Origin of the sequence: Cellulosimicrobium sp. 22598, from assembly GCF_052044445.1 — a bacterium.
Taxonomy (GTDB): domain Bacteria; phylum Actinomycetota; class Actinomycetes; order Actinomycetales; family Cellulomonadaceae; genus Cellulosimicrobium; species Cellulosimicrobium cellulans_G.
Genome location: NZ_JBQEMZ010000005.1, coordinates 57,147 through 114,817, shown reverse-complemented (window position 1 = coordinate 114,817; position 57,671 = coordinate 57,147). Strand labels below are relative to the sequence as shown.

Sequence of the window (57,671 nt, the reverse complement as noted above, 5' to 3'; positions counted from 1 at the left end):
CCGCGACCTGCTGGAGCTCAGCGGGGTGGTCGACCTCTTCGAGATCGCGGACGACAGCACCGGCGAGGACGGCGCGTGAGCGTCGAGCACGCCGCCGTCCCGGTCGGCTTCGTCGAGATCGGGTCCTGGCCGCTGCGGGGACTGGGTGACCTCGCGACGCTGCGCGAGGGCCTGCACCGCCTGCTCACCGGCGGGCCGCTCCCGCCGGACCGCGCGCTCGAGGCGACGCCGGAGCGCGTCGTCCTCGTGGCGAGCGAGCTCGCCACCAACGCCCTGCGGCACGGCCTGCCGCCCACGCGCGTCCGTCTGCTCAGCGACGGGCGCGAGCTCGTCGTGGACGTCGTGGACCACTCTCCGGCGGCGCCGGTCGTGGCCGGGCGGCGCTCACCGGGCGCGGGCGGGTTCGGCCTCGTGCTCGCGCAGCGGGCGTCGACGGCCGTCGGCTGGTTCCGGGCCGGTACCGGCGAGAAGCACGTGTGGGCGCGGTTCGACGTCCCGGTCTTCCGCGGCGGCGCCTCGGTGCGCAGCGCGCTCCTCCCCGTCGGCTGACCGCTGTCGGCTGCCCGTCGACCCGCCGCGACGCGCTCAGGCGTCGCGGCGCACGAGGAGCAGCGTCGCGTCGTCCGCGGAGCGCGGGTCGCGCGCCGCCGTGACGATGCCGTCCACGTCCGCGTCCGTGCCCGCCGCGAAGACCGCCGCGAGCCGGTCGAGGCCGTCCCGGATCGACTCGCCGCGACGCTCGACCAGCCCGTCGCTGTAGAGCACGAGCGCTCCCCCGCGCGGGACCTGGAGCACGTGCGCGGTCGGGACGCGGTCGACGATCCCCAGCGGGGGGACGCTCGCGCGCTCGGCCCACGTCGTCGTGCCGTCCGGCCCGACGACGAGCAGGGGCGGGTGCCCCACGGACACGTGCTCGACGACGCCGCTCGCCGGGTCCAGGAGGGCGACCGCGAGCGTCGCGACCTCGCCCGGCAGGGTCCAGCGGGCGACCTCGCCCAGCCGTGCCACGGCCTCGACCGCCGAGCCCGAGCTCACGAGCGCGGCGCGCAGCGTCGTGCCGAGCTGGCCCATCGTCGCGGCGGCCTGGAGACCGTGGCCCGTGACGTCGCCGACGACGAGCGCGAGGCGGCCCGACGGGAGCACGAGGGCGTCGTACCAGTCGCCGCCGACCAGGCCGGTGCCGGCGGACTCGTAGCGCGACTGGAGCGTCCAGCCCGGGACGTCCGGGAGCAGCGCCGGCAGGAGGCTGCGCTGCAGCTCCTCCGTCGCGCGCACGGCCTTGCGTCCGCGCAGGTACAGCGCCTCCACCAGGTGGCCCCGCAGCGACGTCGCGACGTCGGTCTGGTCCGCCGTCCACGGCGCGCTGTGGCCGCGCACGACCTCGCGCCAGCGCTCGAAGGACTTGCGCGGGCTCAGCCGGACCGTCGCGCCCTCGCGTTGCGCGATCGCCTTGTTGTACGGGTCGCCGCCCCAGTCGACGTGCCGCAGCACCTCGTCGCGCACCCACACGACGACCTGCCCCTCGGGGAGCACGATGCCCATCACTCCCGCGACGTCGGGCGCGAGCGCCGCGACGTCCGGCGCGTCGCGGCCCAGCGCCTCGGTCGCGACGAGGTCCTCGCCGTGGCCGAGCACCCAGGCGACGAGCGCGCGGCACCCGTCCTCGTCGGGCGTGCTGCCGACCTTGATGAGGCCGCCCTCCGCGACGACGACCGCACCGTCGGCCCGGACGAGGCGCCGCAGCCAGCCCGAGCGGGTCAGCGCGGTGCCGATCGGGACGCTCTCGTCGCGGCTGTCGGCGGCGAGGTGGGCGAGGACGCCCTCCGCGCGCCGCACCTCGGCCTCGCGCTCGTCCTCGGCCTGCGCGACGAGCCGGACCGAGAGCGCCGACCCGAGGAACTCGGCAGCCGTGCGCACCTCGTACGGCGGCTCGTGCGGTCCGGCGTAGTGGTGGCACGCGATGAGCCCCCACAGCCGGCCCTCCCGCAGGAGCGAGATCGACATCGACGCGCGCACGCCCATGTTGCGCAGGTACTCGAGGTGGATCGGCGAGACGCTGCGCAGCGTGGAGTACGTGAGGTCGAGCGGCGCGCCCGTGGTCGGCAGGAGCGCCGGCACGATCGGCTGGGGCGCGTAGTCCACGTCCGCGATGAGCCGGATCCAGTTCTTCTCGTACAGCGCCCGGGCCTGCGGCGGGATGTCCGACGCCGGGTAGTGCAGCCCGAGGAACGCGTTGAGGTCCTCGCGGCGCGCCTCGGCCACCACCTCGCCGTTGTACGCGGCGTCGAAGCGGTAGATCATCACGCGGTCGAACCCGGTGAGCTCGCGCACGTGCCGGGCGGCGTCGTCGTACAGCTCGTCGAGGGTCGCGGCACGCTCCAGGTCGCGCAGCGCGTGCCGCACGGCGAGGTAGGTGTTCGGGAACGTGAGGGGGCGCGCGCCCGCGGCCGTCTCGAGCTCGACGACGAGCACCGGCTCGGTCTCGGCCGCGTCCACGGGCAGCGGGGGCCGGTGGAGCACGGCGTCCACGGCGACGGGCGCCCCGTCCCAGCGGTCGAGGTCCAGCGTCACGGGGTTGCGCGTCGCGAGGTCGCCGACGTTCGCGGTGTGGTCGAGCACGCGGCGTGCCGGTTCCGCGCCCAGCGCGTCGGCGAGCGGTCGGCCGACCAGCTCCTCGGCCGGGACGCCCAGGTGCCGCGCGACGTTCGCCGACGCCTGGAGCAGCACGCCGTCGTGCTCGCGCACGACGAGCAGCACGCCGCGGGGCTGGATCATGCCGGGCACGTGGATGGGCTCGCGTGCGCAGTTGTCGAGGTCCACCGCCTCGCCGGGCGCCAGCAGCTCCGGCTCGTCGACCGTCCTGGTCACGTGGTCCTCCGTCCGGGTCGCCGCACACCGGCAGGGGTGCCGCGGTGCGGGTCGACGGACCACCTGGGCTCGAGGATCCTGGTCGAGTGCCCCAGGCTACCGCGCCCCGGGCTCCGAGCCCGAACCCTGCCCCGCGTCGCGGGGCCGCCGGGGCGGCGACGGGCACCGTGAGCGACGCCACGGAACTCCGCGGTAGCGTCGTTCGTCGGACGAGCGGGGCCCCGGACCGCCCGCCCGGCCCCGACGACCAGAAGGTGACCCATGAGCACGACGACCACCCCGATCCTGCGCGCCACCGGCCTCGCGGCCGGCTACGGAGGGCCCGACGTCGTGCACGGCATCGACCTCGACGTCGTCCCGGGCACCCCGCCGGTCGGGATCGTCGGCGAGTCGGGCGCCGGCAAGTCCACGGTCGTGCGGGCGCTCGTCGGGCTCGTGCGCCCGACCGCGGGCCACGTCACGTACGCCGGCCGCACCGTCACCAAGCTCTCGCGCCGGGACAAGAAGCAGTTCACCGCCGACGTGCGGCGCGTCTCGCAGGACGGCCTCGCCGGGATCGGGATCGACCCGCGCTGGACCGTCGACCGCACGCTGTCCGCCGCGCTCAAGGACGCCCGCAGGGCCGGGCGCCCGAGCGGCCGCTCCGTCGAGGACCTGCTCGGCGACGTCGCGCTCGAGCCGCGGTACGCCCCGCGCACGATCCACTCGCTCTCCGGCGGCGAGAAGCAGCGCGTCGCGCTCGCCGTCGCGCTCGCCACGCGCCCGCGCGCCCTCCTGCTCGACGAGCCGCTCACCGCCGTCGACCCGGCCATGCGCGGCGACGTCGTGCGTCGCCTCGGCGCCGCGACGGCCGAGCTCGGCACCGCGGTGCTGCTCGTCTCGCACGACCTCGAGCTCGTCGAGCGGATGTGCCCCACCGTGCACGTGCTCGCCGACGGGACCTTCGTCGCCTCCGGCGCGCTGCGCGACGTCTTCGCCGGGACCGCGCCGGGCGCCGACCACCCGGCCGTGCGGGGCCTCGCGGAGGCCGCGCCGCTCGCCGTCCAGCGCTTCCGCTGACGCCTCGGCGAAACTCGTCGGCGACGCGTGTCGAAAACCCGGGGGCGCCGTCCGACGTCAGGGTGAACGCGCCTTCACGACACTAGGGTCGAGGAGGCACTCACCGAGGAGGAACGTCATGCGCGTCATGGTCATGATCACGGGCAACGGGGCCGACGAGGACAAGATCGCCCCCACCCAGGAGATGCTCGCCCAGATGGGCGCGTACAACGAGGAGCTTGTCAAGGCGGGCATCATGCTCGACGGCCAGGGACTGCAGCCCACGGCCAAGGCCGCGCGCGTCGTGTTCCGCGGCGGCGAGACGTCCGTCGTCGACGGGCCGTTCACCGAGTCCAAGGAGATCGTCGCCGGGTACTGGATCTGGCAGGTCTCCTCGCTCGAGGAGGCCGTCGAGTGGGCCCGCAAGTGCCCCAGCGACCCGAGCATGGGCCTGGAGGAGGTCCTCGAGATCCGGCCGATCTTCGAGGTCGAGGACTTCGGCGCCGAGTACACGCCCGAGCAGCGCGCGAAGGACGAGCGCCTCGCCGAGCAGATCCGCGCGCAGCAGGGCTCCTGAGCCCTGCTCCGGGCAGGGGTATGACAGGGGTACGACGATGACCGACGTCTCCCGCACCGTCGAGGCCGTGTGGCGCATCGAGTCGCCGCGGCTCGTCGCGGGCCTCGCGCGGACCCTGCGCGACGTCGGCCTCGCCGAGGAGGTCGCCCAGGAGGCGTTCGTCGCCGCGCTCGAGCAGTGGCCCGAGCAGGGCGTCCCGGACAACCCCGGCGCGTGGCTGACGACCGTGGCGCGCCGCCGCGCCGTCGACCTGGTCCGCCGCGAGCGCACGCGCGACGAGAAGTACGCGCGGCTCGCGGCGGACCTCGCCGCGCCCGGTGCGCGGTCCGGCGGAGGGACGACGGCGGTCGCGCACCCGGGCGACGGCGGCGCGGTCCTCGTGGGGTCGGTCCCGGCCCCCGACGCGATCGTCGAGGACCCCGTGGGCGACGACCTGCTCGCGCTCGTGCTCGTCGCCTGTCACCCCGTGCTCCCGCGCGACTCCCGCGTCGCGCTCACCCTGCGCCTCGTGGGAGGACTGACGACGGACGAGATCGCGCGCGCGTTCCTCGTCCCCTCCGCGACGGTCGGGCAGCGCGTCTCGCGCGCGAAGCGGACGCTCGCCGAGGCGAACGTCCCGTTCGACGTCCCGCAGGCCGACGAGCTCGCCGCCCGCGTGCCCGCCGTGCTCGAGGTCGTGTACCTCGTCTTCACCGAGGGGTACGCCGCCACGTCGGGCGACGCGTGGGTACGGCGCGAGCTCGCCGACGACGCGATGCGGCTCGGGCGGGTGCTCGCCGGGCTGCTCCCGGGCGAGCCGGAGGTGCACGGGCTCGTCGCGCTCATGGAGCTCCAGGCGTCACGCTTCGCCGCGCGCACCGGGCCCGACGGCGAGCCCGTGCTGCTCCAGGACCAGGACCGCGCACGCTGGGACCGCCTCCTCGTCCGCCACGGCCTCGCCGCGCTCGACCGCGCGCTCGCGCTGGGCACGCGCGCCGGGAAGCCGCTCGGTCCCTACTCCCTCCAGGCCGCGATCGCCGCGTGCCACGCACGGGCCACGGCCTGGGCGGACACCGACTGGGAGGCGATCGTCGCCCTCTACGACGCGCTCGCGTCCGTCGCGCCCTCCCCCGTCGTCGAGCTCAACCGCGCCGTCGCCGTCGGCTACGCGGACGGCCCCGACGCCGCGCTCGTCGTGCTCGACGCCGTCGCGGACGACCCGCGCCTCGCCCGCCACCACCTCTACGGCGCCGTGCGCGGCGACCTGCTCACCCGGCTGGGACGGCACGCCGAGGCCGCGGACGTCCTCGAACGCGCCGCTGCCCTCGCCCCGACCCGCCACGAGCGCCAGCTCCTCCTGGAGCGCGCCGCCGCGGCGTCGTCGTCCGCCGACCCGCACCCCGCCCATGGTCGCGAGGTAGAACCTCCGGACCCGAGGTAGAGCCCCGCGAGCTCTACCTCGCGACCGGCGGTTCGGTTCTACCTCGCGAGGGCGGACTCGATGGCGTCCGTCTCGTCGGGGGTGAGCGGGGGTGCCGCGAGCGCGGCGACGTTGTTCTCGAGCTGGCGGACGCTGCTCGCGCCGATGAGCGCGGACGTGACGCGGTCGTCGCGGAGCACCCAGGCGAGGGCGAGCTGGGCGAGGGTCTGGTCGCGGCCGGCGGCGATCTCGTTCAGCGCGCGAGCCTTCTCGAGGTACGCCTCGTCGAGGTTCTGCTCGGACAGGAACGGCGAGTCGGGGCGGGCGGCGCGCGATCCCTCGGGCGCGGAGCCGGAGAGGTAGCGGTCGGTGAGCAGGCCCTGCTGGAGCGGCGAGAACACGATGGTGCCGACGCCGAGGTCGCCCACGACGTCGAGCAGCGACTCGCTCTGGACGCCGTCGTACGGGTCCTCGTGCGCCGGGTCCTCGACGTGGCGGTTGAGCATCGAGTAGCTGGGCTGGTGGATGAGCAGCGGGGTGCCGAGGTCGGCGAGGATCGCGGCGGCCTCGCGCGTGCGGGACGGCGAGTAGTTCGACACGCCGACGTAGAGCGCCTTGCCCTGCTGGACGGCGTCGTGCAGCGCCCGCATGGACTCCTCGAGCGGGGTGCTCGGGTCCGGGCGGTGGTGGTAGAAGACGTCCACGTAGTCGAGGCCCATGCGCGTGAGCGACTGGTCGAGCGAGGACAGGAGGTACTTGCGCGAGCCGCCGTCGCCGTACGGCCCGGGCCACATGTCGTACCCAGCCTTGGAGGAGATGACGAGCTCGTCGCGGTACGCGCCGAGGTCCCGCGCGAGGTGGCGGCCGAAGTTCTCCTCCGCGGAGCCGTACGGCGGGCCGTAGTTGTTGGCGAGGTCGAAGTGCGTGATCCCGAGGTCGAACGCGCGGCGCAGCACGGCGCGCTGCGTCTCGAACGGGTTCACGTCTCCGAAGTTGTGCCACAGACCGAGCGAGATCGCGGGGAGGTCGAGGCCGCTGCGCCCCGTCCGGCGGTAGGTCATGGTGTCGTAACGGTCGTCGGCGGCGACGTAGCGCGGAGCGAGAGGCATGGGCCCATTCTGCCTTCCCGCTCGCGGGACGCTAGGCCGAGTCGCGCACGACGAGCACGGGGTCGAAGATCCGCGACGTGACCCGCGGCTCGCCGTTCTCCACCTGCTCCAGCAGGAGTCGCGCCATCTCGGCCGCCATCTCCTCCACGGGCTGGCGCACGGTCGTGAGGGCCGGCCGCGTGAGCGTGCCGGCGGGGCTGTCGTCGAACCCCACGACGGCGACGTCGTCGGGCACCCGGCGGCCCTGCTCGCGCAGCGCGTGGATCGCCCCCTGCGCCATGACGTCGTTCGAGACGAAGACGCCGTCGATCCCGGGCGCGGTGCGCAACAGCTCGAGCATGGCGGCCTCGCCGCTCTCGACCGTGAAGTTGCCCTCGACGCTCGGCACGTACGCGTGGCCCCGGCGGGCCATGGCGTCGCGGAAGCCGTCGAGACGGTCCCGGGCGGCGAGGACGTCGAGCGGGCCGGACACCACCCCGACGGTCCGGCACCCGCGGTCCAGCAGGTGGTGCGCGGCGAGGCGAGCGCCGTCGGTGTTCGCGACGTCGACGTAGCTCACCGGGAGGGGCCGCGGGGGCCGCGCGAAGAGCACCACGGGTCTGCCCGTGGCCAGGAGCTGCTCGGGGAGCGGGTCGTCGGCGTGGGTGGAGACCAGGAGCGCGCCGTCGGCGTTGCCGAACCGCAGGTAGGACACGACCTGCCGCCTCGCCTCGTCGCCGTCGGCGAGCATGAGCACGGGGTGGACGTCGTGCGGCCGCAGCGACCGCACGAACGACCCCACGACGCGGCCGAAGAACGGGTCGGCGAGCAGGCGCGGGAGGTGCAGGCCGTCGTCGGGGCCCGGCTCGGCGCCGGAGACCACGACGGCGACCGTCCCCGTGCGCCGCGTGACGAGCGAGCGCGCGGCCCGGTTGGGCACGTAGCCCGTGGTCGCCACGGCCTCCAGGACGACCTCCTGGACGGCGGGCGCGACCTTGCGCTTGCCGTTGACGACGCGCGAGACCGTCGCGCGCGACACGCCGGCCACCCGGGCGACGTCGTCGAGCGTCGGCGCCCGGTGCTGCACGTCCTCGCTCACGCTCCCGACGATAGCAGGGGTAAGAGCGCTTTCCTGCCGCGGTCGGTCCTGCCCGCGCTCCGTGCTGCCGGGACATTTCTTACTGACCAGTTTGTCAGAGTTAGCGCCCGTTTTCGGGGTATTTATACCGTTATTCCCGTCGTCTCGAGAGGGTCCTGCGCTTGACAGCCCTCGCGAGCGGGTGAAAACTCGGGCCTCGGGTAAGAGCGCTCTCCCTGCTTCACACCTCAGCCGCGGCGCCGCGGCTGGGGGCACGGCTCGACGACGAACTGTGCCCCGGGTCGACGCCGACCTGGGGCGGACGGAGAGGTAGACGAACACGATGCGCACCACATCCCCCACCGCCCCCGGGCGGCCCCGCAGACGCCGAGCGGCTCGCGCCGCGCTCGCGACGCTGGCCTCCGGCGCCCTCGCGGGTGCGGCGCTGGTCGTGCCGGCGGCGACCGCGAGCGCCGAGCCGGTGCTCCTGTCCCAGGGCAAGCCCGCCACCGCGTCGTCCGTCCAGGACGACTGGGCCGGGTACGCCGCGGGCAACGCCGTCGACGGCGACCTCGGCACGCGCTGGTCCAGCGCCTGGAGCGACCCCCAGTGGCTCCAGGTCGACCTGGAGCAGGACGCGAGCGTCGACCGTGTGGAGCTCGTCTGGGAGGGCGCCTACTCGTCGGCCTACCAGGTCCAGGTCTCCGACGACGCCTCCGCCTGGCGCACGCTCTACTCCACGACCCAGGGCGACGGCGGCACCGACGTGCTCGACGTCGACGGCGAGGGGCGGTACGTGCGCGTCCTGTCGACCGCCCGCCCGGGCGGCTACGGCCACTCGCTCTACGAGTTCCGCGTGTTCGGCGAGGCGGGCGGCTCGGGGCCGGTCGACCCGACCGACCCCGGTGACCCGACCGACCCGTTCCCCGACTACGTGCACCCCGGCCACCCGACGGTGCCGGTCAAGGACTCGGGGCCGAGCGTCGTCGAGGTCGTCGGCGGGAACGGCGACTGGGACCTCCAGGTGGACGGGCAGCCGTACACGGTGCGCGGGTTCACGTGGGGCGGCACGAGCGCCGAGGAGACCGGGCCGCGCATGCAGGGCCTCGCCGACATCAACGGCAACACGACCCGCACCTGGGGCACGGGCGCCGACTCGCGCGCCATCTTCGACGCCGCGGCCGCGCACGACGTCCGCGTCATCGCGGGCTTCTGGCTCATGCCCGGCGGCGGCCCGGGCTCGGGCGGCTGCATCGACTACCGCACCGACACGACGTACAAGAACGACACCAAGGCCGACATCCTGCGCTGGGTCCAGGAGTACAAGGACCACCCGGCCGTGCTCATGTGGAACATCGGCAACGAGGCGATCCTCGGCCTGCAGAACTGCTACTCCGGCACGGACCTCGAGGAGATCCGCAACGCCTACGCGTCGTTCGTCAACGAGGTGAGCGTCGCGATCCACGCGATCGACCCGAACCACCCGACGTCGAACACCGACGCGTGGACCGGCGCGTGGCCGTACATCCGCGACCACGCGCCCGACCTGGACCTGCTCTCCATCAACGCGTACGGCGACGTGTGCAGCATCGCCGCGGCGTGGGAGGCCGGGGACTACGGGAAGCCGTACGTCCTCACCGAGGGCGGCGCGGCCGGCGAGTGGGAGGTCCCCGACGACGTGAACGGCGTCCCGGACGAGCCCACCGACATCGAGAAGAGCCGCGCGCTGCCGCTGTCCTGGAAGTGCCTCATGGAGCACGAGGGCAAGGCGCTCGGCGCGACGTTCTTCCACTACGGCGTCGAGGGCGACTTCGGCGGGGTGTGGTTCAACGTCACGCCCGGCAACAACAAGCGCCTCGGCTACCACGCGATCGCCAAGACGTGGGGCGTCGACCTCACGGGCGTGAACACGGCCCCGCGCATCACCGGCATGACGATCCCGGGCTCGACGTCCGTGACCGCCGGCGCGACGCTGGACGTCGACCTCGCCGCGACCGACCCCGACGGCGACCCGATCAACTACGTCGCGTTCTTCAACAGCAAGTACATCGACGGCGCCGGCGGCCTCGCCTGGACCGAGCTCACGAGCACGGGCCCGGGGACGTTCTCGGTCACCGCGCCCTCGCGGCTCGGCGTGTGGAAGCTCTACGTGTGGGCCGAGGACGGGAAGGGGAACGTCGGGGTCGAGACGCGGTCGTTCCGCGTCGTGGCCCCGCCGGTCGCCGGGACGAACATCGCGCAGGGCAAGACCACCACGGCGTCGAGCTTCGACCCCTGGAACGGCAACTGGTCCCCCGGCCAGGCGACCGACGGCGACCAGAGCACGCGCTGGGCGAGCAGCTGGAACGACGACGAGTGGCTGACGGTCGACCTCGGCTCGGTCCAGGCGTTCCAGCACGTCCAGCTCGTCTGGGAGACGGCGTTCGGCAAGGCCTACCGGATCCAGACCTCGAACGACGGGCAGTCCTGGACGACGGTCCGCACGGTGACCGACGGCGACGGCGGGGTCGACAGCCTGGACGTCGCGGGTACCGGCCGCTACGTGCGGCTCCAGCTCGACGCGCGCGGCACCGCGTGGGGCTACTCCCTGTTCGAGCTCGGCGTCTACCAGCGCTGACACCCACAGACGTCCGGGTGGGGGCGGCGGCAACCGCCCCCACCCGGCACGGCGCCCGGTGACAGACGCCGGGCGTGCCCATCATCCGCGCAGCGTCGCGCGCTCCTGCCCGAGAGGCTCCGCAGCGCGCGACGACCTCGAAGGAGGAAGCATGCACGGCACGACACGCACCACCACGCTATCGCCTCCCCGGCACGGCATCCGCCGCCCCGGGACGCGCCGACGCCGGATCGCCGCGACGATGACCGGCGTCCTCGTCGCGTCGACCTCGGTGGTCGTCACGACGAGCGCCGCAGCCGCCCCGGACACCCTGCTCTCCCAGGGCGCGCTGACGGCGGCGTCGAGCTCCGAGTCCGGCGGCCTGGGGCCCCGGTTCGCGGTCGACGGCGACCGGTCCACCCGTTGGGCGAGCCAGCCGAGCGACGACCAGTGGCTCCGCGTCGACCTCGGCGAGCCGCACGACCTCGACCGCGTCGTCCTCGACTGGGAGGCCGCGTACGGCAAGGACTTCACGGTCCAGGTGTCGCAGGACGGGCAGTCCTGGACGACCGTCGCGACCGTCGTCGACGGGACGGGCGGCGTGCAGTCGTTCGACGTCGACGTGACGGGTCGCTACGTCCAGGTCGTCGGGACGGAGCGCGGCACGCAGTACGGCTACTCGCTGTACGAGCTCCAGGTGTTCGGCGACGGCGACGCGCCGGACCCCGAGAACCCGCCGGAGTGGGACGACGAGGTCACGCACCACGAGTTCCAGGCCAACTGCTCGTTCTCGCACTTCCTGCCCGACGACCCGATCGTCTTCCCGGGGCAGCCGGGGAAGTCGCACCTGCACACGTTCGTCGGCAACCGCGTGACCGACGCGTTCACGGTGCCCGAGGACCTGTTCGAGGACACCGAGTCGACCTGCACCGTCCCGCAGGACCACTCGTCCTACTGGTTCCCGGCGATCGAGAAGAACGGCGTCCCGATCGAGCCCGACATCCCCATGACGATCTACTACAAGTCGGGGATCGACGACTACACGAAGGTCAAGCCCTTCCCGCCCGGCCTGCGGTTCGTCGCGGGCGACATGATGGCGACGTACGACGAGTTCCGGACCGCGCCGGGCGCCGTCGAGGGCTGGGAGTGCGGTGACATCTCGAAGAGCTGGGACATCCCGGCGTACTGCCCCGAGGGCACCGAGCTCAACATCCGCTACCAGGCGCCGAGCTGCTGGGACGGCATGCACCTGTCCCCCGACGCCTCGGCGCACATGGGCCACGGCGCGCACATGGCGTACCCCGTGGACGGGCAGTGCCCCATGACGCACCCGATCGCGGTCCCGATGATCGAGTTCAAGATCGCGTGGCCCGTGAGCGGTGACATGTCCGACGTGCGGCTCGTCAGCGGCTCCGACCAGTCGTGGCACTACGACTTCATCAACGGCTGGGAGCCCGAGGTGCTGGAGCGCCTCGTGGAGCACTGCATCAACGGCGGGCTCCAGTGCAACCCCCGCGGGTACGACCTCTACAAGCCGCACCGCGGCACCGTGCTCGACGAGAACTACCAGCTCGTCGGCTGACACCCCTCCGCCCGACGGGTGCGGCGTCGTCGACCACGACGGCGCCGCACCCGGGGCACGGCCGTGCCCCGGTACGGCCCACCGACCCGAAGAAGGCAGGACCATGCATCTCCGACCTACGGCCAGGCTCCGCCTGGCCTCCCTCGCCGCGGGCCTCACCGCGGCGTGCGTCGCGGCCCCACTCGTGGCGCCCGTCGCGACCGCGGCGGAACCCGTCGACCTCTCCCAGGGCAAGACCGCGACCGCCTCGAGCGTCGAGGGCGACTACGTCGCCGCACGGGCCGTCGACGGCGACCTGAGCACCCGCTGGAGCAGCGAGTTCTCCGAGGGCCAGTGGCTCCAGGTCGACCTCGGCCAGGTCTCGACGCTCTCGTCCGTCGCCCTGACCTGGGAGGGCGCCTACGGCAAGGGCTTCCGCATCGAAGCCTCCGACGACGGCGCGACCTGGCGCACGCTGCGGACGGTCACCGACGGTGCGGGCGGGCAGCAGACCCTGCCCGTGTCCGGGACCGGACGGTACGTACGCCTGCTCGGCACCGAGCGCGGCACCGGCTACGGCTACTCGCTGTGGGAGCTCCAGGTGTTCGGCACGCCGGGGACCGACGGCGGGACGGTCGACCCGGGCGGGCCCGGCGACGACTGCACGACGAACGCCGCGCTCGGGAAGGCGGCGACGGCGTCGTCCACCGAGGGCGCGTACGCCGCGGGCCTCGCCGTGGACGGCAAGGACGGCACGCGCTGGAGCAGCGCGTTCTCCGACGCGCAGTGGCTCCAGGTCGACCTGGGTGCGATCCAGCCGGTCTGCGGCATCGAGATCGACTGGGAGGGCGCCTACGGCAAGGGCTTCCGCGTCGAGACGTCCGACGACGGCACCCTGTGGCGCACCCTGCGCACGGTGACCGACGGGACCGGCGGCACGCAGGGTCTCGACGTCACCGGCTCGGGGCGCTACGTCCGGCTCGTCGGCACCGAGCGCGGGACCGGCTGGGGCTACTCGATCTGGGAGCTGCGCGTGCTGACCACGGCTGACGGGACACCGAACCCCGGGACGGGCGAGCCGATCGAGGGCGGCGGGGACCTCGGGCCCAACGTGCACGTGTTCGGCCCCGGCACCCCGGTCGACCAGATCCAGGCCGCCGTCGACGCGGCGTACGCCGCGCAGGAGGAGAGCCAGTTCGGCCTGCGCCGCGACCAGTTCCTCTTCGAGCCCGGCACGTACCCGGTGCACGTCAACGTCGGCTTCAACACCGCGGTCAACGGCCTCGGCAAGAACCCCGACGACGTGAGCATCACCGGCGGCGTCTGGGCCGACGCGGAGTGGTTCGAGGGGAACGCGACGCAGAACTTCTGGCGCTCCATCGAGAACCTCGCCGTCACCCCGACCGGCGGCGACATGCGCTGGGCCGTCTCGCAGGCGGCGCCCATGCGTCGCATCCACGTCAAGGGCAACCTCATGCTGCACTCGTCGCGCTACGGGTGGGCGTCCGGCGGCTTCACGGCCGACTCGATCGTCGACGGCCAGGTGCGGGGCTACACCCAGCAGCAGTGGTACACGCGCGACTCGACGCTCACGGGCGGCTGGGACGGCACGCTGTGGAACATGGTGTTCTCCGGCACCGAGAACGCCCCGCCCACGACGTTCCCCGAGCCAGCCGTCACCACGCTCGACACCACGGGCACGATCCGCGAGAAGCCGTACCTCTACCTCGACGGCGACGACTACGCCGTCTTCGTCCCGTCGCTGCGCGAGGGCACGCGCGGCGCGACGTGGAAGAACGGCTCCACGCCCGGAACGTCGATCCCGCTCGACGACTTCTACGTCGCGCACCCCGGCGACACCGCCGAGCACATCAACGCCGCGCTCGACCAGGGCCTGCACCTCCTGCTCACGCCCGGCGTCTACGAGCTCGACGAGACGATCGAGGTGAACCGCGCCGACACGGTCGTGCTCGGTCTCGGCTACGCCACGATCGTGCCCACCGCCGGGCAGACCGCGCTCCAGGTCGGCGACGTCGACGGCGTCCGCGTCGCGAGCGTCCTGTTCGACGCCGGGGCGACCGAGTCCCCGTCGATGCTCACCGTCGGCACCGAGGGATCGACCGCGGACCACGCGGACGACCCGATCTCGATCCACGACGTGTTCGTGCGCGTCGGCGGCGCCCACGCGGGCAAGGTGGAGAGCGCGATCGTCATCAACGCGGACGACACGATCGTCGACCACATCTGGTCGTGGCGCGGCGACCACGGCGAGGGCATCGGCTGGGACGTCAACACCGCCGACCACGGCCTCGTGGTCAACGGCGACGACGTCGACGGCTACGGGCTCTTCGTCGAGCACTACCAGAAGTACAACACCCTGTGGAACGGCGAGCGGGGGCGCACGATCTTCTATCAGAACGAGCTCCCCTACGACCCGCCGAACCAGGCCGCGTGGAACCACGACGGCATCCGCGGGTGGGCGGCGTACAAGGTCGCGGACCACGTGCAGCACCACGAGGCCTGGGGCCTGGGCTCCTACTGCGTGTTCACGTCCGACGCGTCGATCGTCTCCGACAACGGGTTCGAGGTCCCGGTCACCCCGGGCGTGCGGATGCACTCGCTGCTGACCGTCTCGCTCGGCGGGGTGGGCACGTACGAGCACGTCATCAACGGCGTCGGCCCCCGCGCCAGCGGCGTCGAGACCGTCCCGGCGAAGGTCGTCAGCTACCCGTAGGGGGAAGCCACGGCCCGGCTGTCGGCCGCCCGGCGTCGGACCCGGGCGGCCGACAGCCGGGTACGCCCCTCCGGTCGCCCCGGCCCGACGCTCCCGGGGTAAGACGTCGACCGGTCACCTCCGGTCCGACACCTCCGCGGAGGGCGGGGCGGGTCTACCATCCGCCGCTCGTTCCTCGCGGCTCCCGCCAGACCCGCCACGACCCGCCCCACCCTCCGCTCCGGCGTCGGCCCTCGCAGGGGGTCTCGCCTCGGGCGATCGGTCGGGGCACGGGCCCCGCAGTGCTCCGGACGGTCACGGCGATCACCCCCTCGACCCGGTGCAGGGGCCGAGTCGAGGGCGACGCACCCACCCACCGACCGTCACAGCCGACGGCTGACGGCTGACGGCTGACGGCTGACGGATCATGAGATGCGAGTTGTTGCCCCTCCACGGACGGAAGAGAGGGCAACAACTCGCATCTCGTCGTCGGTGCTGGGCCGGACCTTGCTGCGGTGAGCCGCGAGCCGCGAGCCGCGAGCCGCGAGCCGCGAGCCGCGAGCCGCGAGCCAGACTCACCCATTGCGGGAGGCGTGCGCCGACCACCCCGGCGCGTCGCGCTGACCCCGCACCACCGCGCTCCGTCGCGGCACGCACGTCCGCGTTCACCCTGGTGAGACGGACGGGGAGGTCGGGTGGAGCGAGGGGTGGGGCGGGTCGTGGCGGGTCTGGCGGGAGCCGCGAGGGACGAGCGGCGGATGGTAGACCCGCCCCGCCCCTCGCGGAACTCGACCGGAGGCGACCCAGCGACCCGACCAGAGGCGACCCGACCAGAGGCGACCCGACCAGAGGCGACCGGAGCACGGGACCAGCGGGCGCGGCGCGAGCCGGTGTCAGCGGGTCGGGGTCTCCACGACCTGGCCCGCCCAGGCGAACCCGCCGCCGAAGCCGAAGAGGAGCGCCGGGACGCCGGCGGGGATCTTGCCGGCGTGCCACCACTTGGAGAGCCCGAGCGGGATGGACGCGGCCGACGTGTTGCCGGACTCGACGATGTCGGTGACGACGATCTTGGACTCCAGCCCGAGCGACTTCGCGAGGGGCTCGATGATGCGCAGGTTCGCCTGGTGCGCGACGAGCACCTCGATGTCGTCGAGCGAGGCTCCGGAGCGCTCCACGACGGAGCGCGCGCGGTCGGCGGCGCGCGTGATGGCCCACTTGAAGACGGCGCGGCCGTCCTGGGCGAACTTCTCCTGCGGCGCCTCGATGAGCACGGCGGGGGTGAGGTCGGGCTCGGAGCCCCAGGTCACAGGACCGACACCGGGCTCGTCCGTCGCGCGCAGCACGGCGGCGCCCGCGCCGTCGGCGGTGAGGATGCACGTGCTGCGGTCGGTCCAGTCGGTGAACGCGGTGAGCTTCTCCGCACCGATGACGACGGCGGTGCGGGCGGAGCCCGCGCGGATCGCCTGGTCAGCGAGGCCGACGGAGTGGGCGAACCCGGAGCACGCGACGTTGACGTCGAGCACCGCGGGCCCGACGACGCCGCGCAGGTCGAGCTCGGACGCCTCCTCGGGCGTCGACTGCCCGGGCATGACGCCGGTGCGCAGGTGATAGGCGACGCGGCCGGCGGTGTTGGGCGAGCGGTCGGTCGCGGTGGCGGTGGCGACGATGACGAGGTCGACCTCGGCGGGGTCGACGCCCGCGTCGGTGAGCGCGTGGCGCGCGGCCGCGGTGGCCATGTCGGCGACGGTCGTGTCGTCGTCGGCGACGTGCCGCGTGACGATCCCCGTGCGCGAGCGGATCCACTCGTCGTTGGTCTCGACGAGCTGCGCGATGTCGTCGTTCGTCAGCGTCTTCTCGGGCTGGAAGTGACCGAGGCCGGCGATGCGCGACCCGGCCGCGCCGGTGGCGGGAGTGAGCATGAGGTCGATCATGTCACGCGCCGCCGCGCCCGAACGACCTCGTCAGGAGACCCGGACGGACCCCGCCGCGCACCGGGGCGGTGACATCTCGCCCACCATCCCCTACCCTGCACTTGAGATTTTCTTGACCAGAGAGGAGGGCTGCCATGACCGCATCGCGCGACGACCTCGACGGCCGCGACGGACCGGCCTCCGCCCCGCCGGTGGACGCCCCGAGCTGGGGCTCGGCCTCGGAGCCGGCGGCCGGGCTGACGGGCCTGCCCGGCAACCCGGGGTTCCTCAGCCCCGGGATCCCGGCGTTCGCCGTCCGCGACCGGCACGGCCGCGCCGTCGTCGAGACCCCCCTCTCGCCCCGCGCGCAGTCGCGCTACCTGACCTGGCTGGTCCTCGGCTCGGGTGCGCTGGTGGCGGTCGTCGCCGGGGCCGCCCTCACCCTGCTCGCCGGCCACCTGCTCGGCGCGGGCGCCCTGCCGGGAGGCCGCCCGGCTCCGTGGTGGCTCGTGGTCGCGCTCGCCGTCGTCGCGCTCCCCGCGTGCGTCCTCCTGCTCGGCGTCCACACCGTCGCCCTCGGCGCGAGCGGGTCCGCCCGCGTCGCGTCGCGCCTGACGTGGGCCACCGCGCTCCTCGGCGTCGCCCTCGGGGTGGGTACCGTCGTCGGGCTGGACCTCGCGGACGTCGCGCACCCCCTCGCACGAGACCTCGAGCTCGAGCCGCTCCTCGCGCTCGCGTGCGTGGCCGTCGGGGCGCTGGCGGGGGGCGCGGTCGCCGTCCTCGCGACGGCCGCGGCGCAGCTCGAGGCCCGAGCCGTCCAGGAGCGGCTGCGCGCGCTGCGGCGTGACGGGGTCCGCACGCCGGGCTCGCTCGTCGACCGGCGGTACCTGGGTTCGTGGACCGACGACGGACGGCCGCGGTTCGACGCGACCGTCGCCTACGGACCGCCGGGCGCGGAGCGGAGCGTCGAGGTCCTGCTCGTCGCGCCGCCGGACCGCGTGCCCCTGCCCGGCGCACCGGTCGTGGTCGTGCACGACGTGCAGGACGACCCGGACGCCGTCGATCTCCCGGCGCCGGGCCGTGGCGGTAGCGGCGGTGCCCCGGGCCGCTGGCTCGACGCCCTGGTGCTCGTCGAGCTCGACCAGTCGCGGACCGTGACCTACGACCCCGACGTCGGCGCGTTCGCCCGGGACGAGTCCCCGAGCGTCTCGTGAACCGGGCGCGGCGCGCCCCGGACGCGCTGACGGACCTCGCGTGCCGTAGCGTCGGGACGTCCCGCCGTCCCGACCTGGAGGAGCCGTCGTGTCCCGACCCCCGCTGCCGTCCCGTCTCGTCGAGCTGCTGCGCCGCCCGAACGCCGCCGTCATGGCGACCGTGCGGTCCGACGGCGCACCCGTCACCGCGGCGACGTGGTACGTCTGGGAGGACGACGGCCGCGTGCTCGTCAACCTCGACGAGTCGCGCGTGCGCCTCCGGCACCTGCGGAAGGACCCGCGCGTCTCGCTCACCGTGCTCGACGAGAACTGGTACACGCACGTGACGCTCGTCGGACGTGTCACGGAGCTGAGCCCCGACGAGGGCCTGGCCGACATCGACCGGATCTCTCGCCACTACACGGGGCACGAGTACGCGAACCGGCACAGCCCGCGCGTCAGCGCGTGGATCGAGGTCGAGCGCTGGTACGGCTGGGGCGAGGCGCGGTCCGCCGCCGGGGACGCCTAGCCGCACGGACCGTGAACCCCCGCGGGGTCCGTCCTCCGGGTGTCCCTCGCGTGCGCCTCGAGGCGCCGGTCCGGCGGATGATGGCTGTCATGTCGCACACCTCAGGACCGAGGGACGTGGACCGGGACCGCCTGGTCGGCCTGGCATTCCGGATGCTCGGCACGGTCGCCGACGCCGAGGACGCCGTGCAGGAGGCGTTCGTCCGCTGGTACCGCCTCGACGACGCGGGTCGCGAGGCGGTGACGAACCGCGTGGGGTGGTTCGCGAGGACGACGAGCCGCGTGTGCCTGGACGTCCTGAAGAGCGCGCCGCGGCGCCACGACAGGTACGTCGGCCCGTGGCTGCCCGAGCCGGTGGCCGACGGGCGCTACGCCACCCCGACCCTCCAGGACGGCGACCCCGCCGAGCTCGCCGTGCGGTCGGAGTCCGTGAGCATGGCCCTGCTGACGGTGATGGAGTCGATGACGCCGGCGGAGCGCGTCGCGTTCGTCCTCCGCGACGTGTTCGACGTCCCCGTCGCCGAGGTCGCGGACGTGCTCGACCGCTCGCCGGGTGCCGTCCGCCAGCTCGCGTCGTCGGCGCGCGCTCGTGTCGCAGCGGGCGGCGACGTGAGCGGCGTCCCCGACCCCTCGCTCACCGCCGCGTTCCAGCGCGCCGCCGTCACCGGCGACGTCGCCGAGCTGCTCAGGCTGCTGCACCCGGACGTGACCCTGCTCTCCGACGGCGGTGGCGTCGCGCGCGCGGCCCTCAACCCCGTGCGCGGAGCCGAGAAGGTCGCGCGGTTCGTCGTCGGGGTCCTGGCCCGTCAGGCGCCGACCACGCTCCGGCTGCGCGAGACCCCGTCCGGGGTCGTCCTCACCTTCGACCGGGACGGGGACACCAGCGGCGTCCTGGAGCTGGTCACCGACGGCGGCGCGGTGCGTGCGGTCCTCGTCCAGTGGAACCCCCACAAGCTGCGGACCTGGCGCCCCACCTGACACGGGACCGGGCAGCGTCGTCTATCTGGTGCACACCTCCACCCGAACAGGAGCACACCTATGCAGGCGATCATCGTGACCGACCCCGACGCCGGAACCGCAGGGATGGCGCTGACCGAGCAACCCGAGCCGCACGCGTCGGAGAACGACGTCGTCGTCCGCGTCCACGCCTCCGGCTTCACGCCCGGGGAGCTCACCTGGCCGGCGACGTGGACGGACCGTGCCGGGCGTGACCGTACGCCGAGCATCCCCGGACACGAGCTCGCAGGGGTCGTCACCGGCCTCGGTTACGGCACCACCGGCCTCGACGTCGGGCAGCGCGTGCTCGGGCTCGCCGACTGGACCAGGAACGGCACGCTCGCCGAGTACGTCGCCGTCGAGGCCCGGAACCTCGCGCCGCTGCCGGCCGACGTCGACTTCGTGACCGCGGCGAGCCTGCCCGTCTCCGGCCTGACGGCCTGGCAGGGCCTGTTCGAGCACGGCCGCCTCCAGGCGGGGCAGACCGTCCTGGTGCACGGGGCCGCCGGCGGCGTCGGCTCCGTCGCGTCCCAGCTCGCGCGCGAGGCCGGGGCCTACGTCATCGGCACCGGCCGCACGGCCGACCGCGCGGCGGCGCTCGACCACGGCGCCCACGAGTTCGTCGATCTCGGTGCCGACGACCTCGCCGCCGTCGGACGCGTCAACCTGGTGTTCGACGTCCTCGGCGGAGACGTCGCCGCCCGGTCCACCGACCTCGTCCAGGCCGGCGGCACCCTCGTGACGATCGCCGAGCCCCCGGCCCGGCAGCCCGAGGACGGCCGGTCGATCTTCTTCGTCGTCGAGCCGGACCGGGCCCAGCTCACCGAGATCGTCGCGCGCGTGCGCACCGGACGGCTCCGCACCACCATCGGCACGGTTCGCCCGCTCGCCGAGGCGCCCGACGCGCTCAACCCCACCGAGCGGCCGACCGGCAAGACCATCATCACGATGGCGTGACGCAGAGCGTCCCGCAGCTCGTGCCGAGTCGTCAGGCGTCGTACCGGAACGCGTCCCAGGCGCCGAGCAGGTACTGGACGCCGAGCGCGCGGTCGTACAGGCCGTAGCCGGGGCGGGGCTTGTTCGTCGTGTTCTCGTCCCACAGGTGCCGGCCGTGGTCGGGGCGCACGTAGCCCTGGTAGCCCGCCTCGGCGTACGCGCGCATGATGCCCGTCGTGTCGACGCTGCCCTCGCACGCGCGGTGCGCGACCTCGGTGAAGTCGCCGTTCCCCAGGTGCTTGATGTTGCGCACGTGCGTGAAGTGGATGCGGTCCATGAACGTGCGCACGGCGTCGACCGCGTCCTGGTCGGGGTTCGCCGAGAAGCTGCCGAGGCACAGCGTCAGGCCGTGGTACGGGCTGTCGTGGAGGGACAGCACGCGCGCGAGGTCGTCCTTCGTCGACACGACGCGAGGCCAGCCGAACACGTCGTAGGGCGGGTCGTCGGGGTGCACGCCGAGCTTGACGTCGGCCTCCTCGCACGCGGGGATCACGGCGTCGAGGAAGTACCGGTAGTGGGCGTACATGTCCTCGCGCGTCACGCCCTCGTAGGCGGCGTCGAGCTCGGCGAAGCTCGCGAGCCGCTCGGGCTCCCAGCCGGGCAGCGTGAGGCCGTGCGTGTTCGCCTCCATGTCGGCGATGAGGCTCTGCGGCGAGAGCGCGTCCACGACGGCCCGCTCGAAGAACAGCGCGGTCGAGCCGTCGGGCAGCGGGCGCCACAGGTCGGTGCGCAGCCAGTCGAAGACGGGCATGAAGTTGTAGCAGACGACCTTCACCCCGGCCCGGCCCAGCCGGCGGATCGTCGTCACGTAGTTCTCGATCGCCTCGTCGCGGCTGCGCCCGAGGACGGTCCTGCCGAGCTTGATCGACTCGTGCACGTTGACGGACTCGACCACCTCGGCGTCGAAGGTCCGGGTGATCCCGCGCGCGCGGGCCTCGTCGCTCAGCCCGGTGATCGTCGCGACCTCGGCGTCGATCTCCGCCTGCTCCCACACCTCGCCGGCCTGCTTGCCGTGCAGGCTCCACACGATCGTCTCCACGCCGGGGACCTGGCGCACGTGGTCGAGCGTGACCGTGTCGTTCCCCTCCCCGTACCAGCGGAACCCCATCTTCACGGCGCAGCCTCCTCGTTCGTCGTGCCGGTCGTGCCGGTCGTGCTCGCGCCGACGGCCGCGGCGACGGCCCCGTCGGCGATCTCGTCCAGGCGCGCGTCCGGGACCCCGGGCAGCAGGCCGGGGAGGCGGACGAGCGCACGGACGGCCGCCGCGTCGTCGGGCGCGCCCGCGACCACCGCGCCCAGCTCGTCGCCGCGCGGGTCGTCCACCGTGCGGCCCGCGCGCACCTCCGCGACGACGTACCCGGCCCACGCGGCGAGCGCCGCCACGACGCCCCGCGGCACCGGGGCGTCCGGGCGCGCCGCGAGGAGGTCGGCGAGCGTCGCGCCCCAGCGGAACGGGATCTTCTGCGTGCCGTCCGCCGCGACCTGCCGCGTCGTGTGCCCCGTCGCGGGGTTGGCGAACCGGTCGAGCAGCGTCTGCGCGTACGCGGCGAGGTCGACGCCGTCCGGCGCGTCCACCGTCGCGAGCGCGTCGGCCTGCAGGGCCCGGGCACCCGCGGCGAGCGCCGGGTCGGCGACCGCCTCGGCGATCGTGGCGTGCCCCGCGAGCGACCCCGCGTACGCGAGGTAGGAGTGCGCCCCGTTGAGCAGGCGCAGCTTCGCGCGCTCGTAGGGCGCGACGTCGCTCGTGAGCGTCGCCCCGCCTCGCTCCCACGCGGGGCGCGGCCCGGCGAAGCGGTCCTCGATCACCCACTGGAGGAACGGTTCCGCCACGACCAGGCCCTCGTCGCGCGCGCCGAGCAGCGTCTCGACCTCGTCGCGCTGCGCGGGCGTCGTGGCCGGCACGATGCGGTCGACCATGCTGCACGGGAAGGTCACCGACGCGGCGAGCCAGGCGCGCAGCGCATCTCCCTCGGCGCCCGGGAGTGCGGCGTCGACCGCCTCGCCCACGAGCCGGGCGAGCACGTGCCCGTTGTCGGCGAGGTTGTCGCAGCTCAGCACGGTCAGGGGCGCTCCCCCGGCCCGACGCCGCGCCGCGAGCCCGCGCACGAGGAGCCCGACGGCGCTGGTCGCCGCGACGCCGTGGGCGTCCTCCCCCGCGGCGTCGCCCGGGACGCCCGCGCCCGCCACGCCCCCGCCCGGAGAGCTCGTCGCCGCCTCCTCGCGGCGCAGCACCTCGAGGTCGCCCGCGACCGCGTCGACGTCGAGGTGACCGTCGGCCCGGCGCGCGTACCCCTTCTCGGTGACCGTGAGCGTCACGACGTGCGTCGTCGGTGCGGCGAGCGCCGCGAGGACGCGCGGCGTCTCCTCGGCCGGCCACGCGACGTCGGTCACCGACCCCACCACGCGCGGGGACGCGCCGTCGGGCCCGACGGTCAGCACGGTGTAGACCCCGTCCTGCGGTCGGAGCTGGTCGCGGACCGACGCGGAGCGCTGCGTCACGCCGAGGATGCCCCAGCAGGTCTCGCCCGTGGCGCGCGCGGCGTCCTCGGTGACGACCGCCTGGTGCGCACGGTGGAAGGCGCCGATCCCGAGGTGGACGATCCCGACCTGCGTCGGGAGGACGGGCGCCGGCGGGAACGCGGGACGGGCGGCGCGGCGCAGACGCGCTCGCGCCGATCGCGCGGCGTCCGCCGGCGTCGCAGCGGACGACGTCGGGCCGGGTCGGCTCGGGACGTCGGTCGGGGCTGTCACGCGGCCTCCAGCGGGGTCTCGGGTCGGCGACGGTGTCACCGGATGGTCGGACCGGGGACGAGCCCCGGCGAGCAGGGAATGCGAACGATTGTAGTTACGGCGAATCTGGGTACGGAGGTCTTAACGTGCAGGTGCCTGCAAACGTTCGCAGTAGGGTCGCACGACGGCTCGCGTGCCGACGGCGTCACCGCACCGGCGTGGGCGCTCTGGGCCCCGCGAGGTCGGCCGGGCGGACGACCCGCCCGGTCGCGGCAGCCTCGCGGATCGCGCAGAGGAGCCGGACGGTCTCCACGGCGTCGGCGGCGTCGACCGGTGGCGGTGCCGTGCCGTCCAGGGCCGCGAGCACCCGCTCCCACTGCACGCGGTGGCCGGCGTGCCCGATCGCGAGCGGGTCGGCCGCGCCGCCCGCCGAGGATCCCGACGTGGGCGCCGGGACGCCCGGCACGTCCCACCGGAGGACCTCGTCCTGCGCGAGCTCCACCGACCCGCGCGACCCGTGGAGAGCGAGGGTCGCGGGGAAGCCCGGGGGCGTGGCCGTCGTCGTCGTGACGACGCCGAGCGCGCCCGACGCGAGGCGCAGCGTCGCCACTGTCGTGTCCTCGGCGAGGTCCCCCGGGGCCTCGCCGAGCACTCCCCCGCGCGCGAGCGTCCCGGCCTGCGCGGTGACCGACTCGACCGGCCCGCACAGCCAGCGCAGGAGGTCGACGTTGTGCACGCCCTGGTTCATGAGCGACCCGCCGCCCTCCGCCGTGGACGACCGCCACCGCGCCGCGGCGTAGTAGTCGTCGTCGCGGTACCAGGGCACGTGCGTCGCGACGAGGCGCAGCTCCCCGAGGGCGCCGTCGTCGAGCGCGCGCCGGAGCGCCTGGTGCGGGGGCTCGAAGCGGCGCTGCGAGACCATCGAGACGACCAGGCCCCGCTCGCGCGCCTCCCGCTCGACGCGGAGGGCGTCCTCGACGGTCACCGCGAGCGGCTTCTCCACGACGACGTGCCTGCCTGCCGCGAGCGCCGCGAGCGCGAGGCGCGCGTGGCTCCCGCTCGGCGTGCAGATCGCCACGACGTCGACGCCCTCGTGGCGGACCACCTCGTCCGGCGCCACGTGCGCCGCCGGTCCGGCCGGCGTCACGTCGTCGTCGAGCACCGCGCCCCCGGAGTACGCGACGAGCCGCGCCCGCGGCGCCAGATCACGCAGCGCCCGCGCGTGCAGCACGCCGATGCTGCCCATCCCGACGATCCCGACGCCGACGACGGGTCCGGCGTCCTCCGGAGCCGACCGCACGGACGCGCTCACTCGGCGACGTGGCTGGCGCCGAGCAGGTCGCGCAGCCGCTCGGCGGCACCCGTGAACCGGGGGTCGACGAGCGTCGTGCCGTAGTCGCGCTCGTCGGGCAGGCCGGGCTCGAGGGTCTCGACGATCCGTCCGGGGCGCGGGCTCATGACGACGATCCGGCTCCCGAGGAACACCGCCTCGGGCACCGAGTGCGTGACGAGCACGATGGTCGTGCCGGTCTCGCGCCAGATGCGGTTCATCTCGATGTTCATCTGCTCGCGCGTGAGCGCGTCGAGCGCGCCGAACGGCTCGTCCATGAGCAGGACGCGCGGCTCGTGCAGCAGGGCCCGGCACAGCGCGACGCGCTGCTGCATGCCGCCGGACAGCTCGTGCGGCAGCGCCTTCTCGAAGCCCGTGAGCCCGGTCAGGGCGATGAGCGCGTCCGCACGCTCCTGCGCCCGGCGCTTGTCCATGCCCCGCATCTCCGCCTGGAGCAGGATGTTCTTGCGCACCCCGCGCCACTCCAGCAGCGCCGAGCGCTGGAACGCGAACCCGATCTCGCGCTGCGGGCGCGTGACGGGCTGCCCGTACAGGCGCACCTCGCCCTCGGTGTAGGCCGTGAGGCCCGCGACGATCTTCAGCAGCGTCGACTTGCCGCAGCCGGACGGCCCGACGATCGTGACGAACTCGCCCGGCTGGACGCTCAGGGAGACGTCGTCGAGCGCCACGGTCTCGGACCGCTTCGACGTGAAGCGCATCGTGAGGTCGCGGACCTCGATGATGGGGTCGGCGCCGACCGCGTCGACGGGGGCGGTGAGCTCGGTCGCGGTCACAGGTCCGCCCCGAACGCGCCGTCCCAGAAGTCGGTCGGGGTCGTGCCGCCGTCGAAGTCCGTGTTCTCAGACAGGAACGTCAGGGTGTCCGTCCACTGCTCCTCGGTGTTCACGCCGGGGGCGGGGGCGTCCTCGAGGTTCAGCAGGTCGATCGTCGCGGCGAGCTGGGCCGCCAGCACCGCCTCGTCGGGCGCCTGCTCGGCGCCCGCGGCCATGGCCGCGACCGCCGCGTCCGGGTCCTCGGACGCCGCGAGGAACGCCCGCGACGTCGCGCGCACCATCGCCTCGACGAGCTCCGGGTCGTCCGCGATGAGCTTCTCGTTGGCCACCAGGCCGGTACCGAGCAGGTTCATGCCGAAGTCCGCGAAGGGCAGCGCGTCGACCTCCTCGCCGGTCTGGTTCTCGATCGTCGGCGCCTGGTCGTGGTGGAACCCCTGGATCGCGTCGACCTTGCCCTCGATGAGCGCGGCGATCTTGCCCGCGGCGTCGACGTTGACCACGGTCACGTCGGCCGGGTCGACGCCGTTGAGCTCCAGCCAGGCCGGGAACGTCCCGTACATCGCGTCGCCCGGCGTGCCCCCGACCGTCTTGCCCACCAGGTCGGCGGGCTCGGTGATGCCCTGGTCGGCGAAGAACTCGACCGAGCTGGGCCCGGTCTGGAGGAACACGCCCACGCTGCGCACCGGCATGCCCGAGCTGATGGCGTTCGCGAGCGGTGGCGTGTCGGCCCAGCCGAAGTCGGTGTTGCGCTGCGCGACCTGCTGGACCGTGTTCCCCGACCCGTTGCCCGGCTGGATCGTGAGGTCGATGCCCTCCTCCTCGAAGATGCCCTGCTCGACGCCGTAATAGAACGGCGCGTGCTCGCCGTAGGGCACCCAGTTGAGGGTGACGGTGACCTCGGTGAGGCCGCCCTCGCCCTCCGCGGGCCCGGACGGGTCGGCCGACTGCCCGCAGGCCGCCGTCCCCGCCACCACGACGCCGGCCGCGGCCAGCGAGACTGTCAGACGTGCACCACGCATGGGAAGACTCCTTCTGCTCGCGCCGCCTCGTCGTCGAGGCGGCGAACTCTGGGGTGGGTCAGGGGCGTGTCAGGAGGACGCGAGGACGAGGTTCCCGCGCCGCGACGCGTGCCACGGGATGAGGAGCCGCTCCAGCAGCTCGACGAGGAGGAACAGCACGACGCCGATGAGCGACATGAGGATGAGGTCGGCGAACAGGAGCGGCGCGTCGAGGTTGCCGCTCGCGAGGAGCAGCACGTACCCGAGGCCGCGGTCGGCGCCGACGAACTCGCCGACGACCGCCCCCACGACCGCGAGCGTGACGGCGACCTTGAGCCCGGACATGAGCTGGGGCAGCGACCCCGGGAAGCGGATCTTGCGGAAGGTCTTCCAGCGCGACGCGCCCATGGTCGCCGACATCTCCAGCAGCTCCGGGTCGATCGACCGCAGCCCGGCGACGGCCGAGACCACGACCGGGAAGAACGCGATGAGCACCGCGAGGATGATCTTGGGGGCGGCGCCGAACCCGAACCAGACCACGAGGATCGGAGCGATCGCGATCTTGGGGATCACCTGGGCGAAGAGGATGAGCGGGTACAGCGACTTCTCGGCCGTCGGCGAGTAGACGAGCAGGACCGCCGTCGCGACGCCGATCACGGAGGCGAGCACGAACCCGACGACCGTCTCCATCGTGGTCACCCAGGTGTGCTCGGCGAGCATGGCCCAGTCCTCGACCATCGTGTCCCAGACGGCTCCCGGCGACGGGACCAGGTACGCCGGCACGAGCTCGCGCCACGCGACGAACCACCACACGGCGAACAGCGCGAGCAGCACCAGCGCGGGGCGCCAGGCCGCCGAGGCGACCGCCGCCACCCGGCTGCCGGCCGACGTCGTGCCGCGCGTGCGCGGGCCGGGGCGCCGGGCCGCCCCGACGGGCGGGCGCGCCTCCTGGCTGGCCGGTCGCACTTCCTGGGCAGTCGTCATCGTGCGGTCCTCCATGGTCGTGGTCCTGGTCGTGGGTGGGGTGCCCGGGCGGGGAGCGTCGGTCATCGGAAGGGCACCGCCTCGGCGTCGAGGATCGTGGTGAACGCCTCCCAGGCCTCGGTGAACAGCTCCGGCCCGGAGAACCCGCCGAGGCTGTGGGCGTCGCTCAGGTGCGGCTCGAGCGAGAAGAACCCGTCGAAGCCGTCGTCGCGCAGGGCCCGCACGGTCTCCGGGACCTCACCGTCACCGCGCCCGGCGGGCACGACGGCGCCCGTCGCCGCGAGCGCGTCCTTCACCTGGACGTACTCCAGGTACGGGCGCAGCAGCGCGTAGCCGTCGGTGAAGGGCCGCACGCCCACCTGGACGAAGTTCGCCGAGTCCCACGCGAGCGCCAGGTGCGGCGAGCCCACCGACTCCACGACGTCCAGGCAGCGCTCGGGCACGTCCCCGTAGATGTCCTTCTCGTTCTCGTGGACCAGCACGACGCCGGCCGCGCGCGCCACCTCGGCGAGCGCCGCCATCCGGCGCAGGACGACGTCGCGCCACGACGCCGGGTCGGTCCCGGGGCGGACGAAGAACGAGAACACGCGCACGTACGGGGCCTCGAGCTCCCGTGCGACGCGGGCGGCGTGCCGCATCCGGTCGAGGTGGGGCTCGAAGTCCTCGTCGACGAAGATCTTGCCGACGGGAGACCCGATGCTGGAGACGCGGAGGTCGTGCGTGCGCAGGAGGCTCGCGACGCGCTCGCGCTGGTCGTCGTCGAGGTCGAGCACGTTGGTCCCCCACGCGCTGCGGAGCTCGACGAACCCCAGCCCGAGCTCGGAGGCGACGACGCACTGCGTCTCGACGTCGGGCGATATCTCGTCGGCGAAGCCCGAGAGCGTCCACATCGTGCCGCCCTCCCTTCTGCTGGTGGCTCCCGGGCGACGACGCGGCCGGCACCGTGCGGCCACCGGGGCGCAGCCTCCGGCCCGGGGAGGGGCTCGTGCGGAGGGCGGCGCGGGGCCGGTGAGGCGAGGACGCGGGGTCGTACGGGACGGTGGTCGAGGTCCTGCGCACGGAGCTCGTTCTCCGTGCGCCTGGCATGGACAGTAGGTGCGGGCCATGGCACGGACAACGAGTTGCCATTTGTTGCACCTGACAGCGCTGGACGAGCGACCGCGGCACCAGGCGCACCGGACCGCGGGTGCCGGGTCGTGCGCGGGCACGAGGCGCGCGGAAGGGGTGGTTGCCGTCGGTTGCCATCGGTCGGCGTCGCCGGGCGACACCCGGCGACGGTTCCGTGACGGGGCCGTCGACGGCTGCCCGGCCGCGTCGGTGGCGGTCCGGGCAGGGCGCGCGGAGGGCGCGCCGGCGCGTCAGGTGCCGGGGTCCGCCGGGGTGCCGAGGTCGAGCGCGACGAGCCGGAAGCCCGCCGACCGGACGGCCCGCAGGACCTCCCCGCGCAAGGGCTCGGCCGCCACGACCGGCAGCTCCGTGTGGGGAGCCTCGACCCGGGCGAGGTCGCCGTGGTGGTGGACCCGCAGGTCCTCCAGGCCGAGGCGGCGCAGCTCGCTCTCGGCCGCCTCGACCTGGACGGCGGCCTCGCCGTCGCGGGCGCGGTCGACGGCGAGGTCGACCGACGGCGCCTGATCGGTGCGGCTCATCGACGCCGTCCGGCGGGCACGACCGCAACGGCACCGGAGGGTCGAGGTCCAGGCCGCCGACGTGCCGTCGTCGGGCGCAGGGATGCGTTCGCACGCGAGATCACGGAGCCATTGGAGGATGCCGTTCGGGGCCCGTCAAGGAGTTGCCGTCGGTTGCCGTGGGTTGCCACGAGACCTGCGGTCGGTGCGGCGCGAGGGGCGGGCACGAGGCGGCCACGGCGTGCGTATCGGCTGGTCACGGGCACGGCCGCGACACGAGGGTGACAACCGGTTGTTGTCCGGCGCTGTCACGCCCGTTACAGTCCGACCGCATGACCTCAGCCGGCAATGGTGCCAGCCCGACGATCTACGACGTCGCCCAGGCGGCCGGCGTCGCCCCCTCGACCGTGTCGCGAACGTTCTCGCGTCCCGGCCGCGTCAACGCGCAGACCGCGGAGCGGATCCGCCAGGTCGCCAACGAGCTCGGGTACCGGACGAACCCGCTGGCCCGCGGCCTGCCGAGCGGCCGGACCTCGCTGCTCGCGATCGTCGTGGCCGACGTGACCAACCCCTTCTTCTTCGAGATCATCCGCGGCGCGGAGAAGACGGCCCGCGACGCCGGGTACACGCTGCTCATGGTCGACGCCCACGAGTCCGACGAGGCGGAGCGCCGCGCGCTCGACCGCACGCTGCCCCTCGTGGAGGGACTGATCCTCGCGACCTCCCGGCTCTCGGACTCCTCGATCCGGGTCGCCGCGAAGCAGCGGCCCACCGTCGTCATGAACCGGCACATGACCGACGTCCCGAGCGTCCTGACGGACAACGCCCAGGGCATGCGCAGCGCCGTCGAGCACCTGGCCGGGCTCGGGCACACGAGCCTCGCCTACGTCGCAGGGCCGGAGGCGTCGTGGGCCGACGGGATGCGCTGGCGCGCGTTCCGCGAGGCGACACGCGAGACCGACGTCCAGGCGCGGCGGATCGGCCCGTTCGCGCCGACCCTCGCCGGCGGGCTCTCCGCGGCCAAGTCGCTCGTCAAGCACCCCGCCACGGCGGCCGTCGCGTACAATGACCTCATCGCGATCGGCGCGATGCGCGGCCTGCGCCGGCTCGGGGTCGAGGTGCCGCGCGACCTGAGCATCGTCGGGTTCGACAACATCTTCGGCTCGGACTTCTGCACCCCGCCGCTCACGACCGTCGCCGCACCGCTGCGCCACTTCGGGTCGTTCGCGGTCCAGCGGCTCCTGGCCCAGCTCCGCACGTCGCCCGCGCCGGCCGCCGGGCCGACGCTGCTCCCGGCGAAGCTCGTCGAGCGCGGCTCGACCGGCCGCCCGGCCTGACCGCACCCGCCCGCGGCGCGGTCGCCGCCGGGCCGGGCAACAAGTGGCAACTCGTTGCCCGGACGTCGTGCGCGCCCGGATAGTGACGGCACAGCGCACCGATGCGCGCCCTGTGCGCAGTCCGACGCACGGTCCTCGACGGAGAGGCAGGCTGATGGAACACCCCTCGACCGACGCACCACCCCCGCACGGCACGCCCCGGCCCCGCCGCAGAAGACGGCGTGCCCTCGTGGCCGCGCTCGCCGCCCTGGCCGTGCCGTCCGGCGTCCTCACGGCCCAGGCCGCGGTGCCGACCGCCGCACCCGCCGTGGCACCCGCCGCGACGCAGGCGGACATCCGCCCGCAGGAGCCCGGCGTGACCCTGCGCGTCTTCGACGTCCAGGTCATCCTCGACGACTACTGCACGCTCAAGCCCGGGCAGACGCCCAACGTCGACAAGATCATGCCGACCATCGACTGGACCACGGCGGCCGACTTCGGCCTCACGGACAAGTTCGTCACCGAGGTGACGGGGTACCTGAACGTCCCCGAGGCCGGCACGTACGACTTCCGGATCACGAACGACGACGGCGCGCGACTGCTGCTCGACGACGAGCTCGTCGTCGACCACCCGGGCCGTCACGGCGCGACGTCCAAGGAGGGGTCGATCCAGCTCGACGCGGGCTACCGCGCGCTGCGCATCGACCACTTCGACGGCGAGTTCGACCAGCGGCTCAAGCTCGAGTGGCGGCCGCCGGGCGCCTCGGGCTACGTGCTCGTCCCGAACTCCGTGCTGAGCACCGACGCCGACGTCACGCGCGTCACGTCGCCCGGCCGCAAGGAGTGCGAGGGCATCACCGAGGCACCGGGCGACGGCCTGCCGCTCACCGAGGTGCACCCCGACTACACGCTCACCGACCTGCGCCCCGAGGGCTTCCAGCCGCAGGTGACGGGCATGGACTGGCTGCCCGACGGCCGTCTGGCCATCTCCACGTGGGGCGGCGACCGGCTCACGCAGCGCGGCGAGGTCTACCTGATCGACCACGTCCAGGGCGACACCGGCGCGGACGACGTGACCTACACGAAGGTCGCCGAGGGCCTGACGGAGCCGATGGGCCTCAAGTATGTCGACGGCACGATCTACGTGTCCGAGAAGGACGGCCTCACGGCGCTCGTCGACACCGACGGCGACGAGGTCGCCGACGAGTACGACACGTTCGCGACCTGGCCGTTCGGCGGCAACTACCACGAGTTCGCGTTCGGTCTCCTCTACGAGGACGGCTACTTCTACGTCACCACCGGCATCGCCATGGTGCCGGGCGGCAACTCGCTCGACCCGCAGCTCGCGGAGAACCGCGGCTCGGTCATGAAGATCAGCAAGGAGACCGGCGAGGTCGAGTACGTCGCGGGCGGCCTGCGCACCCCGAACGGGCTGGGCTGGGGCACCGACGGCGCGATGTACGTCACCGACAACCAGGGCGTCCGCATCCCGACGTCCAAGCTGGTGCGCGTCGAGGAGGGCGCGTTCTACAACCACTTCACCAACCCCGACGGCCCCTACGACGACCAGCCCGTCACCGAGCCGGTCCTGTGGATGCCGCACAGCGAGATCTCGAACTCGCCGAGCAACCCGGTCGTGCTCACCGAGGGCGTGTTCGCCGGGCAGCTCGCGATCGGCGACGTGACGTACGGGGGCCTGCAGCGCGCCTACCTCGAGGACGTCGCGGGCCAGGAGCAGGGCGCCGTCTTCCGCATGACGCAGGGCCTCGAGTCGGGCGTCAGCCGGACGAGCGTCGGCCCCGACGGCGCGATCTACGTCGGCGGCATCGGCTGGTCGGGCAACTGGGGCCAGGCGGGCAAGCTCTCGTACGGGCTGCAGAAGCTCACGTACGACGGCAACGACGCGTTCGACATGCTCGCGATGCGCGCCGTCGAGGGCGGGTTCGAGATCGAGTACACGCAGCCGCTCTCCGAGGAGACGGCGCAGGACCTCGCGTCGAAGTACACCGCCGCGCAGTGGCGCTACGTCGCGACCCCGCAGTACGGCGGCCCGAAGGTCGACGAGGAGGACCTCGACGTCGCCTCCGCGACCGTGTCGGAGGACCGCAAGACCGTCACGCTCCAGATCGACGGGCTGAAGCCCGGGCGGGTCGTGAACGTCCACTCCCCGCGCCCCTTCGCGTCCGAGACCGGCCAGGAGCTGTGGAGCACCGAGGCCTGGTACACCCTCACCCGCCTGCCCGACGGCTCCGTCGCCCCGCCGGTCTACGAGGCCGAGGCCGCGGACATCAGCGGCGGCGCCGGGTGGAACAGCAACCACGCCGGCTACTCGGGCTCCGGGTTCGTCGACCGCAACTGGGAGCCGGGCGCCCAGACGACGTTCGCCGTCCGCACCGAGGAGGCCGGCCTGCACGACCTCGCGATCCGCTACGCCAACGGCCAGAACAGCGACCCCGCGCCGCTGCCGAGGAACCTGAGCCTCTACGTCAACGGCGAGAAGCTCAAGCAGGTCTGGTTCGACAGCACCGTGGCGTGGTCCACCTGGGCGACCCAGGTCGAGACCGTGCCGCTGCGCGCGGGCGCCAACACCATCACGATCCGGCACGACGACGACGACATCGGGCACGTCAACCTCGACAGCCTCACCGTCACCCCGACCGAGCGCATCACGCTGTTCGACGGCGACGACCTCGACCAGTGGGCGGCCGTCAACGGCGGCGGTCCCGCGACGTGGCCGATCGCCGACGGCTCCGTCGAGTCGTTCGGCGGCGACATCCGCACCAAGGAGAAGTTCGACGACTTCCGGATGCACGTCGAGTGGTACCAGCCCGAGCACGCGCCCGACGTCACGGGCCAGGCGCGCGGCAACAGCGGCGTCTACATCCAGGAGCGGTACGAGGTGCAGGTTCTCGAGTCCTTCGGCATCGACCCGCCGCGGAACGACCACGCCGGGGCGATCTACCTCCAGAGGGCTCCCGACGTGAACGCGGCGACGCCGATGGGCACGTGGCAGACGTACGACATCACGTTCCGCGGAGCCCGCTTCGGCCCCGACGGCACGAAGACCGAGGACGCGCGGCTCACGCTCGTGTGGAACGGGCAGGTCGTGCACGACGACGTCGCCGTCACCGGCAAGACCGGCAACGGCCGGGCGGAGGGACCGACGTCGGGGTACATCAAGCTCCAGGACCACGGCGACCCCGGCCTCAACCCCCGGTTCCGCAACATCTGGATCGAGCGCCTCTCCAGCGTCGAGGAGCCCGGCCAGGAGGAGGTCGCGATCACCGCGACCGCCGAGGTCCGGTGCCTCGCGGGCACGCCGTACGTCGCGGTCCGCGCGCTCAACGAGGACACCGTCCCGCTGGACGTCGTCCTCGACACGCCGTACGGGTCCAAGACGTTCACGGACGTCGCTCCTGGCAAGAACGCCTACCAGTCGTTCGCCGTCCGGGGCGTGGAGGACCCGACGGCCGGATCCGTGACCGTCACCGCCCGTCCGTCCGACACCTCCGACGAGCGGGAGACCGTCGCGACCCCGGAGCACGGCCAGCCGTCCTGCGGCTGACCGGCCCGCTCCGGTCCCGGGGCCGTCCCGCGCGCCACTCGGCGCGCGAGGCGGCCCCGGCTCGGTCGTGCGCCATGGAACCCAGGTGGCGCGCGAGATTGCGGCTCCCGTCGCGAGGCAGAGCCCGGCGAGCTCTACGCCGAGACCGGAGGCTCTATCTCGCGGGGGCGAGGGTCGTGGAGTCGCGCACCATGAGCTCGACGGGGAGGACGTCGTCGGGCGCCGTCGCGGGCTCCGGCGACCCGTCGGCGTCGGCGACGGCCCCGCGACGCGTGCCGAGCGCCGCGACCAGGCGGTCGACGGCGCGGGCACCGAGGCGCGCGAGGTCGGTGCGGACCGTGGTGAGCGGGGGCGACGCGAGGGTCGCGACGAACGTGTCGTCGAACCCGACGACGCTGAGGTCACGCGGCACGTCGACGCCGCGCTCCCGGAGTCGCGCGACGAGGCCGAGGGCGACGAGGTCGTTGTAGGCGAGGACCGCCGTCGCCCCCGACGCGACGACGAGGTCGGCGGCCGCACGACCGCCCTCGACACGGGGGCGGAACGACCCCACGGTGACGGTCTCGACGTCGGGGTAGCGCTCGCGGACGGCGTCGAGCCCGGCGCGGCGGCGCGCGTCGGACCACGACCGGTCGGGCCCGCCGACGTACGCGACGCGGCGGTGCCCGAGCGCCCGCAGGTGCTCGACGGCGAGGACGACGCCGTGCGCGTCGTCCGAGGAGACGGAGGGCACGCCGTCGTGCCGGAGGTTGACGAGGACGACGGGGACCCCCCGCGCGGCGTCCAGGTCGGCCTCGGCGGCGCGCGGAGAGCACAGCACGAGCCCGTCCGTCTGGGACCGCAGCCCGGTCACGAGCTCGGTCTCGAGCGCGGGGTCCTCCCCCGCGTCGACGACGAACACGGCGTGGCCCGTCTGGCGCGCCCGCGCCTGCACGCCCTTGGTCACAGACGCGAAGTACGGGTTCTCCAGGTCGGGCACGACGAGCCCGAGGGCCCCGGTGCGACCGGCACGCAGCCCGCTCGCGGCGCGGTTGGGCCGGTACCCGAGGCGGTGGGCGACGGCGACGACGCGGTCGCGCGTCTCCGGGGCGACGCGCTCGGGCTCGGCGAGGGCGCGGGAGACCGTGGAGATCGACACCCCGCTCTCGCGGGCGACGTCACGGACGGTGACCACGGCTGCCTCCTCGGCGCTCGGGGCCCCGCGGGGAGACTCGGGGCTGCGAACGATTGTAGCGGCCCCGCGGCTTTCGCTCCGAGAGATCCCGTGGCGTACGATGCAAACGTTCGCAACGATGCCTCTGGAGGAACCCGTGACGAGCACGGCCCACCTGGACCCGACCACCGCGACGGCGCCGTGGTCCCTGCACCCCGACCGCGCGCTCCCCGCCGACCCCGTGCTCCGACCGCTCGCCCGCGAGGTCTACGCGGCGACGCGCGACCTCCCGATCGTCTCCATGCACGGGCACGTCGACGCCGCGCTGCTCGCCGACGACGCGTCGTTCGGCGACCCAGCGGCGCTGTTCGTCACGCCCGACCACTACCTCGTGCGCATGCTCGTCGCGCAGAGCACGTCACCGCACGGCGCGCCGGGCGTGCGCGGCGTCCAGGACCTCGGCGTCGCGCCCGTGCCCGGCGCTCCCGACGGCACCGCGCCCGCCGAGACGGACCCGCGCGAGATCTGGCGCCGGTTCTGCGCGGGCTGGCACCTGTTCCGCGGCACCCCGACGCGCTACTGGACCGAGCACGCGCTCGTCGAGGTCTTCGGCGCCCCGGTGCGCCCGTCGGCACAGACCGCCGACGCGCTCTACGACCACCTGGTCGACCGCCTCGCGCGACCCGAGTTCCGACCGCGCGCGCTCTTCGAGCAGTTCGGCCTCGAGCTCCTCGCGACGACCGACCCCGCGCAGTCCCCGCTCGCCGACCACGCGCGCCTCGCCGCGGACGGTTGGGGCGATCGCGTCGTGCCGACGTTCCGCCCCGACCCGCTCCTGCACGTCGACCGCGCCGACTGGGCCGCCCAGGTGGCCGAGCTCGGCGCGGCCGCGGGGACGGACGTCGTCGACTACCGGTCCTACCTCGACGCGCTCCGCGCGCGCCGCGCCGCGTTCGTCGCGGCCGGCGCCCGCGCGACCGACCACGGCCACCGCACCGCGGACACCACGCCCCTCGACGACGCCGACGCCGCCCGCGTCCTCGACCGCGCGCTGCGCGGCGAGGCCACCGCGGCCGAGGCGCGGGCGTTCTCGGCGCACATGCTCTTCCAGATGGCTGCGATGTCGGCCGAGGACGGGCTCGTGATGCAGCTCCACCCCGGCGTCCTGCGCGACCACTGCGCCGGCGTCGTGCAGGCGTACGGTCCCGACAGGGGCTACGACATCCCCGAGCGCACCGAGTACGTGCGCGCGCTGCGTCCGGTCCTCGAGGCGTTCGGCCACCACCCAGGCTTCCGGATGGTCGCGTTCACCGTCGACGAGGACACGTTCTCGCGCGAGCTCGCCCCGCTCGCGGGGGTCTACCCGGCGCTGCGGCTCGGCGCCCCGTGGTGGTTCCTCGACACCCCCGACGGCATGCGCCGCTTCCGCGAGGCGGCGACGGACACCGCGGGCTTCTACAACACGAGCGGGTTCGTCGACGACACGCGCGCGTTCTGCTCCATCCCCGCCCGCCACGACCTCGCACGCCGGATCGACGCCGGCCACCTCGCCCGCCTCGTCGCCGAGCACCGCCTCGACCTCGACGAGGCGCTCGACACCGCCGTCGACCTCGCCTACCACCTCCCGAGGGCCTCCTACCCCCCGCTGGGCGCGTGAACCCTGTCGCCGAACCGCACCCCCGCGAGATCGACCCGTCCGCCTTCAGATCGACCTCCCGAGGGTCGATCTCGGACGCTCGGGTCGATCTCGCGCAGAGCGCCCGCCGCAGAACCCTCCGAGAACTCGTCCGCGTGAGGTGTCGATCTCGGCGACGGTCGTTCGTCGTCCTGGTGAGCGGCCGCACGGGCCGCACGACCGAGGAGGCACGATGACCTTTCTGGAGACGATCCTCGCCGCGAACCGGGAGCAGCCGCCGGACCTCGCGCGCTACCGTGACGGACGGCGCAGCGTGGGCGACGGGATCGACGCCGCCGACGTGGTGCTCTACGGGCCGACGGCGCTCCGCCGGCCCGCGACGACGAGGGCGGAGGACCTGTGATGCGTTACCTCATGCTCGTGCTCAGCACGCCGCACGACCCCGACCTGCGCCCCGAGGAGGCTGCGGCGGCACCCCCGATCGAGGAGTGGATCGGGCGCCACTACGGCAGCGGCGCCGCGGTGCTGGGCGACCGGCTGCGGCCCGTGGAGGACGCCGTCGGCGTCCGGGTGCGCGGCGGCAAGGTCCTCGTCACCGACGGGCCGTTCTCCGAGACCAAGGAGACGATCGCCGGGTTCGACGTCCTCGAGGCGCCCGACCTGGACGCCGCGATCGCCATCGCGTCCGAGCACCCCATGGCGTACGGCGGGGCGATCGAGCTGCACCCTGCGTGGCCGCTGGACCTCGACGGGTCCTGACCTGACGGTCGTGACGGACCCGCGCCGCGCCGTCGAGGACGCGTTCCGCACCGAGTGGGGACGCGTCCTCGGCGCGGTCGCGCGCAGCACGGGCGACCTCGACCTGGCGGAGGAGTCCGCGCAGGACGCGTTCGCGACCGCGCTGCGCACGTGGGGCCGGGACGGCGTCCCCGAGCGGCCGGGCGCCTGGCTCACGACGACGGCCCGTCGGCACGCCATCGACGTGCTGCGACGGCGCCGGGTCGAGGCCGAGCGGGTCGCCGCCGCGGGCCGCCTGGGCGAGCGTGTCGACGCCGGCTCCCGGAGCGGGGGCCGCGACCCCGTCGCCGAGCAGGTCGCCGTCGGCCTCGACGACGACGGGTGGGACCTCGACGACCCCGACGGCGACCTCCTCCGGCTGCTGTTCACGTGCTGCCACCCGGCGCTGCCCGCCGAGGCTCGCGTCGCCCTGACCTTGCGGTCGCTGACCGGCATGACGACCGCCCAGGTCGCGCGCGCGTTCCTCGTCCCCGAGGCGACGATGGCGCAGCGCCTCGTCCGGGCCAAGCGCCGCATCCACGCGACCGGGATGACGTTCCGGGTGCCGCCCGCCGAGCTCCGGGCGGAGCGCGTCGACGGCGTCCTGGCCGTCCTGTACGTGCTCTTCACGGAGGGGTACGACGCCTGGGCGGAGCCCTCCGACGTGGTCGAGGGATCGGCCGAACGGCGTGCTCTCGCCGACGTCGCCGTCCGGCTCGCGCGCCTGGCCGCACGGCTGCTCGACGACGAGCCGGAGGCCCGCGGGCTGCTCGCCCTCCTGCTGCTCCAGCACGCCCGCCGGGACGAGCGCGTCGGCCCCGACGGCTCGACGCGCACCCTCGCGGAGCAGGACCGCGCGCGCTGGCGGCACGACGAGATCGCGGAGGGAGTGGCCGAGCTGGACGCGGCGCTCGCCGTCGGGCGGCCCGGGGCGTACCAGGTGCAGGCCGCCGTCGCGGCGCTGCACGACGAGGCCCCCGACGCCGAGGCGACCGACTGGCCGCAGATCCTGGGCCTGTACGACGTGCTGCTCGACCTCACCGGTTCGCCGGTCGTCGCGCTCAACCGCGCGGTCGCCGTCGCCGAGGTGCACGGCGCGGAGGCCGGCCTCGCGGCGATCGACGCCGTCGCCGCCGAGCCCGCGCTCGCGGGGTACCACCTGCTGCCCGCGGTCCGCGCGGAGCTGCTCGAGCGCGCCGGCCGACCCGCGGAGGCCGCCGTCGACCTGCGTCGCGCCCTCGCGCTCGTCGACCGCGAGGGCGACCGCCGCCTCCTGGAGCGCCGCCTGGCCGGGCTCGCCGAGGCGATGCGAGATCGACCCGAGCGTCCGAGATCGGCCCTCTGAGGGTCGACGTCGCGACGCTCGGGTCGACCGGGCCGCGCTACGAGGCTCCGCAGGGGGCGAGCCGCTTCCAGCGAGCCAGAAGCCGGTGCTCCGTCCCAGCATGTAAAACGGTATCGATAACGATTGCCATCCTGTCGCAGTGTGACTAGCGTCACGTGCGCACGTTGTTCGCGCTGGTGGGCCAACGGTGGTCCACCCGGGAGGAAGAGGATCGACGATGACCCGAGCACTACCCTTGCGCAGCACGAACGGCAGGAGGTCGGCCGCCCTGGCCGCGCTCGTTGCCGTGCTCATCACCACCGGCGTCGGCGCGGGCACCGCGCAGGCTGCCGGCTCCACCCTCGAGGCGGCGGCCGCCGAGTCCGGCCGCTACTTCGGCACCGCCCTCGCGGCGGGCAGGCTGTCCGACTCGACGTACTCGACCATCGCGAACCGCGAGTTCGACACGATCACGGCCGAGAACGAGATGAAGATGGACGCGACGGAGCCGTCGCAGAACCAGTTCAACTACTCCCAGGGCGACCAGATCGTCAACTGGGCCACGAGCCGGGGGAAGCAGGTCCGCGGGCACGCCCTCGCCTGGCACTCGCAGCAGCCGGGCTGGATGCAGAACATGTCCGGCTCCGCGCTCCGCCAGGCGATGCTCAACCACGTGACGCAGGTCGCGACGCACTACCGCGGCAAGATCTACGCGTGGGACGTCGTGAACGAGGCGTTCGCCGACGGCAGCTCGGGCGCGCGTCGCGACTCGAACCTGCAGCGCACCGGCAACGACTGGATCGAGGCGGCGTTCCGCGCGGCCCGCGCCGCCGACCCCGGCGCCAAGCTCTGCTACAACGACTACAACACCGACAACTGGAGCCACGCGAAGACCCAGGCCGTGTACAACATGGTCCGCGACTTCAAGGCGCGGGGGGTGCCGATCGACTGCGTCGGCTTCCAGGCCCACTTCAACTCGGGCAACCCGGTGCCGAGCAACTACCACACCACCCTCCAGAACTTCGCCGACCTCGGCGTCGACGTGCATATCACCGAGCTCGACATCGAGGGCTCCGGCTCGTCGCAGGCGGAGCAGTACCGCGGCGTCGTCCAGGCGTGCATGGCCGTGTCGCGCTGCACCGGCATCACCGTCTGGGGCGTGCGGGACACCGACTCGTGGCGCGCGTCCGGCACCCCGCTGCTGTTCGACGGCAACGGGAACAAGAAGGCCGCCTACACCGCCGTGCTCGACCAGCTCAACAGCGGCGGCGGGACGCCCGGCGGCCCGGGGGAGAACCCGGGCGGCTCCTGCACCGTGACCGTGACGCGGGGCGACTCCTGGGGCGACCGCTTCAACACCACGTTCCAGGTCTCCGGCGCGTCCGACTGGTCCGTGACCATCCGCACCGGCTCCGGCCAGAGCCTGCAGAACTCCTGGAACGCCGCGGTCACCGGCACGAGCGGCACGCTCACCGCGACACCGAACGGGAACGGCGACGCCTTCGGCATCACGCTGTACTCGAACGGCAACACCACGCTCCCGACGGCCACGTGCTCGTCGGGCTCGGGAGGCGGCGGCGAGACCTGCACCGTGACCGTGACGCGGGGTGACTCCTGGGGCGACCGCTTCAACACCACGTTCCAGGTCTCCGGCGCGTCCGACTGGACCGTGACCATCCGCACCGGCTCCGGCCAGAGCCTGCAGAACTCCTGGAACGCCGCCGTCTCCGGCACGAGCGGCACCCTCACCGCGACACCCAACGGCAACGGCGACGCCTTCGGCATCACGCTGTACTCGAACGGCAACACCACGCTCCCGACGGCCACCTGCTCGGCCTGACCGGAGACCGCCGGGGTGGTGGGACCGTCCGTCCCGCCACCCCGGCGTCCGTGCCGCACCAGGGCCGGCAGAGCCACGTCGTCCGACCACAACCGCAGCGCCTCGCCGCGGGGGTCTCGACAGGCGGCACGGACGCGCCCCGGCGAGACTGGACCGGACTCACCCTCTCCCGGAGCCCTGATGCGCATAGCCCTCACCGCGACCTGCCTCGGCGACGTGATGTTCCCGCAGGCACCTCGCGCCACCGCCCTCCTCCTCGAGCGCCTCGGGCACGAGGTGTTCTTCCCCGAGCGCCAGGCCTGCTGCGGCCAGATGCACGTCAACACCGGGTACCTCGACGAGGCGGTCCCCGTGGTGCGCAACCACGTCGAGGCCTTCTCCCCCGTGCTCGACGGCGAGTGGGACGCGATCGTCGTGCCGTCGGGGTCGTGCACAGGGTCGGTCCGGCACCAGCAGGGCATGGTCTGCCGGCGCGCCGGTCTCGACGACCTCGCGCGCACCGCCGACGCGGTCGCCGCGAAGACGTACGAGCTCTCCGAGCTGCTCGTCGACGTGCTCGGCGTGACCGACGTCGGCGCCTACTTCCCGCACCGCGTCACCTACCACCCGACGTGCCACTCGCTGCGCATGCTCCACGTCGGCGACAAGCCGCTGCGCCTCCTGCGCGCGGTCGCGGGCATCGACCTCGTCGAGCTGCCCGCGGCGGAGGCGTGCTGCGGGTTCGGCGGCACCTTCGCGCTGAAGAACGCCGAGACCTCGACGGCGATGCTCGCCGACAAGATGACGCACGTGAAGGAGACGGGCGCCGAGGTCCTCACCGCGGGCGACGCGTCGTGCCTCCTGCACATCGGCGGCGGACTGTCGCGCATCCGCGCGGGCGTCCGCACGCTGCACCTCGCGGAGATCCTCGCGTCCACGAAGGACACACCCGCCCCTGCCGGGGCCGGTCCGTCGACGCGCGGGGGTGCCCGGTGAGCCGCACGTTCCTCGGCCTGCCCGCCCGGCGCGGCGCGCGCACCCTGCCCGACGACGTCGCGCGCCCGGGCGCGCGCGGCACGTCGGCGGGTACCTCGGCGGGCGCAGCGGCGGCGTCGGACGCGTTCGGCGACGTGCCGCACCCCGACGCGCCGCTGCGCTGGGGCGACGCGTTCCCCGACGCCGCGCGCGCGGCGCTGCAGAACACGCAGCTGCGCCGCAACCTCGCGCACGCGACCTCGACCATCCGGGACAAGCGCGCCGCCGTCGTCGGCGAGGTGCCGGACTGGGAGGCGCTGCGCGACGCGGGCTCCGCGATCAAGACCGACGTCATGGCGCGCCTGCCCGACCTCCTCGAGGAGCTGGAGCGCAACGTCGTGGCGCGGGGCGGCGTCGTGCACTGGGCGCGCGACGCCGACGAGGCGAACCGGATCGTCGCGGACCTCGTGAAGGCCAAGGGCGTCGACGAGGTCGTCAAGGTGAAGTCCATGGCGACGCAGGAGACCGGGCTCAACGAGGCGCTCGCCGCCGAGGGGATCGCGGCGTACGAGACGGACCTCGCGGAGCTCATCGTGCAGCTCGCCGACGACATGCCGTCGCACATCCTCGTGCCCGCGATCCACCGCAACCGCGCGGAGATCCGCGAGGTCTTCCTCGCGCGCATGGGCGACGCCCCGCCGGACCTGTCGGACGTCCCGCGCGAGCTCGCGATGGCCGCGCGCGCCCACCTGCGCCGCACGTTCCTCTCGGCGAAGGTCGCGATCAGCGGCGCGAACTTCGGCGTCGCGGACACGGGGACGCTGACCGTCGTCGAGTCCGAGGGCAACGGCCGCATGTGCCTCACGCTCCCCGAGACGCTCATCACCGTCATGGGGATCGAGAAGGTCGTGCCCACGTTCACCGACCTTGAGGTGTTCCTCCAGCTCCTGCCGCGGTCGTCCACGGGCGAGCGCATGAATCCGTACACCTCCCTGTGGACGGGCGTCACGCCTGGCGACGGGCCGCAGGAGTTCCACCTCGTGCTGCTCGACAACGGGCGCACCGACGTCCTCGCCGACGAGGTCGGGCGGGCCGCGCTGCACTGCATCCGCTGCTCCGCGTGCCTCAACGTGTGCCCGGTGTACGAGCGGGTGGGCGGCCACGCCTACGGGTCGGTGTACCCCGGCCCGATCGGCGCGATCCTCACGCCGCAGCTCACGAAGTCCTCCGGCGGGCTCTCCGGCCACCACGACCCCAACGCGTCGCTCCCCTACGCGTCCACGCTGTGCGGCGCGTGCTACGAGGTGTGCCCCGTGAAGATCGACATCCCGTCGATCCTCGTCGAGCTCCGGGCGCGCGAGGTCGACGCCGACCGCGGCCGCCCGACCGGCTGGGGCGCCGCGATGAAGGCGGCGTCGTTCGTCATGTCCGACGCGCGCCGGTTCGCGCTCGCGGAGAAGGCGGCGGGTCTGGGTCGCGTGGTCGCCGGTCCGACAGGCCGGATCGCGACCCTCCCGCCCCCCGCGTCCGCCTGGACCCGCTCGCGCGACCTCCCGGCCCCGGCGAAGCAGACCTTCCGCGACTGGTGGCGCGACCGTCCGGACCGTGCGACCCCACCGGCCGACCCCGTGGTCCCTCCCCAGGACCGGTCCGCGCTGAGGAACGATCGCGGGTTCGCCGAACCCGGGATCACTCCTCAAGATGAGCCCGCACCGGGGAACGATCCAGGGTTCGGCGAGAGGGGTGACGACCGGTGAGCGCGCGTGACGACGTCCTCGCCCGCGTGCGCGCCGCGCTCAGGGGGTCGACGGCGGGTGGGGCGGCGGCGTCCGGCCGTGTCCCGCGGGCGTACCGCGAGCGCGGCGACCTCGCGCCGGGGTCGCCGGGAGCCGTGGACGTCCTCGTCGACCGGCTCGTCGACTACCGGGCGCACGTCCACCGGGCCGCCGGCCCGGCCGAGGTCGCCACGATCGTGGGCGACGTGCTCGCGGACGCGGCGTCCGTCGTCGTACCGCCGGGGCTCGACGACGCGTGGCTGGGCGCGCTGGGTGCCGGGACCGCCGTCGTGCCCGACGCACGCGACGACCCGCGCACGCCCGACGAGCTCGACCGGGTGGACGCCGTCGTCACGGCCGCGCGCGTCGCGATCGCCGACACGGGCACGATCGTGCTCGACGGCGAGCCCGACCAGGGCCGCCGGGCGATCACGCTCGTGCCCGACCTGCACGTCTGCGTCGTGCGCACGGACCAGGTGGTGCAGACCGTGCCCGAGGCCGTGCGGCTGCTCTCCGCGCACCCGGAACGACCGCAGACGTGGATCAGCGGCCCCAGCGCGACGAGCGACATCGAGCTCTCCCGCGTCGAGGGCGTCCACGGCCCCCGCACCCTCCACGTGGTCCTCGCCCCGCCGAGGTAGAGCGGGCCCTCATGCCCCACGGCGGTGGCGCACCTCCGCGAGAACCGTCGCCAGGCGGACGGGGAAGTCGTCCGGCGTGCCGGACGGCAGCGCGTCGACCGGGAACCAGGCGACGTCCTCGCTCTCGTCGCTCACGACGGTGCGCGCGTCCGGGTCGGCGAACGCGACGAACCCGACGTCCCAGTGCGTGCGGCACGTCCCGAACGCCGCGGCGAGGTCGTGGCGGTGCACGTCGACCGGGGCGGCGGGCGCGGCGTCGGCGCGGGCGCCGGGGACGGTGCCGGCGGACGGGTCCGGGTCGAACGGGACGAGGTCGTCGAGGCCGCTCTCCTCGCGCGCCTCGCGGTAGGCGGCGCCCGCGAGCGTCGTGTCGCCCGGCTCGGTGTGCCCGCCCACCTGGACCCAGAACTGGCCCTTGCGATGGAAGCAGAGCAGCACGCGGGCCAGGTCCGGGCTGAGCACGAAGCAGCTCGCCGTGAGGTGCTGCGGGCCACCGTCGCGCCGGACGGCGTCGGCACGCGCGCCGGAGCCACCGTCGCCGCGGAGGAACGCGCGGTACTCGGCCGCGAGCGCCGCCTGCTCGTCGTCGACCGGCTCCCACCGGTCGAGGCGGGCGAGGGCGTCGCGGGCGAGCAGGGCGGCAGGGTCGAGTGCGGTCACCGGGGAAGGCTACGTGGCGCGCGTGACCGTCCCGGTGCGGCGCTGCGAGAATGGGGTCCCGTGAGCGACCCTCAGCACGTCGACGGAGGCCCGGTCCAGGCCGGCACAGGACCGGCGACCGACGACCTCGGCTCGGACCCCGCGCTGTTCGACCTCCCGCCGGGCTCGCGCGAGGTCCCGACGCGCATCGTGCTCCTCACGGGCGCGTCCGGCTCGGGCAAGACGTCGCTCACGCGGCGCCTCGGCCTCCCGGTCGTCGCGCTCGACGACTTCTACCTCGACCACGACCACCCGGACCTGCCGCAGCGGTTCGGCATCGTCGACTGGGACGACCCCCGCTCGTGGGACGCCGCGGGCGCCGTCGCGGCGCTCGTCGACCTCGCGCGGACCGGGCACGCGGACGTGCCGGTCTACGACATCCCGACGTCGCGCCGCACGGGGACGACGCACCTCGACGTCACGGGCTCGCGGGTCGTGCTGGCCGAGGGGATCTTCGCGGCGGAGATCGTCGCGGCGTGCCGCGCCCAGGACGTCCTGGCCGACGCGATCTGCCTGCGCCGACCGCGTCTCATGACGTTCTGGTTCCGCCTGCTGCGCGACCTCGCGGAGATGCGCAAGCCGCCGGTCACGCTGTTGCGGCGCGGCTGGGCGCTGCTGCGCGCCGAGCCCGCACTCGTGCGCCACTGGGAGTCGCTCGGCTGTCGCGCGCTGACGCCGACGCAGGCCGAGAAGGAGATCCGCGCGCTCCTGCGGCCCTCCGCGGCGTAGGCGCTACGCCGACGGGGCAGCGACCTCGATCGTCGCGACCGACGGCCCGCCGCAGTCGGGCCCGAAGTCGCCGGTCGTCGTCTCCCACACGGGGTCGACCTCGTGCTCGGCGACGACGTCTCCCGACGCGAGGTCCACCACACGGACGGCGATCGGCCCGACCGGGCCGTTCGTCGCGGAGCCCGTCCAGCCGCCGCGCGACGGCTCGACGGGCAGGTCCTCCGCCGCCGCCTCGGGCGAGCTCTGGGCAGCCTCGGGCCGGTCCGGCAGGACCAGGTGGTCGGGGACCGTCGTGGGGATCGGCTCCGGGTCGAGCGAGACAGTCCCGTCGCGCACGAGCCCGCAGGGGTTGATCCCGACGCAGCCCACGAGCACGCCGTAGGCATCCCGATCCGGCCAGGAGTCGTCGAGCCGGACCTCGAGGCGCGCCACGTAGCCGACCGCGGGGCACGCGGTGACCGGGCCTCCCCCCGGGCCGCCGCACGCGGGCAGCACGGCGACGAGCAGTCCTGCGGCGAGCCCGCGCGCACGCCGTCGTCCCCGTCCGTCGGTCATCGTCGGCACCCCCTCCGCAGGCCGGCACGTTCGCCCGGGCCTTCGTCCAGAGCCTGTCGCGTGCGGCCGGATCCTTGCACCGAGACCTGCGAGTCCACCCGCGGAGCGTGACGAGACGTGAGAAGTGGCCCCTGAACGGCACGCCCCGGGGGCCACTTCTCACGCCTCGGCGGGGAGCGTCCCGACGACGATCGTCGCGCCGATCTCCTCGTCGCGGACGACGCGCGCCCGCAGTCCGGCCCGTTCGAGGACGTCGACGGCGCCCGTCGCCTGGCGCTCGCCGGACTCCGTGAGCAGGTGGCCGCCGGGAGCGAGCCACGCGGGCGCCTCGGCGGCGACGCGGCGCAGCACGTCCAGACCGTCGCCGCCGCCGTCGAGCGCGACGTGGGCCTCGTGGTCGCGCGCCTCGCGGGGCAGCAGCGGGATCTCGGCCGTGGGCACGTACGGCACGTTGGCGAGGAGCAGGTCGACCCGGCCCCGCAGACCGGGCGGCAACGGGTCGAACAGGTCGCCCTCGTACACGCTGCCGCCGACCGCGGCGACGTTGCGCGCCGCGCACGCGACGGCGGCCGGGTCGACGTCGCTCGCGTGCAGCGCGACGGTCTCCGCGCCGCCGAGGCCCACCGCGGTCGCGAGCCCCAGCGCCCCGGCGCCGCAGCACAGGTCGACCACGACCACTGCCGGGCCGACCATCCGACGGTCCAGGCCGCTGTCCGGGCCGCCGTCCCGGTCGCCGTCGGGGTTGCCGACCGCCCCGCCACCCGCGCCGACCGCGCCGCCGTCGGCGTCACCAACCATCACGCTTCCTGTTCCGCCGTCGGCGTCGCCGACCGTCACGCCGCCCGCGCCACCGCCTGTCCCGCCGTCGGGCAGCCGGACCAGGCGCCCGGCCTGCCGCCCGAGCGCGACGGCCTCGTCGACGAGCAGCGCGGTGCGCTGGCGCGGCACGAACACCCCGGGGTCGACGGCGACGCGGAGCCCGTGGAAGTCGACGTACCCGAGCATGTGCTCGAGCGGCTCGCCCGCGACCCGGCGCGCGACGAGCGCGTCGAGGTGCGCGTCGTCGTCGGCCCGCGCGGCGAGGAGCGCGGCCTCGTCCTCCGCGAAGACGCACCCGGCGGCGCGCAGGCGGGCGGCGAGGTCGTCGAGCTGGTCCCGGTCCACGTCCGGACGGTACTCCGGGACGGGTCTCGCCCGCGCGGGAGGGAGCCGCCGTCACGAGATCGACCCGCGCGTCCGAGATCGACCCTCAGGGGGTCGACCTCACGACGCGCGGGTCGATCTGGGCGGTGCTCGGTCAGTCGCGCAGGAGCGGGAGGAGCTGGGTGCCCTGGCGCTCGATCTCGCGCAGGTACGGGGTGTCCGACAGGACGAAGTGCGTGACGCCGAGGTCCTGGTAGCGCCGCAGCGACTTCGCGACGTCCTCCGCCGAGCCGACGAGCCACGTCGTGCCCGCTCCCCCGCCGCCGAACCGGCCGGGCGTCGTCCACAGGTTGTCGTCGAGCACCTCGCCGCGCGCCGCGAGGTCGAGCAGGCGCTGCTGCCCGACGGCTGTGCTCCGCCCCCGGTCGCGCGCGGACCACGCCTCGCCCTCCTGCGACCGCGCGGCCAGCTCCGCGACCTTCGCCTCGGCGTCGGCCCACGCCTCCTCGGTGGTGTCGCGGACGAACGTCGTGATCCGCAGGCCGAACTCGAGCGGCGCGTGCTCACGCCCGAGCTCGGCGCTCAGGCGCTTCAGCCGGTCGATGCGCTCCGCGATCCCGTCGAGCGGCTCGCCCCAGAAGAGCTGCACGTCCGCCTCGGTCGCGGCGACCCGCTCCGCGGCCTCCGACGCGCCGCCGAAGTAGATCCGCGGGTGCGCGCGGCCGTCGCGTGCCACGGGGCGCGGACCCAGCCGTGACCGCGTCACCGAGAAGTGCTCGCCCGCGTACGTGACCTCCTCCTGCGTCCACAGGCGGCGCACGATCTGCAGGAACTCGCGCGTCCGGGCATACCGGTGCGCGGGGTCGGCCTCGCCGTCGCCGTACGCCTCCTGCCCGTCGGTGCCGGACACGATGTTGACGCGCAGCCGGCCGCCGCTGAGGTGGTCGAGGGTCGCGGCGGCGGACGCGAAGTGCGCGGGCCGCCAGAACCCGGGCCGGATCGCGACGAGCGGCTCGAACGTCGTGGTGCGGGCCGCGAGCGCCGTCGCGACGGTGAACGTGTCGGGACGCCCCCAGCTCGTCCCGAGCAGCGCGCCCGCGAACCCGTGGCGTTCCAGCGCGTGCGCGTGGTTCGTCAGGGTGTCGAGGCTGTTGTGGCCCTCGGTGGTGTCGTCGCCGCGGTGGCCCGGACGGACCTGGTTCGGGACGTACCAGAGGTGCTCGGCGCTCACGCGAGGGCCTCCTCGAGGACGCGCGCGCCGCCGTCGGGCACGGGGCCACCGGGGGCGGTGCCCGCGGTGGCGGGGTCGACCTCAGCCGCTCGTGCGTACCGGTTCGCCGGCCGCTCGAGCCCGTAGTGCTCGCGCAGCGTCCGTCCCTCGTACTCCTCGCGGAACAGGCCGCGCTCGCGCAGCACGGGTAGCACGTGGTCGACGAACTGCTCGAGCCCCGACGGCAGCACCGCGGGCATGATGTTGAACCCGTCGGCGGCCTCGGCGTCGTACCAGTCCTGGATCGCGTCGGCGACCTGCTCGGGCGTGCCCGCGAACGTGCGGTGCCCGCGCCCGCCGCCGAGCCGCCCGATGAGCTGGCGCACCGTGAGCCGCTCGCGCCGCGCGAGCTCGACGATCAGCGTGTACCGGCTCTTGGCCCCCTCGATCTCGTCCTCGGTGGGCAGACCGTCCGGCAGCTCGCGGTCGAGCGGCAGGTCCTCGGGCGCGAGCCGCAGCGTCTTCGCGAGCTGGGCGCGCGCGTACTCCGGGACGATGAGCTCGTCGAGCTCGCGCTCCTGCGCGAGCGCGTCCGCCTCGGTCGACCCGATGACGGGGACGATGCCGGGCAGGATCTTCACCGTCCCCGGGTCGCGGCCGACGGCGACCGCCCGGGCCTTGAGGTCGGCGTAGAAGTCGCGGGCGTCGTCGAGCGTCTGGTGCGCGGTGAACACCGCCTCGGCGTAGCGCGCGGCGAGGTCCTTGCCGTCCTCCGACGACCCGGCCTGCACGATGAGCGGCCGCGCCTGCGGCGAGCGCGGCGTGGTGAGGGCGCCGTGCACGGAGAAGTGGGTGCCGACGTGCGCGGGCCCGTGGATCTTGGCCGGGTCCGCCCAGACGCCCGCGGCCTTGTCGGCGAGCACGGCGTCGTCCTCCCACGAGTCCCAGAGCTGGAACGCGACGTCGAGGAACTCCGCCGCGCGCTCGTACCGCACCGCGTGGGCGGGCTGGTCGTCGAGGCCGAAGTTGCGCGCGATGTCCGGCCCCGCCGTCGTCACGACGTTCCACCCCGCCCGACCGCCGGAGACGTGGTCGATCGACGCGAACCGCCGCGCGAGGTTGTACGGCGAGTTGTACGTCGTCGACGCCGTCGCGATGAGGCCGATGCGCTCGGTCACGGTCGCGATGGCCGTGAGCACGATGAGCGGGTCGAGCGACCCCGCCGGGCGGCGCCCGACGTCGGACCGCAGCCCCGGCCCGTCGGCGAAGAAGATCGAGTCGAGCCTGCCCGCCTCCGCGATCTGCGCGAGGCGCTGCAGGTGCGCGATGTTCGTCGACGTCCACGACGGGTCGCTCTCCGGCAGCCGCCACGACGCCTCGTGGTGGCCCGTGCTCATGAGGAACGCGTTGAGGTGCAGGCGCCCCGGGCGGTGGCCTGCGGAGTCGTAGCGGGTCATGCGGCGGTGTCCTTCCTGTCGTCCCGGACCACGCCGAGCGCGTCGAGCAGCTCGGTGCGGAGCCGGGAGAAGCGGGGGTCGGCGGGGTCGCGCGCCTCGCCGGGGCGGTAGCTCTGGTCGATGCGGCGCTCGGCCGCGATGCGTCCCTCGTCGAGCACGACGACGCGGTCCGCGAGGACGATCGCCTCGTCCACGTCGTGCGTCACGAGCAGGACGGCGGGGCGGTGCCGCGCGCACAGGTCGCGCAGCAGCGCGTGCATGCGGATGCGGGTCAGGGCGTCGAGCGCGCCGAACGGCTCGTCGGCGAGCAGGAGGCGCGGCGAGCGCACGAGCGAGCGGGCGAGCGACACGCGCTGCTGCTCGCCGCCCGAGAGCTCGTTCGGCCACGCGCGCTCGCGCCCGGCCAGGCCGACCTCCGCGAGGCTCGCGCGGCCGGCGTCCCGCGCGGCGCTCCGCCCGCGCGCCCCGGCGTCGAGACCGAGCACCACGTTGTCCAGCACGCGCGCCCATGGCAACAGCCGCGAGTCCTGGAAGACGACGGACACCTGGTCCGGCACGACGACCTCGCCCGAGCCCGCGACCCCGTGGTCGAGCGCGGCGAGCGCGCGCAGGAGCGTGCTCTTGCCCGAGCCCGAGCGACCCAGGATCGCGACGAACTCGCCGTCGTCCACGGTGAGGTCGAGGTCGTCGAGGATGCGCTGCTCCCCGTACGACCGCACGAGCGAGCGGACCCGCACGGCCGCGCCGTCCGCCGTCGGGCGGTCCTCCACGGTCAGTCCTCCAGCGTGCGCCGCCACGACAGCACCCTCCTCTGCAGGAGGCGGACGGCGAGGTCCGCGGAGTAGCCCAGCACGCCGTAGACCACGAGGCCGACGAGGATGATCTCCGTCTGCCCGTACGTCCGGGCGAGCTCCATCATGTAGCCGATCCCTGCCGTCGCGTTGACCTGCTCGACCACGACGAGCGCGAGCATCGACCCCGTCACCGCGAACCGCAGCCCGAGGAAGAACCCGGGCAGCGCGCCGGGCAGGATGACGCGACGCACGAACTGCCACCGCGAGAGCTGCACCGTCTCGGCGAGCTCGACGTAGCGGCTGTCGATCGCGCGCAGGCCGTTGTGCGTGTGCAGGTAGATCGGGATGAACACGCCGAGCGCGATGGTGATGACCTTCATCTCCTCGCCGATCCCGAACCACAGGATGAGCAGCGGCAGGAGCGCGAGGTTGGGGATGGCGCGCTTGACCTGGATCGGGCCGTCGAGCACGGCGTCGCCGAGCCGGCTCAGCCCGGCCGCGAGCGCGAGCACGACGCCCGCGACGATGCCGAACGCCAGCCCGAGCGCGGCGCGCGTCAGGGACACACCGAGGTGCGCGCCGAGCTTGCCGTTCGCGACGAGCTCGGCACCCGTCGTGACGACCGTCCACGGTGCGGAGAGCACGCGCGGGTCGATGAGCCCCGTGGCGGAGCCGACCGACCAGACGCCCACGAGCAGCGTCACGCCGACGAGCGCCGCGAGCGGGATCGGCCGGCCGAGCCCCAGGCGTGTGCCGCGGGGGCGCACGTCCGCGGTCGTCGCGGGTGCGGCGTCGAGCCTCGGGGCCGCGAGGTCCACCCGGTCGACGACCGCCGCGCTCACTGCGCTCCCCCGTCCCGCGCCGCCGCCGCGGCCTCACCCGCGACGGGACCGAAGCGCTCGTCGAACAGGTCCGTCGCGTCGAACGGCTCCTGGTCGAGCTCGGTCGCGAGCAGGTCGATCGTCGCCTGCGTGCGCTCGATGCCCTCGGTCAGGTCGGACGGGATGTCCGGGACCGGCGCGTGGTCGATGAGGTACTGCGCGTCCTCCTCGCTCAGCCCCTGGTCCTCGACGTAGTACCCCTGCTTCCACTCCTCGGGGTGCTCGTCGATCCAGACCTTCGCCGCCGCCCACGCGGCGACGTACTCGCGCAGCGCCGCGGCCTTGGCCGGGTCCTCGACGACCTCCGTCGGGCCGTAGAGGTGCGAGGCGTCGTCGCGCAGGTGGTGCTTGACCGACGTCGCGCCGTCCGCCTCGTAGGTGGCCAGGTAGCGGAAGAGCTGCGTCCCGCCCAGCGGGGCGACGTCGACCTCGCCCGCGGCGAGCGCCGTCGAGTACACGTCGCCCGTGCTCGGCAGCTCGACGAGCTCGACGTCGTCCTGCGTGAGACCGGCCTCCTGGAGCGCCTTGAGCACGATCGCGCCCTGCGCCTGGCCCGGGCTGAACGCGATGCGGTGGCCGCGGAAGTCCTCGAGCGAGTCGAGCTCGACCCAGGGCGCGCCCGCGAACTCGTAGATCGGCGCGTCCTCCCAGTTCTCCCGGTAGATCGACGCGTAGATCTGCACGTCCAGTCCCGTCCACGTCGCGTGGATCGGCGGGATCTCCGCCACCGCACCGACGTCGAGCGAGCCCGCCCGGAACGCCTCCGTCGTCGCGGGGCCGCCGGAGATGTTGGCCCACTCGACCTCGAACGAGAAGTCGCTGTCGAGGTCGTCGCCGGCGAGCTCGAACGCCTTCTGCGTCGTCGGGTCGCCGATGCGCAGGACCGTGCCCTCGGGCACCTCGGTGGGCAGGTCGGCGTCGGCGGCGAGGGCCGCGCCGTCCGCCGGGTCCGTGCCGCCGGACGCCTGCGCGGCACCGCACGCACCCGTCGCGAGGAGTGCGACGAGGCCGAGCGCGACGGCGGTCGCGCCGCGGCGGCCGGACGGACCCGCAGACGGGCGGCCGGGCGGAGCGGAGGAACGGACGAGCGGGTGTGCGGGCATGGCGAGTCCTCTCGGGGAGAGCGCACGGGGGCATGCGGACGCCGCGTGCGGGAGGCGAGGTGGTGAACGGGCCCGACGGCGGCCCGGGCGGCCGTCGGTCAGTGCGTCGACGTGCTCAGCGGCACGGGGTCGGACGACACGCAGCCCGACGGCGCGGGCGCGCGCTCAGCGCGCGGCGACACGCGACGCCGGGCACGCGCCCGGCATCGGCGGCGGGGACGGCGACATGGCCCCCCGGTGTCGTCTGCATGCGGGCGACTGTGCCAGCGCGCGCACGCCACAGGAAGGGCACCCGCACCCCGTCCCACGACGAGGACGAAGGTAACGCCGTGCAACGTCGTCGCATCCCTCACCGCGAGGTAGGACCAGCGGTCTCGAGGTGGTACCCGCGGAGCTCTACGTCGCGACCGCTGGTTCTACCTCGCGCGTCCTCCGCTCTCTCTCGGCGGGACGACGACGGGCCCCGACCCTCCGGGTGGAGGATCGGGGCCCGTGTGTCAGGCGTTTCAGGAGTGCGTCACTCCGCGCCGGCCTGCAGCTCGCCCGTCGGGGGCAGGTCGCGGACCGAGACGCCGGTGGGGGCGTCGAGCGCGGCGGCCGCACCCACGCTCACCGGGCCGCGGTCGTGCTCGCCCTTGGAGACACCGCGGAAGGTGAACTCCCCGAGCAGGCCCTCGCCCTCCGCGTCGACCAGGACGATCTCGCCGGCCTTGAGCTCGCCGAACAGGATCTTCTCGGAGAGCACGTCCTCGATGTCGCGCTGGATCGCGCGGCGCAGCGGACGCGCACCCAGGACCGGGTCGTAGCCCTTCTCCGCGAGGAGGTTCTTCGCGGGCTGCGTGAGCTCGATGCCCATATCCTTGTCCCGCAGGCGGGTGTCGAGACGGGCGATCATGAGGTCGACGATCTGGATGATCTCGGTCTGCGAGAGCTGCGGGAAGACCACCACGTCGTCGACGCGGTTGAGGAACTCAGGCCGGAAGTGCTGCTTGAGCTCGTCGTTGACCTTCGCCTTCATGCGCTCGTAGGACGTGACCAGGTCACCGCCGGCGTTGAATCCGGTCTGGACGCCCTTGGCGATGTCCCGCGTGCCGAGGTTGGTCGTCATGATGATGACGGTGTTCTTGAAGTCCACGACACGGCCCTGCGAGTCGGTCAGGCGACCGTCCTCGAGGATCTGCAGGAGCGAGTTGAAGATGTCCGCGTGGGCCTTCTCCACCTCGTCGAACAGGACGACCGAGAACGGCTTGCGCCGCACCTTCTCGGTGAGCTGACCACCCTCGTCGTACCCGACGTAGCCGGGGGGCGAGCCGAACAGCCGCGAGACGGTGTGCTTCTCGGAGAACTCCGACATGTCGAGCTGGATGAGCGCGTCCTCGTCCCCGAAGAGGAACTCGGCGAGCGCCTTGGCCAGCTCCGTCTTCCCGACGCCCGTGGGGCCGGCGAAGATGAACGACCCGCCGGGGCGCTTGGGGTCCTTGAGGCCCGCACGCGTACGGCGGATGGCCTGCGACAGCGCCTTGATCGCGGCCTCCTGGCCGACGACGCGCTTGTGCAGCTCGTCCTCCATGTTGAGCAGGCGGCTGGACTCCTCCTCGGTGAGCTTGAAGACCGGGATGCCCGTGGCCATGGCCAGGACCTCCGCGATCAGCTCCTCGTCCACCTCGGCGACGGTGTCCAGGTCACCGGACTTCCACGCCTTCTCCTTGTCGGCGCGCTTCGCGGTGAGCTGCTTCTCCTTGTCGCGCAGGCCGGCGGCCTTCTCGAAGTCCTGCGCGTCGATCGCGGACTCCTTCTCGCGGCGTGCCTCGGCGATCTCCTCGTCGAGCTCCTTGAGCTCCGGCGGGGCGGTCATGCGCCGGATGCGCAGGCGCGCGCCCGCCTCGTCGATGAGGTCGATCGCCTTGTCCGGGAGGAACCGGTCGTTGATGTACCGGTCCGCGAGCGTGGCCGCGGAGACGAGCGCGGCGTCCGTGATGGACACGCGGTGGTGCGCCTCGTAGCGGTCGCGCAGTCCCTTGAGGATCTCGATCGCGTGGTTGAGCGACGGCTCGGCGACCTGGATCGGCTGGAAGCGGCGCTCCAGGGCCGGGTCCTTCTCGACGTGCTTGCGGTACTCGTCGAGCGTGGTCGCGCCGATCGTCTGCAGCTCGCCGCGCGCGAGCATCGGCTTGAGGATGCTCGCGGCGTCGATCGCGCCCTCGGCGGCACCCGCCCCGACGAGGGTGTGGATCTCGTCGATGAACAGGATGATGTCGCCGCGCGTGCGGATCTCCTTGAGCACCTTCTTCAGGCGCTCCTCGAAGTCGCCGCGGTAGCGCGAGCCGGCCACGAGCGCACCGAGGTCGAGCGTGTAGAGCTGCTTGTCCTTGAGCGTCTCGGGCACGTCGCCGCGCACGATGTCCTGGGCCAGGCCCTCGACGACGGCGGTCTTGCCGACGCCGGGCTCACCGATCAGCACCGGGTTGTTCTTGGTGCGGCGGCTCAGCACCTGCATGACGCGCTCGATCTCGAGGTTGCGCCCGATGACCGGGTCGAGCTTGCCCTCGCGCGCGGCCTGGGTGAGGTTGCGCCCGAACTGGTCGAGCACGGCCGAGCCGGACGGCTGGCCCTCGGCGGGGCCGCCCGCGGCGACGGGCTCCTTGCCCTGGTAGCCGGACAGGAGCTGGATGACCTGCTGGCGCACCTTGTTGAGGTCGGCGCCCATCTTGGTCAGGACCTGGGCGGCGACGCCCTCGCCCTCACGGATGAGGCCGAGCAGGATGTGCTCGGTGCCGATGTAGTTGTGGCCGAGCTGCAGCGCCTCGCGCAGCGACAGCTCGAGCACCTTCTTGGCGCGCGGCGTGAACGGGATGTGCCCGCTCGGGGCCTGCTGGCCCTCGCCGATGATCTCGGTCACCTGGGTGCGGACGCCGTCGAGGGAGATCCCGAGGGACTCCAGCGCCTTGGCCGCGACACCCTCGCCCTCGTGGATGAGGCCGAGGAGGATGTGCTCGGTGCCGATGTAGTTGTGGTTGAGCATCCGCGCCTCTTCCTGGGCGAGGACGACGACCCGACGGGCTCGGTCTGTGAATCTCTCGAACATGTGCTGCTCCTCGTGAGCGGCGTACACCTGCCCGCCGGACGACGGGTACAAGCCTGACCGCATTGACTCTATGCGGTTCGAACGAGCCGCACCCCCTCCGTATGCCGTTGTTCGCCAGGGGCGTGAAAGAGGGGTCGGGCCGTGACCTGCGGGGCCGCCGGACGCCGTCGTGCGCAATCACCCGGCCCGACACGCGCGCGCCACGTTGACCGCGGCGCGCACCCCGTGCAGGCTCGGGAGTGCGCCCCGCACGGACGCCAGAAGGGTGGCGAGAGCGATGCACCAGCCGGACCAGCAGCCCGAGGACCCCGCCGCGCCGGGAGCCGACGAGCGCGACGCGCCGTCGGTGGGCGCGCCCGCGACGTGGGAGCAGGTCGTCGCCCGGTTCCACGGCGTCGTCGCCGAGGTGGACGACCCGCTGACCTGGGGCCTCGACCTCGACGAGGAGACGCTCACGGGGGCCGGCCACGGCGCCCACGACCCGGCGGAGGAGCGGTTCCTGCGCTCCTACGTGTCGTTCACCGGCGAGACGCTCGACCTCGAGACGCTGCGCGTCCTGGCCGCGCACGACGAGCAGGCGGAGGACATCGTCCGCACCGCCCTCAGCGGGGCGCTCGCCGCGCCGCTGCACTCCGACACCCCGGGCGACGACGACTTCCTCGACTCCTACCAGGAGTACCGCGCGGCGATGCGCGCGATCGTCGAGGAGGTCGACGTCGCGCCGGTCACGCGCACCACCTTCGTGGTCGACGGCGAGCCGCAGGCCTGCCTGCACGTCACCGTGCGGGAGCACGCGGCGGTGTACGTCCCGCTGGAGGACCGGGCGCTCGTCGTCTCGGGTCCGGCCGACCTGCTCGCGCGCGTGGACGTCGTGACCCGCCCGCTGCGCAACATCCTCCAGGACGAGCCCGAGCCGAGGTTCTGACGCCCGACCCGGGCTTGCGGTCACCCCTGCTGCCGAACCCGGGGATGCGGATGGGTTCGGCGTCGGCACGGACGGCGACCCCGGGTTCGGCGACCGTCCGGTGACCCTCGTCCGTCGGTCCGGGACCGGCGTCCCGGGCGGAGCGCGGCGGCGCGGCCTAGGGTCGAGTCAGCACCGGTGCCGGGCGGCGGCGCCGGGACAGCACGCCGACGGCGCACGCGGTCGGCCGACCGGGCGGAGGTGGCGCAGATGCGCGGCGTGATCGTCGGTGTGGACGGGTCGGAGGAGTCCGGCGGCGCGCTCGACTGGGCGCTGCGCGAGGCGGCGGACCGGGGCGTGCCGCTCACGGCCGCGCTCGCGTTCGAGTCGCGGCAGGGTCCGGGCGACGGCCCGGACGCGGCGGCCGAGGAGAAGCGTGCGCTGGTCCAGGAGTGGCTGGACGCCGCGCACGCGCGCGCGGGCCTCGGCCCGGACGCGGTGACGACCACGGCCGTCGCCGAGCGCGGCAGCCCCGCGGCGGTCCTGCTCGCCCTCGCCCAGCCCGGGACCGCCCAGCCCGTCCAGGACGACGTGCGCCCCGACCCGGGCGACGGCGACCACGCGGACCTGCTCGTCGTCGGGCGCTGCGGCCGGGGACGCCTGGGGCGCATGGTCCTCGGGTCGGTGCCGACCGCCGTCGTGCAGCACGCGACGGTCCCGGTGACCGTGGTGCGCGGCACGCCCGACGTGCGGCACGAGCACGCGCGGCCCGTCGTGGTCGGAGTCGACGGGTCGTCGACGTCGGTCCAGGCGCTGCGGCACGGGGCGGACGTCGCGCGGCGCACGGGCGCGACGCTCGAGGCCCTGTTCTGCTGGCAGATCGTGTCGCTCGCGCCGCTCCCCGACTCGTGGGGGTGGACGCCGCCGATCGACGACTACGAGAAGTTCGCCTCCCAGAAGCTCGACGCCGCGCTCGAGGCCGCGGGGGTCGACCTGCCCGACGACCGCCTCGTGCGCACCGTGCAGCACGTGCACGCCGCGAAGGGGATCATCGAGGCGTCGTCGCACGCAGAGCGGCTCGTGCTCGGCAACCGCGGAGTCGGCGGGTTCGACCGCCTCCTGCTCGGG

General features: G+C 74.0%; 47 protein-coding genes (2 of these 47 cut by a window edge). 25 read left to right on the top strand and 22 right to left on the bottom strand.

Annotation, left to right across the window (positions count from 1 at the left end; genetic code table 11):
* Together ACTJIY_RS07295 and ACTJIY_RS07290 are read left to right on the top strand one after the other, a co-directional pair.
* Positions 1-79 carry the 3' portion of an STAS domain-containing protein gene (locus tag ACTJIY_RS07295; RefSeq protein ID WP_440674009.1) on the top strand. Its footprint begins 254 nt before the window's first position, so only the last 79 of its 333 coding nucleotides appear in the window; its start codon lies beyond the left edge, outside the window; the stop codon is at positions 77-79.
* On the top strand, positions 76-549 hold the full coding sequence (locus ACTJIY_RS07290) for an ATP-binding protein (protein ID WP_253054985.1): 474 nt from the start codon (positions 76-78) through the stop codon (positions 547-549). Before ACTJIY_RS07295 ends, ACTJIY_RS07290 begins: the two co-directional genes overlap by 4 nt.
* Positions 550-585: 36 nt before the next feature.
* On the opposite strand, the gene ACTJIY_RS07285 is transcribed toward ACTJIY_RS07290, so the two are convergent.
* Positions 586-2,868, bottom strand: a complete 2,283-nt coding sequence (locus tag ACTJIY_RS07285) for a SpoIIE family protein phosphatase (RefSeq protein ID WP_440674008.1) — start codon at positions 2,866-2,868, stop codon at positions 586-588.
* Between the two features lie 261 nt (positions 2,869-3,129).
* Between ACTJIY_RS07285 and ACTJIY_RS07280 the strand changes: the two genes are divergently transcribed.
* The 3 genes from ACTJIY_RS07280 to ACTJIY_RS07270 all read left to right on the top strand — a co-directional run bounded on the left by ACTJIY_RS07280 (position 3,130) and on the right by ACTJIY_RS07270 (position 5,903).
* Positions 3,130-3,927 (top strand): ABC transporter ATP-binding protein, encoded by a 798-nt coding sequence (locus ACTJIY_RS07280; protein ID WP_253054983.1) that lies wholly within the window; start codon positions 3,130-3,132, stop codon positions 3,925-3,927.
* Between the two features lie 118 nt (positions 3,928-4,045).
* Positions 4,046-4,483: a YciI family protein gene (locus tag ACTJIY_RS07275; protein WP_353707699.1), complete on the top strand. Its 438-nt coding sequence runs from the start codon at positions 4,046-4,048 to the stop codon at positions 4,481-4,483.
* Between the two features lie 37 nt (positions 4,484-4,520).
* Positions 4,521-5,903 carry an RNA polymerase sigma factor gene (locus ACTJIY_RS07270; protein WP_253054981.1) on the top strand — a complete coding sequence of 461 codons (1,383 nt, stop codon included), beginning with the start codon at positions 4,521-4,523 and terminating at the stop codon, positions 5,901-5,903.
* Between the two features lie 38 nt (positions 5,904-5,941).
* Here the strand turns inward: ACTJIY_RS07270 and ACTJIY_RS07265 are convergent, their stop codons facing one another.
* Both ACTJIY_RS07265 and ACTJIY_RS07260 read right to left on the bottom strand, forming a co-directional pair.
* A complete protein-coding gene (locus ACTJIY_RS07265; RefSeq protein ID WP_440674007.1) occupies positions 5,942-6,991 on the bottom strand; it encodes an aldo/keto reductase in 1,050 nt (349 codons plus the stop codon).
* 31 nt (positions 6,992-7,022) lie between these two features.
* Positions 7,023-8,069 carry a LacI family DNA-binding transcriptional regulator gene (locus ACTJIY_RS07260; protein WP_353707697.1) on the bottom strand — a complete coding sequence of 349 codons (1,047 nt, stop codon included), beginning with the start codon at positions 8,067-8,069 and terminating at the stop codon, positions 7,023-7,025.
* 322 nt (positions 8,070-8,391) lie between these two features.
* Between ACTJIY_RS07260 and ACTJIY_RS07255 the strand changes: the two genes are divergently transcribed.
* The 3 genes from ACTJIY_RS07255 to ACTJIY_RS07245 all read left to right on the top strand — a co-directional run bounded on the left by ACTJIY_RS07255 (position 8,392) and on the right by ACTJIY_RS07245 (position 14,939).
* Complete coding sequence (locus tag ACTJIY_RS07255; RefSeq protein ID WP_440674006.1) at positions 8,392-10,665, top strand: discoidin domain-containing protein; 2,274 nt, start codon at positions 8,392-8,394, stop codon at positions 10,663-10,665.
* Positions 10,666-10,816: 151 nt separating this feature from the next.
* On the top strand, positions 10,817-12,226 hold the full coding sequence (locus ACTJIY_RS07250) for a DUF1996 domain-containing protein (RefSeq protein ID WP_440674005.1): 1,410 nt from the start codon (positions 10,817-10,819) through the stop codon (positions 12,224-12,226).
* Between the two features lie 103 nt (positions 12,227-12,329).
* Entirely contained in the window at positions 12,330-14,939 is a 2,610-nt protein-coding gene (locus tag ACTJIY_RS07245) for a discoidin domain-containing protein (protein WP_440674004.1), read from the top strand.
* Between the two features lie 872 nt (positions 14,940-15,811).
* On the opposite strand, the gene ACTJIY_RS07240 is transcribed toward ACTJIY_RS07245, so the two are convergent.
* Complete coding sequence (locus ACTJIY_RS07240) at positions 15,812-16,837, bottom strand: 3-oxoacyl-[acyl-carrier-protein] synthase III C-terminal domain-containing protein (RefSeq protein WP_440674003.1); 1,026 nt, start codon at positions 16,835-16,837, stop codon at positions 15,812-15,814.
* A gap of 146 nt (positions 16,838-16,983) precedes the next feature.
* Here ACTJIY_RS07240 and ACTJIY_RS07235 point away from each other — a divergent pair, with 146 nt between their 5' ends.
* From ACTJIY_RS07235 to ACTJIY_RS07220, 4 genes are all read left to right on the top strand, one after another.
* Positions 16,984-18,042: a hypothetical protein gene (locus ACTJIY_RS07235; RefSeq protein WP_440674002.1), complete on the top strand. Its 1,059-nt coding sequence runs from the start codon at positions 16,984-16,986 to the stop codon at positions 18,040-18,042.
* A gap of 88 nt (positions 18,043-18,130) precedes the next feature.
* Positions 18,131-18,550 carry a PPOX class F420-dependent oxidoreductase gene (locus ACTJIY_RS07230; RefSeq protein WP_253054972.1) on the top strand — a complete coding sequence of 140 codons (420 nt, stop codon included), beginning with the start codon at positions 18,131-18,133 and terminating at the stop codon, positions 18,548-18,550.
* Between the two features lie 116 nt (positions 18,551-18,666).
* On the top strand, positions 18,667-19,527 hold the full coding sequence (locus tag ACTJIY_RS07225) for a sigma-70 family RNA polymerase sigma factor (RefSeq protein WP_440674001.1): 861 nt from the start codon (positions 18,667-18,669) through the stop codon (positions 19,525-19,527).
* A gap of 60 nt (positions 19,528-19,587) precedes the next feature.
* Entirely contained in the window at positions 19,588-20,502 is a 915-nt protein-coding gene (locus tag ACTJIY_RS07220; protein ID WP_440674000.1) for an NADP-dependent oxidoreductase, read from the top strand.
* Positions 20,503-20,533: 31 nt separating this feature from the next.
* On the opposite strand, the gene ACTJIY_RS07215 is transcribed toward ACTJIY_RS07220, so the two are convergent.
* The 8 genes from ACTJIY_RS07215 to ACTJIY_RS07180 form a co-directional block, all read right to left on the bottom strand.
* A complete protein-coding gene (locus ACTJIY_RS07215; RefSeq protein ID WP_253055125.1) occupies positions 20,534-21,649 on the bottom strand; it encodes a mannonate dehydratase in 1,116 nt (371 codons plus the stop codon).
* Positions 21,650-21,651: 2 nt separating this feature from the next.
* Complete coding sequence (locus ACTJIY_RS07210; RefSeq protein WP_439159306.1) at positions 21,652-23,292, bottom strand: mannitol dehydrogenase family protein; 1,641 nt, start codon at positions 23,290-23,292, stop codon at positions 21,652-21,654.
* A 184-nt stretch (positions 23,293-23,476) separates the two neighbouring features.
* Complete coding sequence (locus tag ACTJIY_RS07205) at positions 23,477-24,583, bottom strand: Gfo/Idh/MocA family protein (RefSeq protein WP_439159305.1); 1,107 nt, start codon at positions 24,581-24,583, stop codon at positions 23,477-23,479.
* Positions 24,580-25,395, bottom strand: a complete 816-nt coding sequence (locus ACTJIY_RS07200; protein ID WP_253054967.1) for an ABC transporter ATP-binding protein — start codon at positions 25,393-25,395, stop codon at positions 24,580-24,582. The genes ACTJIY_RS07205 and ACTJIY_RS07200 overlap by 4 nt, the downstream gene beginning before the upstream one ends.
* Positions 25,392-26,414, bottom strand: coding sequence for an ABC transporter substrate-binding protein (locus ACTJIY_RS07195; RefSeq protein WP_439159304.1), 1,023 nt, complete (start codon positions 26,412-26,414; stop codon positions 25,392-25,394). Before ACTJIY_RS07195 ends, ACTJIY_RS07200 begins: the two co-directional genes overlap by 4 nt.
* Before the next feature lie 69 nt (positions 26,415-26,483).
* A complete protein-coding gene (locus ACTJIY_RS07190; RefSeq protein WP_253054965.1) occupies positions 26,484-27,377 on the bottom strand; it encodes an ABC transporter permease in 894 nt (297 codons plus the stop codon).
* A gap of 62 nt (positions 27,378-27,439) precedes the next feature.
* Entirely contained in the window at positions 27,440-28,267 is an 828-nt protein-coding gene (locus ACTJIY_RS07185) for a sugar phosphate isomerase/epimerase family protein (RefSeq protein ID WP_440673999.1), read from the bottom strand.
* Positions 28,268-28,735: 468 nt separating this feature from the next.
* On the bottom strand, positions 28,736-29,023 hold the full coding sequence (locus ACTJIY_RS07180) for a hypothetical protein (RefSeq protein ID WP_253054963.1): 288 nt from the start codon (positions 29,021-29,023) through the stop codon (positions 28,736-28,738).
* 311 nt (positions 29,024-29,334) lie between these two features.
* On the opposite strand from ACTJIY_RS07180, the gene ACTJIY_RS07175 reads away from it, so the two are divergent.
* Together ACTJIY_RS07175 and ACTJIY_RS07170 are read left to right on the top strand one after the other, a co-directional pair.
* Positions 29,335-30,339: a LacI family DNA-binding transcriptional regulator gene (locus ACTJIY_RS07175; RefSeq protein ID WP_253054962.1), complete on the top strand. Its 1,005-nt coding sequence runs from the start codon at positions 29,335-29,337 to the stop codon at positions 30,337-30,339.
* Positions 30,340-30,493: 154 nt separating this feature from the next.
* Positions 30,494-33,883 (top strand): family 16 glycoside hydrolase, encoded by a 3,390-nt coding sequence (locus ACTJIY_RS07170; protein WP_440673998.1) that lies wholly within the window; start codon positions 30,494-30,496, stop codon positions 33,881-33,883.
* A 154-nt stretch (positions 33,884-34,037) separates the two neighbouring features.
* On the opposite strand, the gene ACTJIY_RS07165 is transcribed toward ACTJIY_RS07170, so the two are convergent.
* Positions 34,038-35,057 carry a LacI family DNA-binding transcriptional regulator gene (locus tag ACTJIY_RS07165; RefSeq protein WP_253054960.1) on the bottom strand — a complete coding sequence of 340 codons (1,020 nt, stop codon included), beginning with the start codon at positions 35,055-35,057 and terminating at the stop codon, positions 34,038-34,040.
* A gap of 136 nt (positions 35,058-35,193) precedes the next feature.
* Here ACTJIY_RS07165 and uxaC point away from each other — a divergent pair, with 136 nt between their 5' ends.
* The 8 genes from uxaC (at position 35,194) to ACTJIY_RS07125 (ending at position 43,983) form a co-directional block, all read left to right on the top strand.
* Positions 35,194-36,693: a glucuronate isomerase gene (gene uxaC, locus ACTJIY_RS07160; RefSeq protein ID WP_440673997.1), complete on the top strand. Its 1,500-nt coding sequence runs from the start codon at positions 35,194-35,196 to the stop codon at positions 36,691-36,693.
* A gap of 211 nt (positions 36,694-36,904) precedes the next feature.
* Positions 36,905-37,075: a hypothetical protein gene (locus ACTJIY_RS07155; RefSeq protein WP_440673996.1), complete on the top strand. Its 171-nt coding sequence runs from the start codon at positions 36,905-36,907 to the stop codon at positions 37,073-37,075.
* A complete protein-coding gene (locus tag ACTJIY_RS07150; RefSeq protein WP_440673995.1) occupies positions 37,075-37,431 on the top strand; it encodes a YciI family protein in 357 nt (118 codons plus the stop codon). Before ACTJIY_RS07155 ends, ACTJIY_RS07150 begins: the two co-directional genes overlap by 1 nt.
* 10 nt (positions 37,432-37,441) lie before the next feature.
* Positions 37,442-38,794 carry an RNA polymerase sigma factor gene (locus tag ACTJIY_RS07145; protein WP_440673994.1) on the top strand — a complete coding sequence of 451 codons (1,353 nt, stop codon included), beginning with the start codon at positions 37,442-37,444 and terminating at the stop codon, positions 38,792-38,794.
* A 217-nt stretch (positions 38,795-39,011) separates the two neighbouring features.
* Positions 39,012-40,613: an endo-1,4-beta-xylanase gene (locus ACTJIY_RS07140; RefSeq protein ID WP_440673993.1), complete on the top strand. Its 1,602-nt coding sequence runs from the start codon at positions 39,012-39,014 to the stop codon at positions 40,611-40,613.
* Positions 40,614-40,793: 180 nt separating this feature from the next.
* Complete coding sequence (locus ACTJIY_RS07135; protein ID WP_440673992.1) at positions 40,794-41,588, top strand: (Fe-S)-binding protein; 795 nt, start codon at positions 40,794-40,796, stop codon at positions 41,586-41,588.
* A gap of 134 nt (positions 41,589-41,722) precedes the next feature.
* Complete coding sequence (locus ACTJIY_RS07130; RefSeq protein ID WP_440697227.1) at positions 41,723-43,324, top strand: LutB/LldF family L-lactate oxidation iron-sulfur protein; 1,602 nt, start codon at positions 41,723-41,725, stop codon at positions 43,322-43,324.
* Positions 43,321-43,983, top strand: a complete 663-nt coding sequence (locus ACTJIY_RS07125; RefSeq protein WP_440673990.1) for a LutC/YkgG family protein — start codon at positions 43,321-43,323, stop codon at positions 43,981-43,983. The genes ACTJIY_RS07130 and ACTJIY_RS07125 overlap by 4 nt, the downstream gene beginning before the upstream one ends.
* A gap of 9 nt (positions 43,984-43,992) precedes the next feature.
* Here the strand turns inward: ACTJIY_RS07125 and ACTJIY_RS07120 are convergent, their stop codons facing one another.
* Positions 43,993-44,643 carry an NUDIX hydrolase gene (locus ACTJIY_RS07120; protein ID WP_440673989.1) on the bottom strand — a complete coding sequence of 217 codons (651 nt, stop codon included), beginning with the start codon at positions 44,641-44,643 and terminating at the stop codon, positions 43,993-43,995.
* Between the two features lie 60 nt (positions 44,644-44,703).
* Between ACTJIY_RS07120 and ACTJIY_RS07115 the strand changes: the two genes are divergently transcribed.
* The gene (locus tag ACTJIY_RS07115; protein ID WP_440673988.1) at positions 44,704-45,411 is read left to right on the top strand and encodes a uridine kinase family protein; all 708 of its coding nucleotides are present in this window, start codon (positions 44,704-44,706) and stop codon (positions 45,409-45,411) included.
* A gap of 3 nt (positions 45,412-45,414) precedes the next feature.
* Here the strand turns inward: ACTJIY_RS07115 and ACTJIY_RS07110 are convergent, their stop codons facing one another.
* From ACTJIY_RS07110 to ACTJIY_RS07075, 8 genes are all read right to left on the bottom strand, one after another.
* On the bottom strand, positions 45,415-45,966 hold the full coding sequence (locus ACTJIY_RS07110) for a hypothetical protein (protein ID WP_440673987.1): 552 nt from the start codon (positions 45,964-45,966) through the stop codon (positions 45,415-45,417).
* A gap of 159 nt (positions 45,967-46,125) precedes the next feature.
* On the bottom strand, positions 46,126-47,130 hold the full coding sequence (locus ACTJIY_RS07105; RefSeq protein ID WP_440673986.1) for a methyltransferase: 1,005 nt from the start codon (positions 47,128-47,130) through the stop codon (positions 46,126-46,128).
* Positions 47,131-47,263: 133 nt separating this feature from the next.
* Positions 47,264-48,340: an LLM class flavin-dependent oxidoreductase gene (locus tag ACTJIY_RS07100; RefSeq protein WP_440673985.1), complete on the bottom strand. Its 1,077-nt coding sequence runs from the start codon at positions 48,338-48,340 to the stop codon at positions 47,264-47,266.
* Entirely contained in the window at positions 48,337-49,776 is a 1,440-nt protein-coding gene (locus tag ACTJIY_RS07095; RefSeq protein WP_440673984.1) for an LLM class flavin-dependent oxidoreductase, read from the bottom strand. The genes ACTJIY_RS07100 and ACTJIY_RS07095 overlap by 4 nt, the downstream gene beginning before the upstream one ends.
* Positions 49,773-50,573 (bottom strand): ABC transporter ATP-binding protein, encoded by an 801-nt coding sequence (locus ACTJIY_RS07090; protein WP_440673983.1) that lies wholly within the window; start codon positions 50,571-50,573, stop codon positions 49,773-49,775. The genes ACTJIY_RS07095 and ACTJIY_RS07090 overlap by 4 nt, the downstream gene beginning before the upstream one ends.
* Positions 50,549-51,412, bottom strand: a complete 864-nt coding sequence (locus tag ACTJIY_RS07085; RefSeq protein WP_374615374.1) for an ABC transporter permease — start codon at positions 51,410-51,412, stop codon at positions 50,549-50,551. The genes ACTJIY_RS07090 and ACTJIY_RS07085 overlap by 25 nt, the downstream gene beginning before the upstream one ends.
* Positions 51,409-52,554, bottom strand: a complete 1,146-nt coding sequence (locus tag ACTJIY_RS07080) for an ABC transporter substrate-binding protein (protein WP_440673982.1) — start codon at positions 52,552-52,554, stop codon at positions 51,409-51,411. Before ACTJIY_RS07080 ends, ACTJIY_RS07085 begins: the two co-directional genes overlap by 4 nt.
* Positions 52,555-53,071: 517 nt before the next feature.
* The gene (locus ACTJIY_RS07075; protein ID WP_087472769.1) at positions 53,072-55,639 is read right to left on the bottom strand and encodes an ATP-dependent Clp protease ATP-binding subunit; all 2,568 of its coding nucleotides are present in this window, start codon (positions 55,637-55,639) and stop codon (positions 53,072-53,074) included.
* A gap of 277 nt (positions 55,640-55,916) precedes the next feature.
* Here ACTJIY_RS07075 and ACTJIY_RS07070 point away from each other — a divergent pair, with 277 nt between their 5' ends.
* Both ACTJIY_RS07070 and ACTJIY_RS07065 read left to right on the top strand, forming a co-directional pair.
* Positions 55,917-56,564 (top strand): hypothetical protein, encoded by a 648-nt coding sequence (locus ACTJIY_RS07070; protein ID WP_440673981.1) that lies wholly within the window; start codon positions 55,917-55,919, stop codon positions 56,562-56,564.
* A 249-nt stretch (positions 56,565-56,813) separates the two neighbouring features.
* On the top strand, positions 56,814-57,671 hold the 5' portion of the coding sequence (locus ACTJIY_RS07065; protein WP_440673980.1) for a universal stress protein. It continues 96 nt past the right edge of the window; 858 of the gene's 954 nt are visible here — the first part of the coding sequence; its start codon is at positions 56,814-56,816; its stop codon lies beyond the right edge, outside the window.

Excerpts from the sequence above, each read along its gene's own strand:
- ACTJIY_RS07180 (WP_253054963.1), bottom strand. The coding sequence starts at position 29,023 with ATGAGCCGCACCGATCAGGCGCCGTCGGTCGACCTCGCCGTCGACCGC.
- ACTJIY_RS07255 (WP_440674006.1), top strand. The coding sequence starts at position 8,392 with ATGCGCACCACATCCCCCACCGCCCCCGGGCGGCCCCGCAGACGCCGA.
- ACTJIY_RS07185 (WP_440673999.1), bottom strand. The coding sequence starts at position 28,267 with ATGTGGACGCTCTCGGGCTTCGCCGACGAGATATCGCCCGACGTCGAG.
- ACTJIY_RS07080 (WP_440673982.1), bottom strand. The coding sequence starts at position 52,554 with ATGCCCGCACACCCGCTCGTCCGTTCCTCCGCTCCGCCCGGCCGCCCG.
- ACTJIY_RS07070 (WP_440673981.1), top strand. The coding sequence starts at position 55,917 with ATGCACCAGCCGGACCAGCAGCCCGAGGACCCCGCCGCGCCGGGAGCC.
- ACTJIY_RS07150 (WP_440673995.1), top strand. The coding sequence starts at position 37,075 with ATGCGTTACCTCATGCTCGTGCTCAGCACGCCGCACGACCCCGACCTG.
- ACTJIY_RS07170 (WP_440673998.1), top strand. The coding sequence starts at position 30,494 with ATGGAACACCCCTCGACCGACGCACCACCCCCGCACGGCACGCCCCGG.
- ACTJIY_RS07275 (WP_353707699.1), top strand. The coding sequence starts at position 4,046 with ATGCGCGTCATGGTCATGATCACGGGCAACGGGGCCGACGAGGACAAG.
- ACTJIY_RS07140 (WP_440673993.1), top strand. The coding sequence starts at position 39,012 with ATGACCCGAGCACTACCCTTGCGCAGCACGAACGGCAGGAGGTCGGCC.
- ACTJIY_RS07135 (WP_440673992.1), top strand. The coding sequence starts at position 40,794 with ATGCGCATAGCCCTCACCGCGACCTGCCTCGGCGACGTGATGTTCCCG.
- ACTJIY_RS07075 (WP_087472769.1), bottom strand. The coding sequence starts at position 55,639 with ATGTTCGAGAGATTCACAGACCGAGCCCGTCGGGTCGTCGTCCTCGCC.
- ACTJIY_RS07220 (WP_440674000.1), top strand. The coding sequence starts at position 19,588 with ATGCAGGCGATCATCGTGACCGACCCCGACGCCGGAACCGCAGGGATG.
- ACTJIY_RS07235 (WP_440674002.1), top strand. The coding sequence starts at position 16,984 with ATGACCGCATCGCGCGACGACCTCGACGGCCGCGACGGACCGGCCTCC.
- ACTJIY_RS07195 (WP_439159304.1), bottom strand. The coding sequence starts at position 26,414 with ATGCGTGGTGCACGTCTGACAGTCTCGCTGGCCGCGGCCGGCGTCGTG.
- ACTJIY_RS07280 (WP_253054983.1), top strand. The coding sequence starts at position 3,130 with ATGAGCACGACGACCACCCCGATCCTGCGCGCCACCGGCCTCGCGGCC.
- ACTJIY_RS07265 (WP_440674007.1), bottom strand. The coding sequence starts at position 6,991 with ATGCCTCTCGCTCCGCGCTACGTCGCCGCCGACGACCGTTACGACACC.
- ACTJIY_RS07190 (WP_253054965.1), bottom strand. The coding sequence starts at position 27,377 with ATGACGACTGCCCAGGAAGTGCGACCGGCCAGCCAGGAGGCGCGCCCG.
- ACTJIY_RS07155 (WP_440673996.1), top strand. The coding sequence starts at position 36,905 with ATGACCTTTCTGGAGACGATCCTCGCCGCGAACCGGGAGCAGCCGCCG.
- ACTJIY_RS07270 (WP_253054981.1), top strand. The coding sequence starts at position 4,521 with ATGACCGACGTCTCCCGCACCGTCGAGGCCGTGTGGCGCATCGAGTCG.
- ACTJIY_RS07110 (WP_440673987.1), bottom strand. The coding sequence starts at position 45,966 with ATGACCGACGGACGGGGACGACGGCGTGCGCGCGGGCTCGCCGCAGGA.
- ACTJIY_RS07245 (WP_440674004.1), top strand. The coding sequence starts at position 12,330 with ATGCATCTCCGACCTACGGCCAGGCTCCGCCTGGCCTCCCTCGCCGCG.
- ACTJIY_RS07215 (WP_253055125.1), bottom strand. The coding sequence starts at position 21,649 with ATGGGGTTCCGCTGGTACGGGGAGGGGAACGACACGGTCACGCTCGAC.
- ACTJIY_RS07250 (WP_440674005.1), top strand. The coding sequence starts at position 10,817 with ATGCACGGCACGACACGCACCACCACGCTATCGCCTCCCCGGCACGGC.
- ACTJIY_RS07095 (WP_440673984.1), bottom strand. The coding sequence starts at position 49,776 with ATGACCCGCTACGACTCCGCAGGCCACCGCCCGGGGCGCCTGCACCTC.
- ACTJIY_RS07175 (WP_253054962.1), top strand. The coding sequence starts at position 29,335 with ATGACCTCAGCCGGCAATGGTGCCAGCCCGACGATCTACGACGTCGCC.
- ACTJIY_RS07240 (WP_440674003.1), bottom strand. The coding sequence starts at position 16,837 with ATGCTCACTCCCGCCACCGGCGCGGCCGGGTCGCGCATCGCCGGCCTC.